Here is a 44,813-nt window from a genome sequence, read left to right as displayed (position 1 = left end):
GGCCTTACCGCTCGACTTGCATGTGTTAAGCACGCCGCCAGCGTTCGTCCTGAGCCAGGATCAAACTCTCCGTTGAAGACTCTCGAATCCATCCTCGCGGATGTAATCGGAAGAATTAACCAGAGTCCGAAAACCTTGGCAAAATCAAACGCCAGCAAAAGTATTTGCTGACTAAATGTCCGACACACTCTCACGGGGGTGAGAATGGCCGGAACCAAATAAAATATTTGGCACTGACATTCATCGACACACTATTGAGTTCTCAAAGAACACACGCACAAACGATCTCCCGGGCTCTATGTCCCGCTCGATCGTGAGGCAACTTTTCAAGCTTAGCCCCAGACGCGCAGCAGAACCAAATCCGCTGGTAGTTGGGAGCTAGTGTGATCATCAGGCGAAGCTCGTCTCACCGGAGTCGGTGTCCGTGTCGCTCTGACCTGGAATAAGTTACGTGTTGGTTGTTCGCATGTCAAATCGCCTGTTCAGGAGGGGTTTTCGCGAACCCGTCCCGACACCGGTTGTTCAGTCGGTGGTTCCGACCCGTTCGATCTCGGCTCCGAGCGAGCGCAGGTTCTCCACGAAATCCGGGTAACCCCGGTCGATGTGGAAGACGTCGTGCACTTCGGTGACACCGTCGGCGACCAGACCCGCGAGCACCAGACCGGCGCCGGCGCGAATGTCGGAGGACCACACCGGAGCCGAGGACAGTCGCGGAATCCCGCGCACCACAGCGTGATGCCCATCGGTACGGGCATCCGCACCCAGGCGGATCATCTCTTCGACGAAGCGGAAGCGCGCTTCGAAAATGTTCTCGGTGATCATCGAGGTGCCGTCCGCGATCGCGGCCAGGCCGATGGCCATGGGCTGCAGATCGGTGGGGAAACCCGGGAACGGCAGGGTCGAGAAGTTCACCGCGCGCGGGCGATCCGCCTGCACCACGCGAAAACCATCCGGTTCGAACGAGATTCGGGCGCCGGCCGAGCGCAGCTTGTCCAGCACCAGCGACAGGTGCTTGGGATTGATACCCGTGACCCGCACGTCACCGGTGGTCATGGCGGCGGCGATGCCCCAGGTCGCGGCGACGATGCGATCACCGATCACCCGATGCGTGGTCGGCGCGAGCTTGTCGACACCTTCGATGGTCAGTACAGAGGTACCGGCACCGGAGATCTTCGCGCCCATCCGCGCCAGCATGTTGCAGAGATCCACGATCTCCGGTTCCCGCGCGGCATTGTCGATGACGGTCTCGCCCTCGGCGAGCACCGCGGCCATCAGGATGTTCTCGGTCGCGCCCACCGACGGGAAGTCGAGGCGAATCCGCGCGCCCTGCAGCTCCTCCGCCCGCGCGACCAGGCAGCCGTGCTCGATTTCGGAGGTCGCGCCGAGTAGGCGCAGACCCTGCTGATGCATATCGAGGGGACGCGAACCGATCGCGTCACCGCCGGGCAGCGCGACAACCGCCCGCTTGCAGCGCGCCATGAGCGGACCCAGGACGCACACCGAAGCGCGGAACTGGGTGACCGCCGGGAAGTCCGCGTGGTACTTGGGTTCCGCGGGGGTCACGATGGTCACGGTCTCGTGGTTCACCGTGACATCGCAGCCGAGACCACGCAGCACCTCTGCCATCAGCGGCACATCCAAGATGTCCGGGCAGTTGGTAATGGTGGTCGTGCCCTCGGCCAGCAACGCTGCGGCCATCAGCTTGAGGACGCTGTTCTTCGCGCCGCCTACCGCGACCTCACCGACGAGCCTGCTGCCCCCGGTCACCAGAAACCGTTCACTCACGGGGGTCAGCCTAGTGGTCGGATCCCGTGCTCGCGGCGTCTCCGCCCGGCCGCCAAAGTATGTCGCCGTCCGGATTGGCTACACGGCTCAGAATGAACAGCAGGTCGGACAGCCGGTTGAGGTATTTCGCGGGCAGCACACTCGTGTCGTCCGGGTGGGCGTCGACCGCCGCCCAGGCCGCTCGCTCGGCGCGTCGCGCGACCGTGCGGGCCGTGTGCAGCAGTGCGGCGAGGGGTGTGCCCCCGGGCAGGATGAACGAATTCAACGGTGCCAGAGGCTCATTGAACTCATCGCACCACTTCTCGAGGCGGTCGATGTAGTCCTGCGTGATGCGCAGCGGCGGGTACTTGGGCTCGGCGACCACGGGCGTGGAGAGGTCCGCGCCGGCGTCGAAGAGATCGTTCTGAATGGAACGCAACACACCGAGCATCCGCTCGTCGGGCGCTCCGAGCGCGATGGCGACGCCGAGAGCCGCATTGGTTTCGTCACAGTCGGCGTAGGCGATCAAGCGCGGATCGGTCTTGGCCACCCGGGAGAAATCACTCAAACCGGTCGTACCGTCATCGCCGGTCCGCGTATAGATCCGAGTCAGGTGCACGCTCACACGGTCACCTTAGCCCTTGCGCTATCCGGCGCGGCGGCGGCGAATGCGCTCGGAGGGGCGGGATTCCACCCAGGACAGGAAGGCCGCCATGGCCCCGCGATCGAGCGCCAGCTCATAGCTGCCGTCGCCGTCGGAACACATGACGATGACCTCGTCGGTCATGATGTCGTACTCGTCGTCCTGCGGGGACCGCCGCGGACCGATCTCGATCGCGAGCCGGCGCATCGTGGAGTCCGGACCCAGCTTCAAACTGGAGAGCTTGTAGAAGAGGAGCGTGTCTTCGTCGTAGCGGATGAGGCCGTGCCGCCAACCGCCACCGTGCCCGCGCGCGGGCAGCACCCGCAGCAGTGCGGCCGTGCCGCCGCGGCGGAGCATCACCAGGCGATAGGTCGAGGCCAGGGCCAAACCGACAAGCAAAAGCACCAGAATGATCAGAAGCCACATCCCGGTTTGCAATGCCGCTCCGTCCCTTCACATCCGCGTTGCTGTCGATCACGAACCGGCCTGCGGCCGGGCCCCGCTTTCGGTCGATACTAGCGACCCGGGAAAGGCGGAGTCCGGCCATCCACCGAATGTGACGTATGCGCTGTTCAGCGAGGCGCAGAAGATATATCAGCCAATGCTGAACGGCTGACCGTAAAGCACCAGGTTGCCGATGAAGTTCGTGCTGTCGACCTCGGCAGCGATGAAGGCCCGAGCCTGAGCGTAGCCACCGCAGCCGTCGACGGCGAAGGTCTCGTCGACCCAGGTGACGCTGGCGTGCGGGCCGAGCGTCTTGTTGTAGCGCTTGTGCGATTCCTGGCCGTAGTCGTCCGGCTTCTCGAGGTCGAGCATCAGCAGCGCCTTGGCCTGGCCCGGGCCCAGACTGATGCCCGCGCCCATGGATTCGGTCGGCACACCCGGCGTGATCCCGCTGCTGGCCACCGTCGCCGATTCACTCGCGTTCTCGCTCGGGGAGAACGACCCGATGTCCACCTGGCAGCCGACGATATAGCCGGGGCTGATCTTGATCGTGGCGCTCGACGCACTCGGTCCGTCCAGATCCACCACACCGCGGGCCGTGGTCCACACATTGCGGTGCATCGGCGTATCACCCATGGAGCCGCTGATCTTCGCCGATTCGTTCTCGATCCGCACGATCAGATTGGTGCCGTCGGCGAGCTGCCGGGAGATGCTGCCGCCCGGCAGCGGGACGAACGTGTCCGCGTGCGCCACTCCCGTCGGGCTGAACCCGCAACCCACCACGGCGGCCAGCGCGACACCCAGTACCTTGCCACCCCGGATGCGAATTCCCTTGCCGTACATACGATCCCTTCCCTTGAAGTGGAAGCGTCAGCCGATGCTGAACGGCTGACCGTAGAGGGTGACCTTGGAATAGTCCGCGCCGATGATCTCGACCACGGAGACCTGCCGGGCCTGCGCGTACCCGCCGCAGCCCTGGATCTCCATCGGAATGTCCTGGTAGTTGATGGTGTAGGTACCGCTCTTGATCAACTCGATGTTGTTGATCGAGACCCAGACCACCTGCCCCGGCGAGATCGGGAAGCTGAACCCGCCCGCGATGCTGGGCGTCAGGCTCAGCGCGAACGACGAGTTCGCGCTCAGCACACCCAGGTTCACCTGACATCCGATGATGTATCCGGTGGTGAGGTTCGAGGACCCGTGGGTTCCCGAGTTGTTGGTGCCCGGAAAGTTCTTCGGACCGTTGTTGGGTCCGACATTCCCGTCCGGGGTGTCCACGTCGGCGGTGACGTTGCCGCTCACCCAGGACGTGCGGCCCGCGCCGTTGGCCGCCAGGGACGGCGAAATGATCGCGCGCTCACCGATACTGGTGATTTTCACGCCCGGGCCCTCGATGTGCCCGTCCGGGAGCGGCACCACGGCGTCCGCGTTCGCCGCACCCGGTGAGAAGAATCCGAGGGCGACCGCGACAGCAGCGGCGGCCACCCCCCATTTGCCAATACGAAGCCCGCTCATCAACCCCTCGCTCATCGTGCAGCCTGCATCGTGGAGGTAAAGCTGAGAATGCTGGATTGCCGAGACTTTGCGGGATGCTTCAGATCACATCCGTTGACCGGCGATTGCATTTAACCACACGGTGTAACCGGCGTCGCAATTTCGCCACGAGATAACGGAAATCCGTTGGCGCTTACCAGCCGCGGCGGACCGGTTCCCAACCGCAGGCCCGCTCAGTAGGATCCGGGATGGCCCAAAACTGGAACAGGTTCTTATGCTCCGGACAATTGGGATGTCTTGGAAGGAGATTCCGTGGAAATCACCGCTGCGGTGGCCCGGGGAGCGGATAAGCCGTTCTCGATGGAGACCCTCGAGCTCGAGGACCCGCGACCGGGCGAGGTGCTGGTGCGCATCGTCGCGAGCGGCGTCTGCCACACCGACCTGGTCACCAAGGGCGTGTTTCCCGCCGATTTGCCGATCGTGCTCGGACACGAGGGATCCGGCATCGTCGAACGCATTGGCTCGGAAGTAACCGGAATCGAAGTGGGCGATCATGTGCTGCTCACCTATGCCAGTTGCGGTACCTGTTCCCGTTGCGTCAACGGGCTTCCGCCCTATTGCGAGAATTTCGTCATTCTCAACACCTCCGGCGGGCGTTCGGATTTCACTTCGCCGCTGAGCAGCAATGGCGAACGCGTCATGGGCGCGTTCTTCGGGCAGTCGAGTTTCGCCACCCACGCGCTGGTGCCCGCGCGCAGTGTCGTGGTGGTGGGCAATGACATCGACCTGGTGGCCACCGCCCCCTTCGGATGCGGCGTGCAGACCGGCGCGGGCGCGGTCGCCAATGTCATGAAGCCGGGCCCCAACGATTCGATCGCCATCTTCGGCGTCGGCGGCGTGGGCATGGCCGCCCTGATGGCCGCGCGCGCGATCGGCGCGGGAACCATTGTGGCCATTGACCTTTCCGCGGAGCGGCTGGCCGTGGCCAAGGAGCTCGGCGCGGATGTCACCATCGACGGTGCGGCCGAGGACGTGGTGGCGCAGATTCAGGCGGCAACCAACGGCGGCGCGAACTTCGCCCTCGACACCACGGCCATCAATGCCGTGATCGCCAAGGGACTGGAAGCGCTGGCCCCCATGGGCACGCTGGTGCTCGTGGGCCTGGGCGAGGCGAGCATGGACCTGGAAATCGGCCACCTCACCGGAAACGGGAAGGCCGTGCGCGGCTGCATCGAGGGCAGTGGCGATCCGCAGCAGTTCATTCCGCAATTGCTGCAATGGCATGCCGAGGGCAAGTTCCCGATCGAGAAGATCAGCAAGACCTACAAGTTCGCGGATATCGACACCGCGCTGGACGACGCCCACCACGGCGGCACCATCAAACCGATCCTGACCTTCGACTGAGACGAAAAAGCGGCGGCCCCAAGGGAAATCCCTTGGGGCCGCCGCCTTTTGTTCTGCGTCGAGAGACTAGCCCTGGGCTGCCTTCTCGAGAGCGCGCAGCTGGCCCTGGGCCTTGGCCAGCGCGGCCGGGCTCGCATCGGCATCGGCGACAACGGCCTTGGCGGCCGCCTCGTCGATGTCGAAGGCGAATTCGGCGGACTCGGCCAGCACACGCACCGAAGTGGCGGTGACCGAGAAGAAACCGCCGTGCACCGCGGCGACGATGCGCTCGTCGTCGTCGGACACGATGGTCACCGTGCCGCCCTCGACCAGCTGCCCGAGCAGCGGTTCGTGGCCGGCCAGGATGCCGATCTCGCCCTCGGTGGTCTGGGCCGAGACGAAGCTCGCCCGGCCCGACCACACCAGTCGCTCGACGGCGACCAGATCAACGGACATATCTGCCATGGGTGACTACTTCCCGGCGATCTTCTTCGCAGCAGCCTCGACGTCGTCCAGGCCACCGCAGGAGTTGAACGCCTGCTCAGGCAGGTGGTCGAACTCGCCCTTGCAGACGCGATCGAAGTCGTCGATCGTCTGCTCCAGCGGCACGACGGAACCCGGCTGGCCGGTGAACTTCTCGGCCACGATGAAGTTCTGGCCGAGGAACTTCTCCAGACGACGGGCACGGCCCACGAGGACCTTGTCGCCTTCGGAGAGCTCGTCCATGCCGAGGATGGCGATGATGTCCTGCAGTTCCTTGTACTTCTGCAGGATCCGCTTGACCTCGTTGGCCACCCGGAAGTGCCGCTCGCCGACGATCGAAGCCTCGAGGATACGAGAGGTCGAGGTCAGCGGGTCGACGGCCGGGTAGATGCCCTTCTGCGAGATCGGGCGGGAAAGCTCGGTCGTCGCGTCCAGGTGGGCGAAGGTGGTCGCCGGCGCCGGGTCGGTGTAGTCGTCGGCGGGGACGTAGATCGCCTGCATCGAGGTGATCGAACGGCCACGGGTCGAGGTGATCCGCTCCTGGAGCTGACCCATCTCGTCCGCCAGGGTGGGCTGGTAACCCACGGCCGAGGGCATACGACCCAGCAGGGTCGAGACCTCGGAGCCGGCCTGGGTGAACCGGAAGATGTTGTCGATGAAGAGCAACACGTCCTGGTTCTGCACATCGCGGAAGTACTCCGCCATGGTCAGGGCCGACAGGGCGACGCGCATACGCGTGCCCGGCGGCTCGTCCATCTGGCCGAAGACGAGGGCGGTGTCCTGAAGGACGCCCATCTCTTCCATTTCCAGGTGGAGGTCGGTGCCCTCACGGGTACGCTCACCGACGCCCGCGAACACCGAGGTGCCCGAGAACTCGCGAGCGATACGGGTGATCATCTCCTGGATCAGAACGGTCTTGCCGACACCGGCACCACCGAACAGACCGATCTTGCCGCCCTTGACGTACGGGGTCAGCAGGTCGATGACCTTCACGCCGGTCTCGAGGATCTCGGTCTTACCCTCGAGCTGGTCGAAGGCGGGCGGCTGGCGGTGGATGCCCCACTGCTCGCCGTCGCGGCCCAGGCCGGGGGTGTCCAGGCAGTCGCCCAGCGCGTTGAAGACGTGGCCCTTGACGACATCGCCGACCGGAACCGAGATCGGCTTGCCGGTGTCGCGCACCGCCACGCCACGCACCAGACCGTCGGTCGGCTGCATGGAGATGGTGCGAACGATGTTGTCGCCCAGGTGCTGTGCGACCTCGAGGGTCAGCGTCTTGGCGACGGAGGCGAGCTCGATGTCGACGTTCAGCGCGTTGTAGAGCTCGGGAATCGAGCCCCGCGGGAACTCGACGTCCACCACGGGGCCGATGACGCGGGAGACGCGGCCAGTGCCGGCGCCAACCCGGGTTTCGTTAGTGACAGCTGCGGTCATTGGTTCTCTTCCGTGTCTAGTCGCGGTCCGAGCTCGACGCCAGCGCGTTGGCGCCACCGACGATTTCCGTGATTTCCTGCGTGATTCCGGCCTGGCGCAGCGAGTTCGCGGTACGGGTCAGTGAATTCACCAGATCCGTCGCGTTATCGGTGGCGGCCTTCATCGCGGTGCGGCGCGCAGCCGACTCCGACGCCGCTGCATCGAGCAGCGACGAGTAGATCCGAGTGTTGATGTACTTCGGCAGCAGCGCGCCCAGCAGGCGGTCCGCGTCCGGCTCGAACTCGTACTGGGCAACCGGATCCGAGTTGCCGTCGCTGAAGGAGTCCTCACCCAGTTCGAAGTTCTCGTCGACATAGCTCACCTGAATGGGAGCCAGGCGACGCACCTCGGGGACCTGCGACAGCATCGACACGAAACGCGTGTAGACGATGTGCAGTTCGTCGACGCCGGCCATGGTGCCGACCCCGTTGGGGGCGGCGACCTCGCCGTCGGCGCCCGCCATGAACGCCTCGACCAGGTGGTTGCAGGCGGCGGAGGCATCGGCGTAGTTGGGCGCCTGGGAGAAACCGGTCCACGCACCGTTGGTCGAGCGACCACGGAAGGTGTAGTAGGTCAGGCCCTTCGAGCCCATCACGTACAGCACCGGCTCTTTGCCCTCGGCGCGCAGGGTGGTCAGCAGCTCCTCGGTGCGCTTGAGCACATTGGAGTTGTAGCCACCGCACATGCCACGGTCACTGGTGATCACCAGTACCGCGGCACGCCGCGCGTTCGGCCGCTCGGTGAGCAGCGGATGGGTGAGATTGCCACTGGCGCTTGCCAATTCGGCGAGCACCTTGGTGATCTCCTCCGCGTACGGCTTGGCAGCCGCAACCCGGGCCTGCGCCTTGCTGATTCGCGAGGTCGCGATCAGCTCTTGCGCCTTGGTGATCTTCTTGATCGAGCTCACGGAACGAATACGGGAGCGCAGTTCGCGCACGCTTGCCATTAGCGGTTCACACTCCCTTCATTCCTCGAGTCAGACAGTCGCATCAGCTTCGCCGTTCTTACTTCTCGACGTGCTTGCGAGTGACAGACAGCGACTCGACCTCTTCGTGATCGAGCTTGTCGGCCTCGGCCTCGACCACGCGGCTGCCATCGGAAGCCAGGAAGCCCTGCTTGAACTTGTCGGTCGCGACCTTGATGGCCTCGGCCGGCTCGCCCTCGATCTTCTTCGAGCCGCCCTGCAGGGCATCGAAGGAGGACTGCACGGAACCGTGCAGGAACTCGAGCAGCTCGCTGTTGAAGCGACGGACATCGCCGACCGGAACCGAGTCGTAGAAGCCGGCGTCGACCAGGAACAGCGAAACGATCTGGTCCTCGACCGCGACCGGGGAGTACTGGTCCTGCTTGAGCAGCTCGACCCAGCGGCCACCACGCTCCAGCTGCGCCAGCGAGGCCGCATCCAGGTCGGAGGCGAAGGCGGAGAACGCCTCCAGCTCACGGTAGGAGGCCAGCTCCAGACGCAGCGAACCGGCGACCTGCTTCATGGCCTTGGTCTGCGCGGCGCCACCGACTCGGGACACCGAGATACCGACGTTGATGGCCGGACGGACACCCTTGTTGAAGAGGTCCGACTCCAGGAACACCTGACCGTCGGTGATGGAGATGACGTTGGTCGGGATGAACGCCGAGACGTCGTTGGCCTTGGTCTCGATGATCGGCAGCGCGGTCATGGAACCGGCACCGAGCTCGTCGGACAGCTTGGCGCAACGCTCCAGCAGACGCGAGTGCAGGTAGAAGACGTCACCCGGGTACGCCTCGCGGCCCGGCGGGCGACGCAGCAGCAGCGAGATGGCGCGGTAGGCCTCGGCCTGCTTGGACAGGTCGTCGAACACGATCAGGACGTGCTTGCCCTGGTACATCCAGTGCTGGCCGAGGGCCGAACCGGTGTACGGCGCAAGCCATTTGAAGCCGGCGGAGTCCGACGCGGGCGCCGCGACGATGGTGGTGTACTCCATCGCGCCGTGCGCCTCGAGCGCGGCCTTCACGCCCGCGATGGTGGAGCCCTTCTGGCCGATGGCGACGTAGATGCAGCGCACCTGCTTCGTCGGGTCACCGGTGGCCCAGTTGGCCTTCTGGTTGATGATGGCGTCGATGCAGACCGCGGTCTTGCCGGTCTTACGGTCGCCGATAACGAGCTGACGCTGGCCGCGGCCGATGGCGGTCAGCGCGTCGATCGCGGTGATGCCGGTGGCCAGCGGCTCACCGACCGGCTGGCGCTCCAGCACGGTGGCGGCCTGCAGCTCGAGCACGCGACGCTCTTCGGCCTCGATCTCGCCGAGGCCGTCGATCGGGGCGCCCAGCGGGTTGATGACGCGACCGAGGAACTTGTCGCCCACCGGAACCGAGAGCACGTCGCCGGTGCGTCGCACCTGCTGGCCCTCTTCGATGGTGTCGAACTCACCCAGGATGACGGCACCGATCTCGGTGTCCTCCAGGTTCAGCGCCACGCCGAGGACGCCGCCGGGGAATTCCAGCAGCTCGTTGGCCATCGCGGACGGCAGCCCGCTGATGTGGGCGATACCGTCGCCGGTGTCGGTGACGACACCGACCTCTTCGATGGAGGTCTCCGGGGTGTAGCTCTGGGTGTAGCTCTCGATCGCGCTACGGATCTCATCGGGGGAGATCGTCAGCTCCGCCATGTTCTTCCTGCTCTCGCTGTGGGTCTCGAATGTCGGTGTGTTACTGCGCTTCTCGGCGTCGTCTCTAGGTGAGAGACTGGCGCAAGCGCTGCAGTCGGCCGATGGCGCTGCCGTCGATCAGGTCGTCGCCCACGCGCACGACGACGCCGGCCAGCAAGGTCGGGTCCTCCTGCACGTGCACGGTGATCGGCTTGTCGTAGATGCGCTGCAGCGAGGCGGCGAGGTGCTCGCGCTGCTGCGGCGTCAGGGCCACCGCGGCGCGCACGTGCGCCACGATCTGCTCCCGGAGCGAGGCCGCCAGATCGGACAGCTCATCGATGGCCTGACCGGAATCGCCCTTGTGGCGCACCACGGCCTGTTCGACCAGCTGCAGGGTGATGTCCTCGACCTTGCCCGCGAGCAGACCCTGCACCAGGGCACGCTTGGCCGCAGCCGGCTTGCCGTGGTCCTGCAAGGCCTGCTCCAGGTCCGGGTTGTCATCGATGATGCGACCCAGCCGGAACAGCTCGTCCTCGACGGCGGTCAGGCGGCCACGCTCGTCCGCGGCGCGCAACAGCGCTTCGCGGCCGAGCAGGACCAGCGTGTCCACCAGATCGCGGGTCCGCGACCAGTCCTGGGCCACCGCAGTGGTCAGCACGGCCTGGGTGGTTCCGCTGATCTTGCCGCCGAAGACGCGTTCGGCCAGCTCGGCGCGCACCGAACTCGACACCGACTTATCCGCGAGCGCCACACGCAGCGAACGCTGGTCGTCGAGGACGGCGACAACGGCGAACAGTTCCGACCCCGTAGTAGCCGCGACGGTGTCGCTACCGGTCAGAGCGGCCCGAAGAGCTTCCCGCGCACGGGAACTCGCCTCGCGGCTCGCTGCGTACATGCTTCCCACTTTCGGCTCGTTACCTTCCGACCCCGATGCCGGCGTTCGCGTCCAGTTCCGAAAGGAACCGGTCGATCGACGCCGACTGCTTGGCCTCGTCGGCCACCGACTGACCGATGATCTTCTCGGCCAGGTCGACCGCGGTGCGGCCCAGCTCGGACCGCAGCTCGGTCACGATCTGCTGACGCTGTGCCTCCAGCTGCGAGTGTCCCGCGGCCACGATGCGGTCGGCCTCGGCCTGCGCATCGGAACGCATCGCGGCGAGGATCGACGCACCCTGGGTGCGAGCTTCCTCACGGATGCGAGCGGCCTCGAGGCGAGCCTCGGCCAGCTGCTCCTGGTACTGCTGCAACGTGGCCTGAGCCTCGGCCTGCACGGCCTCGGCCTTGGCGATACCGCCCTCGATCTTCTGAGTCCGCTCGTCCAGCACCTTGGTCAGGCGCGGGACGACGTACTTGGCGAAGACAAAGGCGATAACGATGAAGACAATCGCAGACCAGACAATGTCGTAGGTCTTCGGGACGAGGGGATTGATGTCCTCCTCGGCCGCGAGCAAAACAATGTTGTTCATCGTTGATTCCTAGTCTTTTGCCGGAATCAGAAAATGAAGCCGGCGACGAGACCGATCAGCGCCAGGGCCTCGGTGAAAGCGATACCCAGGAACATGGTGGTCCGGATGGTGCCCTGCAGCTCGGGCTGACGGGCGATGCCCTCGATGGCCTTGCCGACCACGATGCCCACGCCGATGCCCGGGCCGATCGCGGCGAGACCGTAGCCGATGGCGCCGTAGCCCTTGGCGGTCGGAGCGTTCTCGGCCAGGAAGGTCAGGGTGCTGCTCATTGGTGTCTTTCCCTTTCTGTCGCCCACCCGCCTCAGGCGGCGTGTGTGGCAGGTTTGTGGTGTTGGTGCGGTCGGTCAGTGAGAGTCGGCGTGCTGCGCCAGACCGATGTACACAGCGGTCAGCAGCGCGAACACGTACGCCTGCAGGAAGACCACCAGGAGCTCGAAGAGCGTGAAGCCGAAGCCCGCGAGCAGCGAGAACGGTGAGAACACCGTCATCCAGGTGGCACTGAACAGGAAGAACTGGGTGGCACTGAAGAACAGCACCAACATGATGTGGCCTGCCAGCATGTTCGCCATGAGACGGACGGTCAGCGTGAACGGGCGCAACACGAAGGTCGAGAGGAACTCGATCGGGATCAGCAGCACGTGCAGCGCGGGCGGCACATTGGGCACCACGATGGACGAGCGCATGTATTTCAGGAAGCCGTACTTCTTGATGCCCACGTAGTTGAAGGTGACGTAGGCAACCACTGCCAGCACGAGGGGCATGCCGATGCGCGCGTTCGACGAGATGTTCAGGCCCGGAATAACACCCGAGGCGTTCAGGAACAGCACCGTGAAGAAGATGGACGCGATCAGCGGGAAGAACTTCTTGCCGGATTCCTTACCCAGCACCTCGTCGCAGATCTGTTCCTTGACGAACACCAGACCGGATTCCGCGACATTCTGCAGACCGCGCGGAACCAGCTGCGGGCGGCGGAAAGCCGCGAGCATGACAAGTACGAGAACGGCCGACATGAGGATGCGAATGAGCATCAAACGGTCGAGCTCGAAAGGCGTCCCCTCGAACAGCACTGCTGGAGGGAAGAAGTCGTTGAGTGACGGCGCGTGGAACTCGCTCGCCATAAAGGTGACGCTCAGCGTTCTCTCCCGTGGTCGGAACGCAGGAGATAGTTTTCTCCTGCGGTTCGATCGGACATTGACGATCTGGTGGGTCGACTCAGGTCGGCTCGAAGTTCGTCAGCAGCTGTGGCAGTCACGCCCTGGCGTCTGTACGCGCGTCGGCGACATCGTCGACGGTGCAGAACCGGTAACCCAGAGGGCCCGGTACGGCATGAAGCATAACCTGCTCTCAGGCGGGTCTCAGGCGACCCCCCCTGTTGATTCGGTTGGCTACAGGTAAAGAGTTTATCAAGTTATCTACGACAATGCGTAGGGGGTAGGCGAAACCCGTGACGGACGGTGTTTCGCCGGGTCGCGCGGGGGCGCGAAACTACAGGTCACGTTCCGTCTGGACAGTCGGAACACGATGGCGCAGAAGGCCGTACGTCTCCGCGCCGAGCACGATCAGCAGCGCGGCGATGACCGTGAAGAACAGCGCGTAGCGGTTGTAGAAGTCGAACTGCTTGAGCACCGCGACGACAACCACTGCCAGCAGCAGCTTTCCGACCCAGCTGCCGAGCAGCACGATGCCCTGCAGGCCGGACTCGATCTTCGCGCTGAACAGTACCGACGCGGCCGTGGTGAGAATGAACGCACCGCCGAGGGCGGACCCGATCAGGGCTCCCCACAGACCGGGCAGGCCGGCGCAGATCGACGACACGATGACCGAAACCACAACCAGCACAGCCAAACCGGCGATGCCGTAGCGCAGTGCCGCGCGTAGCGGGGCGTCGGGACCGGGAGTGGAAGGCGTGCTCACGGGCAGCAACTCTACCCGGCGACGTTCTGGCGATCGTGAGGCGGTTTGCGGGTCGGGTTACGCAACTCACGCCAGGACGGGACCGCGGTGACGATGAGCGCGAAAACCAGTCCGGCCGCGAACACGAGCACCACCATGCGCCGATCCGAGATCAACGACGTGCCGACCGCGCCGAATGCGAGCACGCTCACCCAGAGATAGATCACCAGGACCACGCGGCGCTGCGAATGACCGATCTGCAGCAAACGGTGATGCAGATGCATTTTGTCCGGAGTGGAGAAACTCACACCTGCGCGAACGCGGCGTATCACGGCCAGAACAAGATCAAGAACAGGAATGAACATCACCGCACCCACCAGCAACAGCGGTGACAGCAAACCCACGATGTCGCGCGGGCCGTAACCCTGCAGCGGAATTCGACCGGAAGCGCCCGTGGACACCGCGGCCAGCATCAATCCGATGAGCATGGAACCGGTATCGCCCATGAATATCCGGGCCGGTGAGAAATTGTGTGGCAGAAATCCCAGGCACGCGCCCGCCAGCGCGGCGGCCAGCAACGCCGGCGGATAGGTGTCGGTGGAACCGCCCACCTCGTAGAGCAAACCCACGGTGAACACGAAAACCGCGACGGCCGCGATAAAACCGAGGCCCGCGGCCAAACCGTCGAGGCCGTCCACGAAATTCATGGCGTTCACCACGGTGACGGTGATGCCGACCGTCACCAGACCGCCCTGCAGCGGATCCAGCACCACGGTTTCGTTGGTGAAAGGGTTGTAGATGGCGACCCAGCTCAGGCCCATCACCGCCATCACGCCCGCGGCGGTGATCTGCCCGACCAGTTTGGTCAGCCAGTCCAGACCCCAGCGGTCGTCGATGATGCCGACCAGCACGATGAGCGTGGCCGCGGCCAGGACGGCCGGAATGTCCTTGGGGTAGTCGAAGCCGCGGCGCAGGGCAGGCAGCTGGTGCGCGAACAGCACAGCGGCCAGCAGGCCCAGATAGATGCCGAGACCGCCCATGCGCGGGATCGGCTTCACGTGCACATCGCGCTCTCGCGGGATGGCCACCGCCCCGAAGGCGATGGCCAGCACCCGGATTCCACCCGTGGACAGGTAGGCGATGACCGTGGCGACGAGCAGCACCAGCAGCAGCTCCCGCAGCGGGACGACCGCGCCCTGGCTCAATACGCCCTGACTCAGCAGCATTTAACGGGCCGTCACCGCTCGCCCGGCTGGCGCAGCTCCTCGGGCGACATGCCGAGCACCTCCGCGATCTTCTCCGCGGCGACAGCGCCCTCGCGCAGGATGCGCGGGGTGTCGGAGGTCAGATCGACGATGGTGGAGGCGACCGCGTGATCGGCCGGGCCGCCGTCGAGGTACACCCCGACCAGCTCACCCAGCTGTGCCTGCGCCTCGGCGGCGGTGGTGGCGGGCGGCTGCCCGGAGACGTTCGCGCTCGACACCGCCAGCGGGCCGACCTCGCGCAGCAGCTCCAGCGCGACCGGGTGCAGCGGCATGCGCAGCATCACCGTGCCGCGCGCGTCGCCCAGATCCCAGGCCAGCGAAGGGGCCTGCTGCACAACCAGACTCAGCCCACCCGGCCAGAAGGCGCGGATCAGCTCGCGGGCCTGCGGGCGCACCGAGAAGACCAGCCCGTCGATGGTGTTCCACGACCCGACCAGCACCGGCACCGGCATATCGCGGCCCCGGCGCTTGGCGGCCAGCAGCGCGCTCACGGCTTGGCTGTCGAAGGCGTCGGCGGCGAGGCCGTAGAGCGTGTCAGTCGGAATGACGGCCAACCGACCGGACTTCAGCGTGCTGCGCGCGGCACTCAGACCGGCGGCACGGGAGTCGGGATCGGCACAGTCGTAGACAGTACTCACGGCTGACATCTTGGCACGGGACGCTCGCAGCGCCACTGTCGCGCCGGGTTTCGGCCAGGATTCGGCCGTATTCTCGGAATCGACGAAGGAGGCACCACCCCATGATGCGTGCGATCTGGAACGGAACGGTCATTGCCGAGGCCGCCGAAACCGTGGAGGTCGAGGGCAATCAGTACTTTCCGATCGACTCGCTGAAGCACGAATTCTTCAGCGAAAGCTCCCACCACACCGTGTGCCCATGGAAGGGCATCGCCAGCTATTACACGGTCACCGTGGACGGCAAGGAAAACCCCGACGCCGCCTGGTACTACCCCAAGCCCAGTCCCCTGGCCCGAAAGATCAAGAACCACGTCGCCTTCTGGCACGGCGTCGAGGTCTCTGCCGAATAGCCGGTCAGTCCGCGGTGCGGCGGGCTACGACGAAGCGGGGTTTGCCGGCGAGGTCGGGGTGCTCGACGATGTCGGCGAAGCCGCCGTGGGCCGTGAACAGCGCCGCGACGCCGGAACCGTTGGTGTCGTCGTGTTCGACTGCTACCGCGCCGTTTTCGCGCAGGAGGCGGGCGATGGTGGCGGTCATGGGGCGGATGACGTCGAGGCCGTCGGGGCCGCCGAAGAGGGCGCGGTGGGGGTCGTGGTCCATGACCTCGGGGTCGAGTTGGGCGTCCTCGGGGATGTAGGGCGGGTTGGAGACCACCACGTCCACGGTGCCGTTGAGGTGTTCGAGGATGGTGGGGTCGGTGACGTCGCCGGCGTGTAGGTCGATGGGGTTGTCGCCCTCGTCGGCCAATTGCAGGGCGTTGCGACGCGCCCAGGCCAAGGCTTCGGCGTCGAGTTCGACGGCGTGCACCTGGACGTCGGGGCGGGCGTGGGCGATGGCCAGGGCCAGCGCGCCGGAACCGGTGCACAGGTCGACGACGATCGGCTGGTGTTCGTGGCCCACCTGTTCGAGCTGGGCCAGCGCCCAGGCGAAGATCAACTCGGTCTCCGGGCGCGGGATGAAAACGCCGGGACCGACCGCGAGATCGATCTCACCCATCGCGGCGGTACCCGTAAGGTGTTGCAGCGGAAAGCGTTCGGCGCGTCTAGCGACCAGCTTGCGGTACTCCTCGAGCTGGTCGGGAGTGAGCATCGGCATCAGCGCCAAGCGGCCGCGATCGACACCCAGCACATGGGCCGCAAGGTATTCCGCGTCGGCCTGCGGGCTGGGAACCCCGGCGGTGGCCAGGATCGCCACGGCCTCTCGGATGGCCGGTCGCAATGGTGCACGACTCACGGTTTCGCAGCCTTTCTCCCCACGCACATGCTCGCACGAAAATGATTGCCTCGAACGGTCTCCCGCTCAACCGCTCGCGTGCCGACGGCATCGGGCGTGGCGTCCGGATGCCTGCCGCGTGGCGTCCGGATGCCTGCGGCGTGGCGTGCGAGTACCGGTCTAGAGCTTCTTGCGGTAGTACACCACTCGCTCGCGCTCCTCGAAGCCGTGGGACTGGTGGAAGCGGTGGGCGACGGCGTTCTCGAGCAGGGCGTCGGAACCGAGTTCGCTGCAGCCGAGTTCGCGGCCCCAGGCCTCGACCGCCTCGCACAGCTCGCCCGCGAGTCCGTGCAGCCGGTATCCGGGAGCCACGAAAATGCCTTCGAGGAAGGCGACCGGTGAGGTTTCGCAGCCGTTGACGTAGTCGCGGCGCAGGCTGGCCTCGGCGTAGCCGACGGGTTCCGCGTCCTCGCTCAGTGCGACCAGGACGACGGCGTCGGGGCTCGCGGCCAGTTCGGCCAGCTCGGCCCGGTGCTCGGCTTCGTCCTCCACCGGCCACAGCGCGTAGCGCAGTGCCGCCACCGCGTCGATGACCGCCACCTGGCCGGTGGCCTCGGCCGTTACCCGCTCGATCCGCATTTCCGCTGTCCCCCGGCTTATTCGGCGGCCAGGCGGGCCGCGCGGTCGGCCTCGCCGAGAGCGGTGAACAGGTCTTCGAGATTGCCGTCCAGCACCGAATCCAGGTTGTGCGCCTTGAAACCGATGCGGTGATCGGCGATGCGGTTCTCCGGGAAATTGTAGGTGCGGATGCGCTCGGAGCGGTCCACGGTGCGGATCTGCGCGGCGCGGCCGGACGCGGCCTCGGCGTCGGCCTGCTCCTCCATGAGGGCCTGCAGTCGCGCGGCCAGCACCTGCTTGGCGCGAATCTTGTTCTGCAGCTGGGACCGTTCGTTCTGGCAGGTCACCACCAGCCCGGTGGGCAGGTGGGTGAGGCGCACAGCGGAGTCGGTGGTGTTGACGCCCTGGCCGCCCTTGCCGGAGGACCGGTACACGTCGATGCGCAGGTCCTTGTCGTCGATCTCGACTTCCTCGACCTCGTCGGGCTCCGGGTACACCAGTACGCCCGCGGCCGAAGTGTGAATGCGCCCTTGGGATTCGGTGACCGGCACGCGCTGCACGCGGTGCACGCCGCCCTCCCACTTGAGCTTGGACCACACGCCGTCGCGGCTGGCTTCCTTGCTCTTGATGGAGAAGCTGGCGTCCTTGTACCCGTCCAGATCGGAGTAGGTGACGCCGAGCACCTCGACCTTCCAGCCGTGCCGCTCCGCGTAGCGCAGGTACATGCGGGCCAGGTCGGAGGCGAACAGCGCCGACTCCTCGCCGCCCTCACCGGATTTCACCTCGAGGATGACGTCGTCGCCGTCGTGCGGGTCGCGCGGCGCGAGCAGGTCGGTGAGCTGCTTGTCGAGCTCCTCCACCTGCGCCTGCAGGCCGGGGACCTCGGCGGCGAAGGACGAATCGTCGGCGGCCAGTTCCTGGGCGGCGGCCAGATCATCGCGCGCGGACGTCAGCTTCTTGTAGGTCGACATGATCGGGCCGAGCTCGGCGAAGCGCTTGCCCACGCGACGGGCCGCACCCGGGTCGTTGTGCAGTGAAGGGTCGGCGAGCTGGGATTCCAGCCCCTGGTACTCGGCCAGGATGTCGTCGATCGCGTTGGGGGCCGTCTTGTCGGCCATCGCGGGTCCTCCCATCGGGGTGCCGGGTCTTGGCACACCCGGAAATTATGTGTGAGCTGTCTCAGCTCGCTGCTGCTAGGTCCACAAACGCGTCGACGCCCGGCCCGCGAATGCGGGACCGGGCGTCGGCGGGACAGCTAGTTGGCAGCCTTGGTGCGCTTGCCGTAGCGGGCCTCGAAGCGGGCCACGCGGCCGCCGGTGTCCAGAATCTTCTGCTTGCCCGTGTAGAACGGGTGGCACTGGGAGCAGACCTCGACCGTGATCTGGCCGGACTCCTTGGTGCTCTTGGTCTGGAAGGTGTTGCCACAACCGCAGACAACGGTGGTGTCCACGTAGGTGGGGTGAATTCCTGCCCTCATTGGGTGTCCTTTCAACTGGCTCCGGGTCGCCTGAATGTGCATGACGTGAACCGGGACCGACTAGAGGCATGGTTGCCGACGGAACAGTCTATGCGGTGCTCTCGAGTCATCAGCCACCAGGGCTCTCGAGGTAGCCGCCGCGAGGGGTTCCAGTGTCCAGAACCGCGGGTCTGCCCGGTTTGTTCCCGGTCGTCCCCCCAAGAAACTACGGGCACGCATATTCCCCCGGCTCGAGTGACGCTGGAAGTCGAGTAGCTCGCTACTCGGGAATACGAACACCCGTGTTCATAGAGTTTGTCCAGGTGAGAGTCCCGAGACGATCGGAAGGACAGCAGTGACCAGGAAGGACGCGACGACCGGGGGCCTGTCCCCCGCCACCGCGCACGCCGAAGCCGGGAGGGCACATCGGCGGCACGCGGAAGTCGTCGCGACGGGGGTCCTGGTCACCCTGACACTGCTGATCGTGACGGGCTGGTGGATGGCTCCCGGAGAGTCCGGTAACGCGGTGGGGCCCCTGAGCTCGGCCCCAATCCCACCGCGGGGGGACGCCACACTCACCTACACAGCGGTCACGGCACCGAATGTCTCCGGTGCCGTGACCGCGCTCATCCTCGGCTTCATGATCGCCGGTGCGGCAATGATCGGCGTTTTCTTCTTCAGCCCGGAGATACGGCGACGGCCCCGCCGAAGCGGGGCCGTCGTCGTCAATGACCTGCTGTGCAAGGCCGATGACCTTGTGCGCGAGGCTTATTCGTCGATCGCACCGGGTGCGGTCTTCGAAACGGTCATCAGGAACTCGATGTTGCTCTTGGTCTTCTTCAACCGGTCGACCATCAGGTCGATCGCCTGATGCGAGTCGAGACCCGACAGCACGCGCCGCAGCTTGTGCAGCACCGCCGCCTCGTCCGGCGACATCAGTAGATCGTCGCGACGGGTGCTCGACAGGTTCACGTCGACCGCCGGGAACACCCGGCGCTCGGCGATCTTGCGATCGAGCTTGAGCTCGGCGTTACCCGTGCCCTTGAACTCCTCGAAGATGACCGTGTCACCGGTGGAGCCGGTCTCGACCAGCGCCGTGGCGATTATGGTCAGCGAGCCGCCGTTCTCGATATTGCGGGCCGCGCCGAGGAACCGCTTGGGCGGGTACAGCGCGGTGGAATCCACACCACCGGAAAGGATTCGACCCGAGGCCGGGGACGAGTTGTTGTAGGCACGACCCAATCGGGTGATCGAGTCGAGCAGCACGACAACGTCCTGACCCGCTTCCACCAGACGCTTGGCCCGCTCGATGGCGAGCTCGGCGACCGAGGTGTGATCGCTCGGCGGACGGTCGAACGTGGAGGCGATGACCTCGCCGCGCACGGAGCGCTGCATATCGGTCACTTCCTCGGGACGCTCGTCCACCAGCACCACCATCAGGTAGCACTCCGGGTTGTTGGTGGCGATCGCGTTGGCGATGTCCTGGATGACCATCGTCTTACCCGCCTTGGGCGGGGACACGATCAGCGCACGCTGGCCCTTACCGATCGGCATGATCAGGTCGATGATGCGCGTGGTCAGCTTGTTCTGCTGAGTTTCCAGGCGCAGGCGCTCATTCGGGTACAGCGGGGTGAGCTTGTTGAATTCCGGTCGGCGCCGGGCACTTTCGACATCGCCACCGTTGACCGTGTCCAAACGCACCAGCGGATCGAACTTCTGGCGCTGGTTGCTCTGATCGCCGTCGCGCGGAGCGCGCACCGCGCCGGTGATGGCGTCACCGCGGCGCAGGCCGTTCTTGCGGACCAGGTTCATCGACACGTACACGTCGTTCTGCCCGGCCAGGTAGCCGGAGGTGCGGACGAACGCGTAGTTGTCGAGGACATCCAGGATGCCGGCGACCGGCTGCAGGACGTCGTCCTCGCGGATCTCCATCTCGCGCGCCTCGCCGCCACCGGTGGCGACGCCCTCACGGTCGCGCCCGCGACGACGCTCACGGAAGCGACGACCCCGGCGGCCGCGGCCACCTTCCTCGTCGTCCTCCACGCGGTTGTCCCGGTTGTCGCGGTTGTTGCGACCGGCGCCGTTCTGCTGGCCCCCGTTGCTGTTGCGCTCACCCTGGTCGTTGCGCTGGTTGTTGCGCTCGCCCTGGCTGTTGTTGCGCTCACCCTGGTCGTTGCGCTGATTGTTGCGCTCGCCCTGGTTGTTCCGCTCGCCCTGGTTGCCGCGATCGCGACGACGCTCGCCGCCCTCCTGCTCGCCCTTGTCGGCGGCGGGGGCCTCGGCGGTGGTGTTCTCGGCATTGGCACCGCGCTGCTCGCGGCCCCGACGCTGACGACCACGGCCACGCTGGCCGCCATCGCGACCGTCCTGAGCGGACTCGGAATCGCCGCCCTCGGCGCGGACGTTCTCGCCCTCCTCGCGCTTGGATTCGCGAGTCTCCGAAGCGTTTTGGCGCGCCTCGGCCTTCTCGGCACGGTTGGCCGGAGCCTCCGCCTTCACCTCGGCCGGAGCCGGAGCGGGGTCGGCGGCCGGAGCGACCTGGACCGACGCGGACTCCCCACCGGCCGGCGCGTCCTCACCCTTGGCCTTCGCGTTCCGCGTGGCCTTGCCGGTGGCCGGCTTGGCGCTCGCGCCCCCGGACTGGTTCTCCTTGATAGCGGCGATGAGATCACCCTTACGCATCCCGGAAGTGCCCCGGATACCGAGCTCTCCCGCAAGTGCACGCAACTGCGGCAACAACATTCCAGTCAGCCCCGATCGTGCGACGTCAGTTTGTTCGCTCATCTTCGAAATCTGTCCGGAGTCACTTTCGCGGCTACCCGAGGACGCTGAATCGCTATCCGTCCCGGGTGTCGCGAGCAGGTCCGTATCTGTCACGGAAATCCTTTCCTTCCCTCGACCGCCGTGTGCCTGTTCGAGGGTTCCTCCTGCAGTCCGGTCTCGTGCCGAACTCGGATGCCGTATCGCCTGTCCCGCCGGGCCGGTGGGTTCGCCACCACGTGGGCTCCGCCACCAAGAAAGAAGGTGGGAGAGATCATTCCAGTTGACTGGCTACCCCCAAGTTTCGAGCCTCAAGCCTCGAGCCTGAGCAAGGAGCCTCTGGAGCGATTTGCCCTGATGAAGCACCGGCGTCTGACGCGCACGATGTACGGACTCGCTCAGGATAGCTCCCACCTTTTGCATCGGCAAGGCAGGCGCGCTGTCAATCGACCAATACTCCACCGGCGATGCCCGGCTCCAGTACGCGCATGCCGTCCGCAATCGCGAGTTCGCGCAGTTCTTCCGGGAATTCGCTGGTCGCGAAGGCGAGCACGGTCGGTCCCGCACCCGATACGGTGGCCGCGATGCCCGCGGCGCGCAAGCGCTCCACCCATTTGGTGGTCAACGGCAGGGCCGACGCGCGGTAGCCCTGGTGTAGCCGGTCCGCCGTGGCGGGAAGCAGCAGGTCGGGACGTTGCGTCAAGGCGACTACCGCGAGCGCGGAACGGCTCGCATTGAAGGCCGCGTCGACGTGCGGAACCGTTTCCGGGAGCAAACCACGGGTGTGGGCGGTGGCGGAACGCTCTTCGGGAATCAGCACCACGGGCCGCAGCGAGGGATGCGGTTCCAGCCGAACCGCCCGGTACACGCGGGCGTGATGCGCGTCCCCACTGCCGTTTTCGTCCGCCGAACGGTCGGTTTCGGTCCAGCACACCACGAATCCACCCAGAATGCTGGCGGATGAATTGTCCGGGTGGCCTTCGAATTCACCGGCCAGTTGCACCAGCACGTCATCGCCGTAGGCCAGTTCGGGATCGAACTTCGCGGCCAATCCGCGCCCGGCCGCCAGACCGCCGACGGCGGCCGAGGCGGAGGAACCCATGCCCCGCGAATGCGGAATCACGTTGCGGCACACCACATCCAGACCGTCGGCCCACACGCCCGCGGCCTGCAGGCCGCGCTCGATGGCCCGCACCACCAGATGCGAAGGGCCCCAGGGCACATCGTCGGCGCCCTCCCCCTCGACCCGGATGGTGAGACCGGAGTCCGTGGTGGACACGATGATCTCGTCGTAGAGCCCCAAAGCGATTCCGAGGGAATCGAAACCCGGACCCAGATTGGCGCTGGACGCCGGAACCCGCACGGTGACGGAGATTCCGGCGGGCAGCGTCCGCGTCATGAGTTGAGCGTCGCGCGAATTCAACTCAGGCCAGCTCGAGCTCGTGCGCCACGGCGACCGGGTCGACCGCGATGGGCTTGACCTCGGGCATGCCCTTGAGGGCATTGTCCGGGTCCTTCAGACCGTTGCCGGTCACGGTGCAGACCACGGTGAGACCGGAATCCAGCCAGCCCTCGGCGCGCGCGGCCAGCAGACCGGCGACCGACGCGGCGGAGGCGGGCTCCACGAAGACGCCTTCCTTGGCCGCGACCAGGCGGTACGCGGCGAGAATCTCGTCATCGGTGGCCGCGCGGAACGCGCCACCCGACTCCTCCTTGGCGGCCACGGCCTGATTCCAGGACGCGGGCGCACCGATCCGGATGGCGGTGGCGATGGTCTCCGGGTTCAGCACCGGAGCACCGTTGACCAGCGGCGCGGCACCCGCGGCCTGCACGCCCAGCATGCGCGGGCGCGAGGTGCTGGTGCCGTCGGCGAAGTACTCGCTGTAGCCCTTCCAGTACGCGGTGATGTTGCCCGCATTGCCGACCGGCAGCACGTGCACATCGGGGGCCTTGCCCAGCGCGTCGACAATCTCGAAGGCGGCGGTCTTCTGACCCTCGATGCGGGCCGGGTTCACCGAGTTCACCAGGCCGACCTCGGGAAAGTCCGAGGTGACCTTGCGGGCCAGCTCGAGACAGTCGTCGAAGTTGCCGTCCACCTGAATGATCTTCGCGCCCAGCATGACCGCCTGGGCCAGCTTGCCCATGGCGATCTTGCCCGACGGGATCAGCACCGCGCAGTGCAGACCGGCCCGGGTGGCGTACGCCGCGGCCGAGGCCGAGGTGTTGCCGGTGGAGGCGCACAGCACGGCGGTCTTGCCGTTGTACTTGGCGTCCGTCATGGCCATGGTCATGCCACGGTCCTTGAACGAGCCGGTCGGGTTCGCGCCCTCGACCTTGAGGTACACCTCGCAGCCGGTGAGCTCGGAAAGGTGATGCGCGGGCACCAGCGGGGTGCCGCCCTCGAAGAGAGTGACGGCCTTCCAATCGGCGGGAATCGACAGCCGATCCCGGTACGCGTCGATCAGACCCGGCCAAGGGGTATGCACGGCAGTATCTTCTTTCCGGCCAGCCGCAGCAGCTCGTGCGGTTGCACTCATTCCTCGGTGCCTTCCAATCTCAGAACACTGGTCACGGACGTGACGGAGTCCAGTTCGGCCAACGCGGCAACGGTATCCGCCAGCGCGGATTCCTGCGCGTGGTGGGTCACCACGACCAGGCGTGCGCCCTCATCATGGCCCTCCTGGCGGACCGTCGAGATGCTCACATGATGCTTGGCGAATTCTCCCGCGACCGCTTCCAGCACACCGGTGCGGTCGGCTACCTGCAGGTTCACGTGGTAGCGGGTCGGGGTGTCGCCGATCGAAGCGATCGGCAGCTCAGCATAAACCGATTCGCCCGGGGCACGGCCACCGAAGAACTTGTTGCGCGCCGCCATCACCACATCGCCCATCACGGCCGACGCGGTCGGCGCGCCGCCGGCGCCCTGGCCGTAGAACATCAGGCGACCGGCGTTCTCGGCCTCCACGACCACGGCGTTGAACGCGCCGCTGACCGCGGCGAGGGGGTGCTTGCGCGGGATGAGGGCCGGGTAGACGCGGACGGAGACCTTGTCCTTGCCGTCCTCGTCGCTGACGCGCTCGGCCATGGCCAGCAGTTTCACCGTGCAGCCGACGGCCGCGGCGGTCTCCAGATCCTCGGAGGTGATCTTGGAGATGCCCTCGCGGTAGACATCGCCGGCGGTGACGCGGGTATGGAAGGCGACCGAGGCGAGGATCGCGGCCTTGGCGGCGGCGTCGTAGCCCTCGACGTCGGCGGTCGGATCGGCCTCGGCGTAGCCCAGGCGGGTGGCCTCGGCCAGCACGTCGTCGTAGTCCGCGCCGGTCTCGGCCATCGCGGAGAGAATGAAGTTGGTGGTGCCGTTGACGATTCCGACCACGCGGTTGACCCGGTCACCGGACAGCGACTGGATCAGCGGGCGGATCACCGGGATGGCACCCGCGACCGCGGCCTCGAAATACAGGTCGGCGCGGTGGTTCTCGGCCGCGGCGGCCAGTTCGCCGGTGTAATCGGCCAGCAGCGCCTTGTTGGCGGTGACGACCGACTTGCCCGCGTTGAGGGCGGCACTGATGAGGGCGCGAGCGGGATCGATGCCGCCCATGACCTCCACGACGATGTCGACATCGTCACGGGTGACCAGGGTTTCGGCATCGGTGGTGAGCAGGTCGGCGGACAGGCCGCGGTCCTTGGTCAGGTCGCGCACGGCGACACCGCGCAGCACGACAGGAGCGCCGACCCGGTTGCACAGGTCGTCAGCATGGTCGCGAATGATCCGCACCACCTCCGTGCCGACCGTGCCCATGCCGAGGACGGCGACGCCAATGGGATGATCCTGTCCCCACACGCCAGTCTTGTTCTCGGTCATGCCTTCACCTCCAAGCTCAGTAGGTCCTCCACCGTCTCACGGCGAAGAATCAAGCGCGCCTTGCCATCCCGCACAGCGACCACGGCGGGCCGGGTGAGCAGGTTGTAGCGGCTCGACATCGAGTAGCAGTACGCGCCGGTAGCCGCGACCGCCACCAGGTCGCCCGGGCCCACATCGGCCGGGAGCCAGGTATCGCGGATGACGATATCCCCACTCTCGCAATGCTTTCCGACCACCCGAGCCACCACCGGACCGGCCTCGCTGGAACGCGAGACCAGACGGCAGTCGTACTCGGCCTGGTACAGGGCCGGACGGATGTTGTCACTCATGCCGCCGTCGACGCTGACATAGCGTCGACGATTACCGCCATCCAGCACAACATCTTTGATGGTGCCCACCTCGTAGAGGGTGACGGTGCCGGGGCCCGCGATGGCGCGGCCCGGCTCGACCGCGATGGTCGGCATGGGCAGCCCGGCCCGCTCGGCCTCCTCGGCCACGATGCGGCGCAGGTTGGCGGCGAAATCGGACAGGGCGGGCGGATCCTCGTGCGGCAGGTACGAAATACCAAGGCCGCCACCGAGATCCAGCACCTTCACCTGGGCGGCGCGGTCCATGCCGAACTTGTCGGCGACCTCGCGCAGCAGGCCCAGCATGCGGCGGGTGGAGATCTCGAAGCCGTCGATCTCGAAGATCTGCGAGCCGATGTGCGAGTGCAGGCCGACCAGGCGCAGGTTGTCGGATTCGAAGACCCGGGCGATGGCCTGCATGGCATCGCCGCTGGCGATGGAGAAGCCGAACTTCTGGTCCTCGTGCGCGGTCGAGATGTACTCGTGGGTGTGGGCCTCCACGCCGACGGTGACGCGCACCAGCACGTCGACCACCTTGCCCGCGCGCTTGGCCACGGCCTCGAGGCGTTCGATCTCGATCAGCGAGTCGACGACCACGTCGCCGACGCCCGCCTCGACCGCGAGCTCCAGCTCCGGCACCGACTTGTTGTTGCCGTGCAGGGCGATTCGCTCGGCCGGGAACCCGGCGTGCAGCGCGACCGCCAGCTCGCCGCCGGAGCAGACATCGAGGTGCAGACCCTCGTCGCGGATCCAGCGGGCGATCTCGCCGCACAGGAACGCCTTGGAGGCGTAGTGGACTCGCGCACCGGCACCGAAGGCGCGGACCATGTCCCGGCAGCGGGAACGGAAGTCGTCCTCGTCGATGACGAACAGCGGGGTGCCGTAGTCGGCGGCCAGCTCGTGCACCGGCACACCGGCCAGCCGCACCACGCCGTCGGCGTCGCGGGAGGCGTTGCGCGGCCACACGTTCGCGGGCAGCTCGATCATCTGCGCGGGGGCGCTGGGGCGCTCCGACAGGGTCGGGGCGTGCGGGATGTCCGCGTGACGCGGACCGGCGGGGTGGGCACTCATTTACATACGCTCCGGGGCAGAGACGCCTAGCAGGCCGAGGCCGTTGGCGAGAACCTGACGGGTCGCCTTGACCAGCTCGAGGCGGGTGGCATTGAGAGGGCTGACAGCGTCGTCGCCCTGCGGGATGACGCGCAGCGTCTTGTCGGACTGGAAGGGGTGATACGCCCCGGCCAGCTCTTCCAGGTAGCGCACTACCCGGTGCGGCTCACGGGTTTCGGCGGCGGTGGCCACCACCCGCGGGTACTCGCCGAGGGTGCGAACCAGCTCACCCTCGCGGTCGTCGGTGAGCAGCGCGAAGTCCGGTGTCACCGCGGCGAAGTCGAAGGCGGCGGCATTGCCGATGATCTGGTTGGTGCGGGCGTGCGCGTATTGCACGTAGTAGATCGGGTTTTCGCTGTCGGCCTTGGTCCACAGGTCCAGGTCGATATCGATGCTGGAGTTCACCGAGGAACGCACCAGCGAGTACCGCGAGGCGTCCACGCCGATCGCCTCGACCAGGTCATCGAGCGTGACGACCGTGCCCGCACGCTTCGACATCCGCACGGCGGCACCGTCTTTGACCAGGTTCACCATCTGGCCGATGAGCACCTCGACGGTGTCCGGGTTGTCGCCGAAGGCGGCCGCGGCGGCCTTCAGCCGGCCGATGTAGCCGTGGTGGTCCGCGCCCAGCATGTAGATGCACAGGTCGAAGCCACGCGAGCGCTTGTTCTGGAAGTAGGCGATGTCACCGCCGATGTAGGCGGAGTTGCCGTCGCTCTTGATGACGACGCGGTCCTTGTCGTCGCCGTACTCGGTGGAGGCGATCCACCAGGCGCCGTCCTTCTCGTAGAGCTTGCCGGACGCCTTCAGCGTCTCGATGGCCTTTTCGACCGCGCCCGAGGCGAACAGCGAACTCTCGTTGAAGTACACGTCGAAGTCGACGCCGAATTCGTGCAGGTTCTGCTTGATCTGCGCGAACATCAGCTCGACGCCCTCGCGGCGGAACAGCTCGTGGCGCTCGGTCTCCGGGAGTTCCAGCACTCCGGGATTGGCCTGCACGAGGGTGTCCGCGATGTCGTTGATGTACGCGCCCGCGTAGCCGTCCTCCGGCGTCGGCTGCCCGGTGGCGGCGGCGACGAGCGAATTGGCGAACCGATCGATCTGCGCGCCATGGTCGTTGAAGTAGTACTCGCGGGTGACGTCCGCGCCCTGCGAGGACAGGATCCGGCCCAGCGCGTCACCAACGGCGGCCCAGCGGGTGCCGCCCAGGTGGATGGGGCCGGTCGGGTTGGCGGAAACGAATTCCAGGTTGATCTTCTGGTTCGCGAGAGTGTCCGCCGTACCAAACTTTTCACCGGCCGCGAGGATCTTCTCCACGATCGCGCCCTGCGCGGCCTTGGCCAGGCGAATGTTCAAAAAGCCAGGTCCGGCGACCTCGGCGGCATCGATGCCCTCGGCCTGCGACAGCGCTTCGGCGAGCGAGGTTGCGAAGTCGCGGGGATTCATTCCCGCTTTCTTCCCTACCTGCATGGCCACATTCGTGGCATAGTCACCGTGCTCGGGGTTGCGGGGACGCTCCACCTTGACCTCGTCGGGCAGGACCGCAGGGTCGGATCCACGTTCGACAAGTACCTTCGCCGCGGTAGCACGAAGGAGATCTGCAAGGTCAGCTGGAGTCACGAGTCACTATCCTATGGTCCGAGCAGGTGTACGCCGCGCGCGGGCACCACCGGGCAGGTGCCCAGCAAACGATGCGGCCGCGTCGTTTGATTGTCCGACACGTCGAAGAGAGCACAAAAAGCATGCCGAGCAAGACCAGTGCCAAGTCGGCCAAGGCCATCAAGGCCGCGGGCAAATCGGCCGGGTCGTCCCGCAGGGGCGGTGGCGGCGGACTCGGCGGCAAACGCCAGATCCCGTGGATGATGATCGGGGCGGTCGTCTGTGTCCTCGCCCTGATCGGCGGCATCGCCTGGGTGATCGTGCCCCGGATCGAGGATCGCCGGGAGACCACCGCGGCGCAGACCGACGTCAAGGACTTCGTGCCCACCCCGCAGCAGAAGGATCCCTCCGACAAGATCCAGGGTGTGGTCAAGAAGGAATACCCGGCCGGTATCCACATCACCGCCAAGCAGCGGGTGGCCTACGACCAGTCCCCGCCCTTCGGTGGACCGCACGACGGCTCCTGGGCGGCGTGCACCGGCGTGGTGTACAGCAAGGCGATTCGCACCGAGAACGCCGTGCACTCGCTCGAGCACGGTGCCGTCTGGATCGCCTACAACCCGGACAAGGTCGGCGGCAGCGGCGTCGATGAGCTCAAGCGCATGGTCAAGGGTCGGCCCTACATGCTGATGTCGCCGTACCCCGGCCTGGACAAGCCGATCTCGCTGCAGTCGTGGGGCCACCAGCTCAAGCTGGACAGTGCCGATGACGCGCGGGTCAAGGAGTTCATCACCGCGTTGCGCCTGAACCAGAACACCTACCCCGAGGTCGGCGCGGACTGCGCGAACCCGACCTTCGACGCCAACAACCCGCCGCCCTTCGACCCGACCACGCCGGGCGCCGACGCGATCCCGATGGACGGCAAGGGCATCCAGGCGGATCCGTCCGAGCTCGGCGCGGGCGGCAGCGGCATTCCGGGCATGCCCGGTGGCAGCATCCCGGGCCTGCCCGGCGGTCTGAGCCTGCCGACCGATTCCCCGACCGTGCCCGAGGGCATTCCGGCCATCCCCGCCCCGACCGACGCGCCGACGCAGCCGGATCAGCCGGCTCCGACGCAGTAATGCCGCCGTTCATGTCCGACGTACCCGATCGCAGCTCCGAGCCGGAGCCCGCCGCCGAGCCCGCCCAGCATCCCCGCCGCAACCAGCGGCAGGTGGTGCTGATGCTCGGCATCGTCGGCGTGCTGCTGGCCGGATTCCTGGGTGGCCTGCTGGTCAGTAACGCCATGCACACCAAACCGGAGACGCCCGGGACCGTGGATGTCGGCTTCTCCCAGGACATGTCGGTGCATCACGCGCAGGCGGTCCAGATGTCGGGCATCGCACTGTCCGGGTCCACCGACCCGGCGGTGAAGCGCCTGGCCTACGACATCCTGACCACGCAGGCCAATCAGGCCGGGCGCATGCAGGGCTGGTTGCAGCAGTGGAGCGAGCCGTTCATCGCGCCCGACGGCTACATGGGCTGGATGACCGACATGTCCGCGCACGAGCACACGGGCACCGCCATGCACATGGGTCCGGTGCAGACCATGCCCGGCATGGCCTCGGATCAGGAGATGTCCGATCTCGGCAAGGCCACCGGCACCGCGCTGGACACCCTGTTCCTGCAACTCATGCTGCGCCACCACCAGGGCGGCATGCCGATGATCCAGTACGCCGAGCAGCGCGCGGACACCGACGCGGTGCGCACGCTGGCGCAGAGCATGGCCAAAACGCAGCAGAGCGAGGCCGATCTGATGACCCAGATGCTCGCCGAGCGCAAGGTTTCCCCACTGCCGATGAACTGATTCCGCCGGACCGGGCGCTTCATAAACGCCCGGTCCGTGTCGGTTTTTGGTGCACGGCAAGCTATGCGATACGCTTTCCCCGCCCGACCGGGAGACCGGACGGGACCATCCCCGCCCTCGTAGCTCAGGGGATAGAGCGTCTGCCTCCGGAGCAGAAGGCCGCAGGTTCGAATCCTGCCGAGGGCACCACGTAAGGCCCCGACCCTGAATCATGGTCGGGGCCTTACGCATTTCCGCGACGCGCCCGACGACTGACTTATCGTGCCATCGTGCCCGATTGGGATTCCGAATCGGCGGCCCGGGCGGGAAGGTTGATCCTGCATCGCGGTGTCCGGTTGTGCAGGAGGCAACCGGACACCGCGAGCGCGTTTCTCGGGTCGAGCCGCCCATAATCGGCTGTGCGCCTTGCGGAGTGAAATGGGGACGGGCCGGTATGTTCTGATGGGTGCCCGAAAAGCAGAGCGCCCGAGCCGAACAGCCGCAGCGACGCGTCTCACGCCCGCTCGCCGGTGGGTTCACCACGGTGCTGGCGGTCGCGGTCGCGGGGTTGAGTCTCACCGCGCCGGCCGGCGCGGTGGGGCCGGAGGGGGCGACGGATACGGCCTCGTTCTACGCCCCTGCCGAGGACCGGGTGCCGGGGACACATGGGTCGGTGATCCAATTGAGGCCGCTCACAGGCGATCCCGCGCTCGCGGGGGCGCGTAACTATCTGGTCCTGTACCGGTCGATCGATATGCACGGCAGTCCGGTCGCGGTCTCGGGCACGCTGGCGGTCCCGGACGGCGTCGCGCCGGCGGGCGGCTGGCCGCTGATCTCGTGGGCGCACGGCACCACCGGTGTGGCCGATGTCTGCGCGCCCTCGCAGGACACCTCACCGGACTTCCCGGCGCACGACTACACGTCGCTGGTTCGCCGGGTACAGGAGCGCTGGATCGCGGCCGGGTACGCGGTGGCGCAGACCGACTATCAGGGGCTGGGTGGCTCCGACCCGCACGGGTATCTGATCGGCACCGCCGAACAACGGGCCGTCACCGATATGGCCCGGGCCGCACGGCAAGTCGATCCGGATATCGGAACCCGCTGGGTGGCCATGGGCCATTCGCAGGGCGGGCAGGCGGCCGTCTTCACCGACGCGCAGGCCCAGCAGTGGGCTCCGGAACTGCAATTGCTGGGCTCGGTGGCACTGGCCCCCGCCTCCCATCAGGGCCTCGGGTTGCAGGCCACCCAGGTGGCCACCACCGCGGGTGTGGCGGGCGCGCTCGCGCCGCTGACCGGCCGGGCGGTGTCGTTCCTGCCGTTGATCATTCGTGGCGCACAGACGGTGACCGACCTGGATCCGGCCCGATTCCTCACGCCCCGTGCGCAATCCATGCTCGGTCAGGCCGACACCGGCTGCATCGGCCAACTGCGGCAACCGGATTCGTGGGGCGGACTGAACGCAGACGACGTCTTCCTACCCAATGGCGACATGTCGGGACTGATTCGGGTATTGAACGAAAACGACCCCAGCGCACTGTCTTTCACCCAGCCGCTACTGGTCCTGCAGGGCCGGGCGGATACCACGGTGCCGGCGCTCGCCACCGATGCCATGGTCGCGCAGCAGCGCGTCGGGGGTCAGCCGGTCCAGTACCGCGGCTATCCGGGCGTCGATCACCGCGGCGTGCTGGAGGCTTCGTTCAATGACGCGCTCGCCTGGGTGGGCACTCGTTTCGGTCGCTGAGACCCTGGTCGCGGCAGCCCGGATTCAGGCGTCGGCAGCCCAATCCGGGTCGCGCCCGAACCAGGCGGCCATCCGATCGTAGATCGGCGCGTCCGCGGCAATCGGCACCTCGGGGCCGAAAGCCCTTCCCGGCCCGCGGAATTCGGGCTTCAACAGCGGCTTCGACCAGGCCAGGGCAGCCTCGGCCAGGTCCGGGTCGAGCGTGCGCCCCTGCCCGGTCGCCCGGGTGAGATCCCAGGCGTGCACGGCGAATTCGGCGATCTGCTGATCGGTGCGCCCGCGCAGCGGGGCCGGTCCACCCATCCCGGGTACCGGCTGCTCCAGGTCTGCCGTGCGCCAGACCTCGAGCAGCCACCCGGCGCGAATGCGGTACTCCTCGCCCCAGTTGTCGTCGAGCGGCACGGGCGGCGCGGACCAATCCGGCATCTCGCCACGGGCGGCGATGAGGAAGGCGGGCAGGATCTGGCCCACGATGTGATCGAGCAACCGGCGGACCTGCCAGTCGTCGCACGGCGTCGGCAGGAATGCCTGATCCGGTGTGAGAGCGGCGATGACATCGCCCAATTGCGCGACCGCGCGTTCGAGCAGATCGACCGCCGGGTCCATGGGTGCTGTATCGGCCATGCGGCCAGACTAGCCCTGGGGTACGACGTTTCGGACGCCCTCGCGCAACGGCATCACCCGCGGCGTGACCGCCTCGCCGCCGGCCGGGCCCAAGGGCCGGCGCGCCATCGCGCCTCCCGGGGCACGCAGCCGCCACAGCAGCGCCAGCCCGGCCGCGCAGCCCAGCGTGATCACCAGCGCCATCCAGCCGGGTAGCGCCGACGTGGTGCCGTCCGGATCCCGGTACCAGTACGGCGAATAGGCGATGCGCCCGAAACTGCTGCCGCGCAAGGCAACCACCAGGCAGGGCACGATCAGCACGGCGACCGCCACCACGGCGCTGCCCGCCGTCTTCGGCACCGCCGCACCGAAGCAGTAGCCGATGATCAGCGCGGTGAGGGTCACCCCGACCACCGCGAGCACGGCATGCGCGTGGGCGACGTCGGCGGTACCCGCCGCGAACACCGCGAGGCCACCGGTCGCGGCCAGCGCGGTCCACGGTGAGGCCCATCGTCGTCCGGCGGCGAGCCCGACGATCACGGCGAGCACCGGAATCGGCGCACTCCAATCCGGGCGCGGGACAGCGATGATCGCACTGCCCGCATTGGCGATCGCCACCGACAGCAGCACCAGCGTGCCCTCGCGCCCGGGCAGCAGCAGCGCCGCCACCACCGCCGCGACCACGGTGACGGCGACCGTCACGCCGATCTGCGCCGCGGTCCCTGAGTGCCGCACGAACCATTCGGTCGAGAGCGCGGTCGCGGTGACCAGCACCAGCGCAGACAGAATCGGGCCGATCGCCAGATCCGTGTTCTCGTCCTGGACCCCGGGATCGGTGTGCTGCACGGCGATACCGAGCCCCAGCAGGACGGCGGCGAGCAGCACCAGCCACAAAGGTGGGGTAGCGCCGGAGGCCCATTCGATGAGCGGATTGCTCTTGCCCGACGTCGGCAGCGAAGTCTGGTCGCCGATCACGATCGCCGACAACGCCCCGATCAGATAGGCGCCGGTCGCCACCGGCTTGCCAAAGACCGCCACCGCGAGCGCGCCGAGCATGATGCCGCTGAAGATGGAGTCGATGTAGTTGACCGTGGTCATCGCCCCGGTGATGGCGGCGTCATGGTTCCAGAGGTGATTGACGACCAGTACCACCGCGCTGCCGAAGGAGGCGATCCACGCGCTGCGCCGCCCGAGCGCCACCACCAGGGCCGCCGATATCACCGCGAATGCCGCACCCGCCGCGGCCGCGCGCGGCATGTTCAGCACCATGAGATCCAGTTGCAGCGCGGAACCTTCGGTCCCGACGAGATCGAGCGGGGCCATCAGCAGGAGTCCCGCGATCACCGCCCCGAGCAGCGCGGCCGTTGTCTCCACCGGGCCCGCGAACCTGCGGAACCTCCCGGGCGCGTCCGCGCCCGGCGGGTATGCCAACGCGAACTTCGCGCCCATCTCGTCACCTTCCTCCGGTGATGCGACGCCTTCCGCGTTACAGCAATAACGAGCAGCTATCTGTTGGCGAGATTAACAGGCAGGTCCTGTGTGAATTCTGAGAAGTGCAATCGGTCACATCGGTTGCGTGAGCCCGGAAGCAGCGGAAACGGGTCTCAGGCGCAGCGGAAACGGAAGGTCGCCAGCGGCGTGACGCCCTGGATCGAGGTGACCTGCTGGGCGGCGTCGCCGTCGAGCGCGCAGCCGGTCGGAGCACTGACCTGGACCCGGTAGCAGCCGGGCGCACCGGGGTAGACGGCCGAGCCATCGGTGCCGGTGGTGATCGTGGCGAGGTTCGCACCGCCGCCGCAGGGCGAGATATCGGCGGCCACTCCGGCCATGGGGAATTGTTCGGGCCCATAGACGGCCTGGACCTTCAGCGCCGGATCGGCGGGCGGGTCGGCGACGGCCAGCGGAGCCCAGGCGCACGCGGCGACGAGAGCGGATGTGATGAGCAGCGTGCGACGCACCGGGTCTCCTTCGAGTCGAGCAGAACCGAATCTGCCTCCGCGCCAATATAGGTGCTCGACCGACCGTTCAGTCACATTCCGGGGCCGTAGCGCAGACCCGCAGGTTTGCTCAGACCGCCGCGGTGTCGGGCACCGTGGCCGGGGCCGAGGCGGTGTCGCCGCCCGGGGCGCGTCCGGCGGCGGCGCACTGTTCGGAGGTGAAAGCGACCGCCGCGCCGAGGACTTCGAGCTCGACCCGGTCGCCGACGGCCGGTGCGTCGACGCTGACCCGGCGCACCTGGATGGGTTCGGGGCAGCCGTCGAGATCGAGCGTGAGCAGCACGTCCGCACCCCGGAATTCCATGGCGCGCACGGTCGCGCACCCCGGGTGGCCGTTGCCGCCGGCGCGGGCCAGCAGCTGTTCGGGCCGCAGCATGATCGCGCCCGCACCGGTGGGCGCGTTCACCTGGATCGGGATGCGACCCAGCACGGTCTGGGCGGTCTCGGCGCCGATGGTGGCGTCCAAGAGCACTGTGTCACCGAGGAATCCGGCCGTGAACAGGTCGGCGGGGGCCGCGTACACCTGCTCGGGGGTGCCGACCTGGGTGAAGCGGCCCGAGCACATGACCGCCACCTGATCGGCGAACGACAGCGCCTCCTCCTGGTCGTGGGTGACCAGGATGCTGGTCATGCCCGCGGCGCGCAGGGTTTCGGCGACGGCCTGCCGGGTGGCGGCACGCAAGCCGGTGTCCAGGGCGCTGAAGGGTTCGTCCAGCAGCATGACCGTGGGCTTGCGAGCCATGGCCCGAGCCAGGGCGACCCGCTGCTGCTGCCCGCCGGAGAGCTGATGCGGGCGGCGATCGGCGTAGGACGGGTTCAGCGAAACCATCTCCAGCAGTTCGGTGATCCGCTGCCGATGCTTGCGACGGCCGTTCCAGCCGCCCAGTCCGTAGGCGATGTTCTGTCCCACGGTCAGGTGCGGGAACAAGGCACCGTCCTGCGCGACATAGCCGATCCGGCGGCGATGCGCGGGCACCGAGACCCCTTGCCGGGCAACGGTTTCCCCACCGATGGAGACCGATCCGGCGTCCGGGTTCTCGAATCCGGCGATCACCCGCAGCAGGGTGGTTTTCCCACATCCGGAGGAGCCGACCACCGCGGTGGCGCTGCCGTCGGCGACCTCCAGGCCGATGCCGTCGAGCACCGGCGCGTGTCCGAAGGTCTTGGAAACCTGGTCTACGACAAGACGACTCACAGTCCCGCCGCCTTCCTGGATCGGTTGAACAGCAGGTAGGTGACCGGCACCGAGGCGACGATCATGATCAGCGCGTACGGCGCGGCCGCCGCGTAATCCAATTCGCCCGACAGCTGCCAGAACTGCATGGCGAGGGTGCGGGTCCCGTTGGGGGCCAACAGCAGAGTGGCGGTCAGTTCGGTGGCCACGGCCACGAACACCATGGCCGCCGCCGCGGCCGCCGCCGGTGCGGTCAAACGCAGAGTGACGCGGAAGAACGTTGCGGCGGGCGAGATTCCGAGCGCCTGCGAGGCCTCCTCCAGCCCCACCGGCACCTGTGCCAGTCCGGCGCGCACGCTGACCAGTGCGCGCGGCAGGAACATGAGCGTGTAGGCGGCCAGGATGGTGGCCGCGGTCTGATAGAACGCGGGCAGCCAGCGGATCGATACGGTGACCAGCGCCAGCGCGATCACGATGCCCGGCAGCGAGCTGGTGATGTAATTGGCGCCCTCGATGATTCGCGCGAACCGCGAGGTCGAGCGCACCGCGACCCAGGCCACCGGGAAGGCGCACAGCGTGGTGATGAGCGCGGCGGCGGCGGACAATCCGAGGGTCTGGCCCAGGGATGCGCCGATCTCGCCGGTGTCCCACACGGCCGCGCCGCCGATCTTCAGCCAGCGCCCGACGGTCCACAGCGGCACCCCGAGGGTGGCGGCCAGCGCACCGAACAGCAACAGGAACATGGGAATCTGGCCGAGCCCCAACCGGATTCGCTTCACGCCCCGCTGCGCGCCGGCGCCGACGCGGGCGTAGCGGGCCCGGCCGCGCACCCCGGCCTCACCGGCCAGCAGGACCAGGCACAGCAGCACCAGCACTCCGGAGAGTGTGCTGCCCGCCGCCCCGGCGAAGGTCGACTGGTATTGCTCGAAGATGGCGGTGGTGAAGGTGTCGAACCGGATCATGGCGAACGCGCCGTATTCGGCGAGCAGGTGCAGCGAGATCAGCAGTCCGCCACCGAGAATGGCCAGCCGCAACTGCGGCAGCACGACGCGCGCGAAGACGGCGAGCGGCCCGGAGCCCAAGGCTCGAGCCGATTCCTCGACCGCGGGATCCAGCCGGCGCAGGGTCGCGGCGACCGGGAGGTACACCAGCGGAAAGTACGAGACGGTCGAGACGATCACCCCGCCCCACAGTCCGTGCAGCGACGGGATGGCGCTGACCCAGCCGTAGCTGTTGACGAAGGCCGGAACCGCCAACGGGGCCGCGAAGATCGGCCCCCACCAGGCCGTGCCCCAGACGTCGGTGCGTTCCACGATCCAGGCCAGGCCGACGCCGAGCGTCACGCAGATCGGGACGGTCAGCAGCACCAATTCGACGGTGTTGCGCAGCAATTCGCCGACGCGCGGCCGGAACACCAAGTGCACGGTGTCGTGCCAGCCGGTGGAGACGAGCGTGGACACGATGTAGCCCAGCGGGACGAGGGTGGCCGCCACCATGAGCAGGGCGGCGACAGTGACCAGCGACCCGGGCCGCAGGGCCCGGGTCGCGGTTACCTTCGATGCCCCGTTGGGCACTTCGGTCCGAACGGTCACGGTTACAGCAGGCCCGCCTCGGTCATGAGCTGCGTGACCTTCTTGGCGTCCAGCTTGCTCGGGTCGATCTTGGGTGCGTCCAGCGAGGCGAGCGGCGGCAGCGCCGGGTTGGCGGCGACGTCGGCGGCGATCGGGTACTCCATGGAGTCACCGGTCTGCAGGACGGTCTGGCCCTTCTTGGAGGTGATGAAGGCCAGGAACTTCTGGGCGTTGGCCTGCTTGCTACTCGACTTCAGCACGCCGCCACCGGAAATGGAGACGAAGGCGCCCGGGTCCTGGTTCTTGAAGTAGAACAGCTGGGTGTTCTTGCTGTTCTCCTTGGTGTTGGCCTGATCGCGGTACCAGTAGTAGTGGTAGATCACGCCGCCGTCGACCTGACCGTTGTTCACGTTCTTCATGACGGTCGTGTTGTTCTGCCCGATGATGGCGTTGTCCTTCATCCCCTTCAGCCACGCCTTGGTGGCGTCCTCGCCCTTCTGGGCGAGCAGGGCGGCCACGATGGCCTGGAAGTCCGCGCCGGAAGCGGCCCCGCTCCACTTGCCCTTCCACTGCGGCTGCTGCAGGTCGAGCAGCGACTTGGGCAGCTGGTCGGCCGGGAGCTTGGCGGAGTTGTAGACGAAAACGGTGGAGCGCGCCGCGATTCCGGTCCACTTGCCGGTGGAGGGGCGGAACTGCTCGGGGACCTGCGCGAGGGTGTCCTTGTCCACGTCGGCGAACAGGCCCGCGTTCTCGACCAGCGCCATGGCCGGGGAGTTCTCGGTGAGGAAGACGTCGGCCTTGGACTTGCTGCCCTCGGCGACGAGCTGGTTGCCCAGGTCGGTGTCACCGCCGTTGCGGATGGTCACCTTGATGCCGGTGTCCTTGGTGAACGCGTCGATCCACTCCTTGGTGAGGGATTCGTGCTGCGCGTTGTAGACCAGGATCTCGTTGTCGTCCTTGGACGAGTTGGAGCACGCGGTGGTCGCACCGAGGACGGCGATCGCCGCCAGCGCTCCGGACACCAGTTTCCATCGAGCCGCCGTCATGACCATCCTTTCCACTGCTCCGCCTCACCTCTGAGGTTTGCCTAACCAACGTACAGTCCCGGCCTCCCGGTTCAAATGCCACCCCACCAATCGACATGCAATCGCTGTACTCTCCAGACGTTCCGCAACCGAATACGCGCCCGAGTCGAAGGATCTCGATGACCCTGAATCGCCGAACTCCCCTCACCATCGGACTCGGCGTGGCCGCCGTGGTGCTCGTCGGCGGCGGGATCGCCACCGCGGTGACGTTGAACGGCAAGGACTCCGGCGTCAGCGACGACAAGCGGGTCGAGACCTCCGTGCGGGACTTCTACACCGCCCTGTCCTCCGGCGGCGCGGCCCAGGCCGTCGGCAAGACCTGCGCGGGCGATCGCGCCCAGTACGACGCGCTCTCCGACGCCCAGAAGCAGGCCATGGCCCAGGGCCGGGTCTCGATGAAGGTCGATGCGGTCCAGGGCATCACCATCACCGGCGATCGCGCCACCGCCGAAACCCTCGGCACCTTCTCGCTGCCCGGGGCGGCGGACAGCAAGCGTTCCACCACCGAGCATTTACGCAAGGAAGACGGCGTATGGAAGGTCTGCTCGACCGACGCGAAGTAGGACGACCATGAGCTGCTGCGGCCCGAATCGACGACAGGTCCTCGGTTTGCTCGCGGCAGCGGCAGTGCCCCTGGCCTGGGCGAGTCCGGCTCGCGCACAGCCGGGTTCGCTCGTGGTGACCGATCTCGAGGTCGTCACCATCACCGATCAGGCGGCCATCTTCACCTGGACCACCTTCGGCCCGGACGCGAGCGGCAATCCCGTTCCGGTCGAGGCCGACAGCGAAGTATGGCTCGGCGCACCGGACGGCTCCGGCATGCGGCAGGTCTACGGCGATTCCCAGCCGACGGCCTACCACTACGCGGAGGTCACCGGGCTGGAACCGGGCCGCACCTACCGCTTCGAGACCCGCTCGGCGGGGATTCCGGCCACGCCCGCACTGAATGTGGTGACCCGGCAACCGAATACGCCCGAGGCACAGGGCGTCTTCACCACCCTGACCCCGCCGCCCGGCCGCCTGCTACGAACCATCGCGCTCGCCAACGACATTCACTACGGCGAAGAGGTCAGCGGCATCATCACCGCGGGCCTGCCGCCCGGCTTCCGCCAAGAGCCCGGTCTCGCACCGTATCCCGAGATCATGCTCGCAGCCCTGCTCGACGATATGCACCGGCCCGACCGCGCTGTCGACCATCTGCTGCTGGCCGGGGACCTCAGCGCCGAGGCGACACCGGAGCAGGTGCGCGGCGTGCACACCGCGCTCACGAACTGGGGTGTGGCGGGCCGGGATTGGATCGCAGCCCGCGGTAATCACGACCGCCCGCATCTCGGTGCGGACTACGCGAGTTGCACGCCCTATCTCGACCACAACGACTGCTGGGGCGATTCCTTCTCCGCCCGTCAGCAATTGGCCGTCCACGAGCTCGGCGAGCTGCGCCTGATCGCGCTCGACACCACCGAGCTCGATATCGCGGGCGGCACCCTGGACCGCTCCCAGCTCGACGAACTGCGCGCCCTGCTCGCCGCCGATCCGGACCGTCCCACCCTGCTTTTCGGCCACCACCCCGTCACCACCGAATCCGGCTGGTCCAATCTGGCGGGCCCGAGCTTCATCCTGAACGCCGCGAATGCCGCTGAGCTGCAATCGATGTACCGCGATGCCCCGGGCGTCTTCCTGCACCACTCCGGCCACACCCACCGCAATCGCCGCACCCGCGCGGACCTGCCGATCCCGGTCGAATTCCTGGAAGTCGCTGCCTGCAAGGAATATCCGGGCGGCTACACCCTGCTGCGCCTCTACGAGGGCGGCTACATGGTGAATTTCTACAAGACCCGCACCGTGGAAGCGCGACGCTGGAGCTCGCGTTCCCGGGGCGAATACTTCGGCCTGCTACCCGAATACACGCTGGGTACCACCGCCGACCGCAATCACACGGTCCTGCGCGACCTGACCGGCATATGAGAAACGCCTCCCGGAAGGTCCGGGAGGCGTTCTCCGATGGAGCGAGCGACGGGACTCGAACCCGTGTGACAGGTTTTGCAGACCTGCTCCTAACCGCTCGGACACACCCGCATCGTGTTCGGCAATAGTGCCGGGATTGCGGCATGCGGCAAAGTCTTTAAATCACGGTGATTTCTGTGCGTCCTCACGAAGATTTCTGTGCACCCTCACGAATCGGCTCGGCGCTTCAACCAACCGGTTCGTGACATGCGATGATCGAGGACATGTCTCGACCGCGTCCGTTGCCGCTCGATCCGATCGAGGAGGCGCACCGCCAGTGGTCGGAGCACGGCTGGGGCGAGGTGGCCGACGGCATGGCGGCGGTGACGTCACTGGTGCGGGCGCAGCAGATCGTGATGGCCCGGGTGGACGAAGCTCTCCGACCGTCCGGTTTGACGTTTTCCCGATACGAGCTACTCATGCTGCTGAGTTTCAGCAAAACCGGCGCGCTGCCCATGGCGGTCGCCAGCGCCCGCCTGCAGGTGCATCCCACCTCGGTCACCAACACCGTCGACCGCCTGGAAGCGGCGAAGTTGGTGAAGCGTGTGCCACATCCGAGTGACCGGCGGGCGACGCTCATCGAAATCACCGATGCCGGAAGAGATTTGGTGGCCAAGGCCACCATCGAACTGAACCGGCGGGTTTTCGCCGAGGCCGGACTGCCACCGCAACGTTTGCAGTTGTTGCTGGAATTGCTGTCGGAGTTCCGGCAGGCGGCCGGCGACTTCGATCCCGGTAGCTCGCCGACACGTTGGGCCGGTCAGTAACCCTTCAGCGACCCAACAGCCAATTTCCTGCTTCATAGTCTTGGATTCGGCTCACAAAAGGTTCACCATTGAGGCCATGGTGCTGGTCCTCGGGGTGTCGGCGGGCGCTGCTGGCGCACGCGCCATGCTCACCCATTCCGACCAGCCACATCTGCCCCCCATCGACCGTTGCAAGGTCTTACGCCGGGCCGGTGGCGGCAGCATGGAAGAGGCGGTCTTCGAGTCCATCCGGCTGATGCGGAAATCGGCCGCCAAGCGGGACGAATTCATTACCGGCATCGCCGTGACCTGCCGTTGCACCTCGCACGCCGAGTCCGTTCGGACCGCCGCCGGCCGCAATCGCCTCACCGTCATCGACGAGCCGGTGGCCCAGCTCAGATATCTGAGATTCACCGGCCGGCTGCCCACCGAGGGCTCGGTCCTGCTCTACGACCTAGGTGCTTCCGGCCTGACCCTCACCCAGATCGACTGCCGAACCGATGCCGTCCTCGCCACCAAGCGCAGCACCGTCCTGGGCGGTGACGGCCACGACGCCCTGCTGCGCTGGCTGCTCACCCGCGGTGGCGTCACCCTCGACATGGCCACGACCCGCCGCCAGAAGGAAGCCCTGGCCTCCGAGCGCGTGCTGGCCGTCTGCGACCCGATCACCGGGCAACGCTTCGTGGTCACCCGTAGCGACTTCGCCGAACTCGTGGAGGCCGGTATCCACCACTCGGCCTCGTTCGTCCGCCACATGGTCGACGAGACGGGTGTCCGGCCCACCGGGATCGCGCTGCTGGGTGGCTGCACCCGCAACAAGAGCATCCGGGACGAACTGAAGCAGCAGCTGGATCTGCCGCTCATCTACGATCCCGAGCCGGAGTTCGTCTCCACCCGCGGCGCGGTGCTACTGGCCGCCGAGCGCCCGTCCGCCCGCAGCATCCGCAGCGTGCACCTGACACCGGGTTCGGGTGTGCACGTGCACGAGGCACCCTCCTCCCCCGTGTCCCGCCGCAAGATCGTTGCGGCCGTGGCGGTTACCGCCACCCTGGGCGGCACCATCGTGGGCGCGCTGGCCATGAACCGCGACGGCGGCGATCACACCGATGGCAAGCCGCCGACGGTCGAAGTTGTCGGCCCGCCGAAACACAGCTGAGCGCAGCCGAATACGGCGCCGTCGAAAAAGGGGCCCGGGGACCTGGTCCCCGAACCCCTTTCGACCGCAGTCGAATTCGCCTACTTGTGCGTGAAGTTCGCTGCCCGCTTCTCGACGAAGGCGGTCATGCCTTCCTTCTGGTCGTCGGTGGCGAACAGCGAGTGGAAGACGCGACGCTCGAAGCGCAGCCCCTCGGTGAGGGTGGTCTCGAAGGCGCGGTCGACGGCTTCCTTGGCGATCATGACCGACGGCAGCGACATGGACGCGATGGTCTCGGCGACCTCCAGGGCGGTGGCGACGAGGTCGGCGGCCGGGACGATGCGCGAGACCAGGCCCGCGCGCTCGGCCTCTTCGGCGTCCATATTGCGGCCGGTGAGGATGAGGTCCATGGCCTTGGCCTTGCCGACGGCGCGGGTGAGGCGCTGCGAGCCGCCCATGCCGGGGATGACGCCGAGCTTGATCTCGGGCTGCCCGAACTTGGCGGTGTCGGCGGCGAGCAGGATGTCGCACATCATGGCGAGTTCGCAGCCGCCGCCGAGGGCGTACCCGGCGACCGCGGCGATGATGGGCTTGCGGAACGCGACCAGGCGGTCCCAGCCGGCGAAGTGGTCGGTCAGGAACATGTCCATGTAGGACTTGCTCTGCATCTCCTTGATGTCCGCGCCCGCCGCGAAGGCGCGCTCGGACCCGGTCAGCACGACCGCACCGATCTCGTTGTCGTTCTCGAGCTCGTCGAGGGCGGCCGAAATATCGGTCAGGACCTGCGAATTCAGCGCGTTGAGGGCCTTCGGCCGGTTCAGCGTGATGAGGGCGACGCGGCCCTTACGCTCCAGCAGAATGGTCTCGAAGTCGGTCACGCCGTCTCCCCTTCAGATCGCTTGCGGATATCGGTGACGATAGCCGAGAAGTCCTTGCCCGCTTCCTCCTGGTTGAAGCGGTTGTAGATCTCGGCGGCGAGCGTGCCGATCTGCCCGTCCACACCGTTCGCTGCCAGCGCGTTGGCCGCCAGACCGAGGTCCTTGTTCATGAGCGCGGTCGCGAAGCCCGGCTTGTAGTCGTTGTTGGCCGGGCTGGCCGGAACCGGTCCGGGCACCGGGCAGTACGAGGTCAGCGCCCACGACTGGCCCGAGGCGGTGGACACCACGTCGAAAAACTTGTCGTGGGTCAGGCCCAGCTTCTCGCCCAGCACAATGGCTTCCGACAGCGCGACCATGGAGATGCCCAGCAGCATGTTGTTGCAGATCTTCGCGGCCTGGCCGACGCCCGCGCCGCCGCAGTGCACGACCTTGCCGCCCATGACCTCGAGCAGCGGCAGGGCCGCGGCGAAGTCGGCGTCCGCGCCGCCCACCATGAAGGTGAGGGTGCCCGCCGCCGCGCCCGCGACACCGCCGGAGACGGGGGCGTCCAGGGCCCGATGTCCCGCTGCCGCAGCGAGTTCCGCGGCCTGCTTGGCGTCGGCGACATCGATGGTGGAGCAGTCGACGAACAACGTGCCGGGCTTGGCGGCCGCGAGCACCTCGTTGTAGAGGTCGAGCACGATGCGGCCGTTGGGCAGCATGGTGATGACGATGTCGGAGGCCGAAACCGCTTCTGCCGCAGCGTCGACGACGGTCGCGCCGTCCGCGCGGGCCTGGGCCTGCGCGGCGGGCACGGGGTCGAAGGCCAGCACGGCGTATCCGGCCTTGACCAGGTTGGCGGCCATGGGCCCGCCCATATGGCCGAGTCCGAGGAACCCGACCGTGGTGTTGTTGCTCATCGCTCGTCCTTACAGTCCCAGTTCGCGATCGCCGAGCGGGCCGAAGTAGGCCTCCACGTCGGCCTCGGTGACGTCCGCCAGGGTGGCGGGCGACCACTGCGGGTTGCGGTCCTTGTCGATGACCTGGGCGCGAATGCCCTCGACCAGGTCGTGGGTGTTCAGGGAGGCGGCGGAGACCCGGTATTCCTGGTTCAGCGCCGCCTCGAGGTTCTCGGCCCGGCGGGCGTTGCGCAGCGAGCGCAGCGTGACCTTCAGTGCCACGGGCGATTTCGACAGGATGTCGGTGGCCGCCTTGGCGGCCTCGGCGCGGCCGTCGAGCTGCAGGCGGTGCACGATCTCCTCGACCGTGTCGGCGCTGTAGCAGGAGTCGATCCAATCCTGCTGGGCGACGAACTCCGAAACCGGTGCGGGCTGCGCGAATTTCGCGATGGCCACGTCGATCTCGTTGTCACGCAGGGCTTCCAGCAGCGCGGGCAGGTGCTCCGACGGCACGAAGTAGTCGGCGAATCCGGCCGCGATGGCGTCGCCCGCCGACATGCGCGCGGTGGTGAGCGCGACGTGCGTGCCGATCTCGCCGGGCGCGTGGGC

45 protein-coding genes, 2 tRNA genes and 1 rRNA gene (1 of these 48 cut by a window edge) are annotated in these 44,813 nt (G+C 67.1%); 11 read left to right on the top strand and 37 right to left on the bottom strand.

Going from position 1 to position 44,813, the window contains the following annotated elements; genetic code table 11:
- From ACFXHA_RS42440 to ACFXHA_RS42415, 6 genes are all read right to left on the bottom strand, one after another.
- A 16S ribosomal RNA gene (locus ACFXHA_RS42440) occupies nt 1-76 on the bottom strand; the annotation flags it as partial.
- Nucleotides 77-522: 446 nt separating this feature from the next.
- The gene (gene murA, locus ACFXHA_RS42435; RefSeq protein WP_379366587.1) at nt 523-1,785 is read right to left on the bottom strand and encodes a UDP-N-acetylglucosamine 1-carboxyvinyltransferase; all 1,263 of its coding nucleotides are present in this window, start codon (nt 1,783-1,785) and stop codon (nt 523-525) included.
- A gap of 10 nt (nt 1,786-1,795) precedes the next feature.
- Nucleotides 1,796-2,389, bottom strand: coding sequence for a cob(I)yrinic acid a,c-diamide adenosyltransferase (locus ACFXHA_RS42430; RefSeq protein WP_379366585.1), 594 nt, complete (start codon nt 2,387-2,389; stop codon nt 1,796-1,798).
- Nucleotides 2,390-2,410: 21 nt separating this feature from the next.
- Complete coding sequence (locus ACFXHA_RS42425; RefSeq protein WP_379366584.1) at nt 2,411-2,833, bottom strand: DUF2550 domain-containing protein; 423 nt, start codon at nt 2,831-2,833, stop codon at nt 2,411-2,413.
- A gap of 168 nt (nt 2,834-3,001) precedes the next feature.
- Complete coding sequence (locus ACFXHA_RS42420; RefSeq protein WP_379366582.1) at nt 3,002-3,694, bottom strand: MspA family porin; 693 nt, start codon at nt 3,692-3,694, stop codon at nt 3,002-3,004.
- Nucleotides 3,695-3,721: 27 nt separating this feature from the next.
- Nucleotides 3,722-4,381, bottom strand: coding sequence for an MspA family porin (locus tag ACFXHA_RS42415; RefSeq protein ID WP_379366581.1), 660 nt, complete (start codon nt 4,379-4,381; stop codon nt 3,722-3,724).
- A 276-nt stretch (nt 4,382-4,657) separates the two neighbouring features.
- Here ACFXHA_RS42415 and ACFXHA_RS42410 point away from each other — a divergent pair, with 276 nt between their 5' ends.
- Nucleotides 4,658-5,749, top strand: a complete 1,092-nt coding sequence (locus ACFXHA_RS42410) for an NAD(P)-dependent alcohol dehydrogenase (protein WP_379366579.1) — start codon at nt 4,658-4,660, stop codon at nt 5,747-5,749.
- Between the two features lie 66 nt (nt 5,750-5,815).
- Here ACFXHA_RS42410 and ACFXHA_RS42405 read toward each other — a convergent pair whose 3' ends face one another.
- The 11 genes from ACFXHA_RS42405 to ACFXHA_RS42355 form a co-directional block, all read right to left on the bottom strand.
- Nucleotides 5,816-6,193 (bottom strand): F0F1 ATP synthase subunit epsilon, encoded by a 378-nt coding sequence (locus ACFXHA_RS42405; RefSeq protein ID WP_379366577.1) that lies wholly within the window; start codon nt 6,191-6,193, stop codon nt 5,816-5,818.
- 6 nt (nt 6,194-6,199) lie between these two features.
- Entirely contained in the window at nt 6,200-7,642 is a 1,443-nt protein-coding gene (gene atpD, locus ACFXHA_RS42400; RefSeq protein ID WP_379366575.1) for a F0F1 ATP synthase subunit beta, read from the bottom strand.
- A 16-nt stretch (nt 7,643-7,658) separates the two neighbouring features.
- On the bottom strand, nt 7,659-8,627 hold the full coding sequence (locus ACFXHA_RS42395) for a F0F1 ATP synthase subunit gamma (protein WP_379366573.1): 969 nt from the start codon (nt 8,625-8,627) through the stop codon (nt 7,659-7,661).
- 58 nt (nt 8,628-8,685) lie between these two features.
- Nucleotides 8,686-10,323: a F0F1 ATP synthase subunit alpha gene (gene atpA, locus ACFXHA_RS42390; protein WP_379366571.1), complete on the bottom strand. Its 1,638-nt coding sequence runs from the start codon at nt 10,321-10,323 to the stop codon at nt 8,686-8,688.
- 64 nt (nt 10,324-10,387) lie between these two features.
- Complete coding sequence (locus tag ACFXHA_RS42385; protein WP_379366569.1) at nt 10,388-11,197, bottom strand: F0F1 ATP synthase subunit delta; 810 nt, start codon at nt 11,195-11,197, stop codon at nt 10,388-10,390.
- A gap of 19 nt (nt 11,198-11,216) precedes the next feature.
- Entirely contained in the window at nt 11,217-11,768 is a 552-nt protein-coding gene (locus ACFXHA_RS42380; RefSeq protein ID WP_379366567.1) for a F0F1 ATP synthase subunit B, read from the bottom strand.
- A gap of 26 nt (nt 11,769-11,794) precedes the next feature.
- The gene (locus ACFXHA_RS42375; protein ID WP_379366565.1) at nt 11,795-12,037 is read right to left on the bottom strand and encodes an ATP synthase F0 subunit C; all 243 of its coding nucleotides are present in this window, start codon (nt 12,035-12,037) and stop codon (nt 11,795-11,797) included.
- Nucleotides 12,038-12,112: 75 nt separating this feature from the next.
- The gene (gene atpB, locus ACFXHA_RS42370; protein WP_379366563.1) at nt 12,113-12,886 is read right to left on the bottom strand and encodes a F0F1 ATP synthase subunit A; all 774 of its coding nucleotides are present in this window, start codon (nt 12,884-12,886) and stop codon (nt 12,113-12,115) included.
- A gap of 367 nt (nt 12,887-13,253) precedes the next feature.
- Nucleotides 13,254-13,682, bottom strand: coding sequence for a hypothetical protein (locus ACFXHA_RS42365; protein WP_379366562.1), 429 nt, complete (start codon nt 13,680-13,682; stop codon nt 13,254-13,256).
- Between the two features lie 11 nt (nt 13,683-13,693).
- A complete protein-coding gene (locus tag ACFXHA_RS42360; RefSeq protein ID WP_379366560.1) occupies nt 13,694-14,887 on the bottom strand; it encodes an MraY family glycosyltransferase in 1,194 nt (397 codons plus the stop codon).
- Between the two features lie 11 nt (nt 14,888-14,898).
- Nucleotides 14,899-15,564: an L-threonylcarbamoyladenylate synthase gene (locus ACFXHA_RS42355; RefSeq protein ID WP_379366558.1), complete on the bottom strand. Its 666-nt coding sequence runs from the start codon at nt 15,562-15,564 to the stop codon at nt 14,899-14,901.
- A gap of 101 nt (nt 15,565-15,665) precedes the next feature.
- On the opposite strand from ACFXHA_RS42355, the gene ACFXHA_RS42350 reads away from it, so the two are divergent.
- The gene (locus tag ACFXHA_RS42350; RefSeq protein ID WP_379366557.1) at nt 15,666-15,953 is read left to right on the top strand and encodes a DUF427 domain-containing protein; all 288 of its coding nucleotides are present in this window, start codon (nt 15,666-15,668) and stop codon (nt 15,951-15,953) included.
- A 4-nt stretch (nt 15,954-15,957) separates the two neighbouring features.
- Here the strand turns inward: ACFXHA_RS42350 and prmC are convergent, their stop codons facing one another.
- The 4 genes from prmC to rpmE form a co-directional block, all read right to left on the bottom strand.
- Entirely contained in the window at nt 15,958-16,836 is an 879-nt protein-coding gene (gene prmC / locus ACFXHA_RS42345; RefSeq protein WP_379366555.1) for a peptide chain release factor N(5)-glutamine methyltransferase, read from the bottom strand.
- A gap of 159 nt (nt 16,837-16,995) precedes the next feature.
- Nucleotides 16,996-17,454, bottom strand: coding sequence for an aminoglycoside 6'-N-acetyltransferase (gene aac(6') / locus ACFXHA_RS42340; protein WP_379366553.1), 459 nt, complete (start codon nt 17,452-17,454; stop codon nt 16,996-16,998).
- Between the two features lie 17 nt (nt 17,455-17,471).
- Nucleotides 17,472-18,551: a peptide chain release factor 1 gene (gene prfA, locus ACFXHA_RS42335; RefSeq protein WP_379366551.1), complete on the bottom strand. Its 1,080-nt coding sequence runs from the start codon at nt 18,549-18,551 to the stop codon at nt 17,472-17,474.
- Nucleotides 18,552-18,688: 137 nt separating this feature from the next.
- Nucleotides 18,689-18,910 (bottom strand): 50S ribosomal protein L31, encoded by a 222-nt coding sequence (gene rpmE, locus ACFXHA_RS42330; RefSeq protein WP_379366549.1) that lies wholly within the window; start codon nt 18,908-18,910, stop codon nt 18,689-18,691.
- A gap of 334 nt (nt 18,911-19,244) precedes the next feature.
- On the opposite strand from rpmE, the gene ACFXHA_RS42325 reads away from it, so the two are divergent.
- Complete coding sequence (locus tag ACFXHA_RS42325) at nt 19,245-19,760, top strand: hypothetical protein (RefSeq protein WP_379366547.1); 516 nt, start codon at nt 19,245-19,247, stop codon at nt 19,758-19,760.
- Here ACFXHA_RS42325 and rho read toward each other — a convergent pair.
- From rho to argS, 6 genes are all read right to left on the bottom strand, one after another.
- The gene (gene rho / locus ACFXHA_RS42320) at nt 19,658-21,766 is read right to left on the bottom strand and encodes a transcription termination factor Rho (protein ID WP_379366545.1); all 2,109 of its coding nucleotides are present in this window, start codon (nt 21,764-21,766) and stop codon (nt 19,658-19,660) included. The two genes, ACFXHA_RS42325 and rho, sit on opposite strands and share 103 nt — an antisense overlap.
- A gap of 325 nt (nt 21,767-22,091) precedes the next feature.
- Nucleotides 22,092-23,048: a homoserine kinase gene (thrB, locus tag ACFXHA_RS42315; RefSeq protein ID WP_379366543.1), complete on the bottom strand. Its 957-nt coding sequence runs from the start codon at nt 23,046-23,048 to the stop codon at nt 22,092-22,094.
- 25 nt (nt 23,049-23,073) lie between these two features.
- A complete protein-coding gene (gene thrC, locus ACFXHA_RS42310) occupies nt 23,074-24,186 on the bottom strand; it encodes a threonine synthase (protein WP_379366541.1) in 1,113 nt (370 codons plus the stop codon).
- Nucleotides 24,183-25,511 carry a homoserine dehydrogenase gene (locus ACFXHA_RS42305; protein WP_379366539.1) on the bottom strand — a complete coding sequence of 443 codons (1,329 nt, stop codon included), beginning with the start codon at nt 25,509-25,511 and terminating at the stop codon, nt 24,183-24,185. Before ACFXHA_RS42305 ends, thrC begins: the two co-directional genes overlap by 4 nt.
- Entirely contained in the window at nt 25,508-26,929 is a 1,422-nt protein-coding gene (gene lysA, locus ACFXHA_RS42300; RefSeq protein WP_379366537.1) for a diaminopimelate decarboxylase, read from the bottom strand. Before lysA ends, ACFXHA_RS42305 begins: the two co-directional genes overlap by 4 nt.
- Nucleotides 26,930-28,588 carry an arginine--tRNA ligase gene (gene argS / locus ACFXHA_RS42295; protein WP_379366535.1) on the bottom strand — a complete coding sequence of 553 codons (1,659 nt, stop codon included), beginning with the start codon at nt 28,586-28,588 and terminating at the stop codon, nt 26,930-26,932.
- Nucleotides 28,589-28,710: 122 nt separating this feature from the next.
- Between argS and ACFXHA_RS42290 the strand changes: the two genes are divergently transcribed.
- The 4 genes from ACFXHA_RS42290 (at nt 28,711) to ACFXHA_RS42275 (ending at nt 32,133) form a co-directional block, all read left to right on the top strand.
- On the top strand, nt 28,711-29,688 hold the full coding sequence (locus ACFXHA_RS42290) for a DUF3105 domain-containing protein (protein ID WP_379366533.1): 978 nt from the start codon (nt 28,711-28,713) through the stop codon (nt 29,686-29,688).
- Nucleotides 29,689-29,699: 11 nt separating this feature from the next.
- The gene (locus tag ACFXHA_RS42285) at nt 29,700-30,413 is read left to right on the top strand and encodes a DUF305 domain-containing protein (RefSeq protein WP_379366531.1); all 714 of its coding nucleotides are present in this window, start codon (nt 29,700-29,702) and stop codon (nt 30,411-30,413) included.
- A gap of 113 nt (nt 30,414-30,526) precedes the next feature.
- Nucleotides 30,527-30,602, top strand: a tRNA-Arg gene (locus ACFXHA_RS42280).
- Between the two features lie 256 nt (nt 30,603-30,858).
- Nucleotides 30,859-32,133, top strand: a complete 1,275-nt coding sequence (locus ACFXHA_RS42275) for an alpha/beta hydrolase family protein (protein ID WP_379366529.1) — start codon at nt 30,859-30,861, stop codon at nt 32,131-32,133.
- A 24-nt stretch (nt 32,134-32,157) separates the two neighbouring features.
- On the opposite strand, the gene ACFXHA_RS42270 is transcribed toward ACFXHA_RS42275, so the two are convergent.
- The 6 genes from ACFXHA_RS42270 to ACFXHA_RS42245 form a co-directional block, all read right to left on the bottom strand.
- Complete coding sequence (locus ACFXHA_RS42270; protein ID WP_379366527.1) at nt 32,158-32,757, bottom strand: TIGR03086 family metal-binding protein; 600 nt, start codon at nt 32,755-32,757, stop codon at nt 32,158-32,160.
- A gap of 9 nt (nt 32,758-32,766) precedes the next feature.
- Nucleotides 32,767-34,185 carry a hypothetical protein gene (locus tag ACFXHA_RS42265; protein WP_379366525.1) on the bottom strand — a complete coding sequence of 473 codons (1,419 nt, stop codon included), beginning with the start codon at nt 34,183-34,185 and terminating at the stop codon, nt 32,767-32,769.
- Nucleotides 34,186-34,340: 155 nt separating this feature from the next.
- Complete coding sequence (locus ACFXHA_RS42260) at nt 34,341-34,694, bottom strand: hypothetical protein (protein WP_379366523.1); 354 nt, start codon at nt 34,692-34,694, stop codon at nt 34,341-34,343.
- A 109-nt stretch (nt 34,695-34,803) separates the two neighbouring features.
- Nucleotides 34,804-35,928 carry an ABC transporter ATP-binding protein gene (locus ACFXHA_RS42255; protein WP_379366521.1) on the bottom strand — a complete coding sequence of 375 codons (1,125 nt, stop codon included), beginning with the start codon at nt 35,926-35,928 and terminating at the stop codon, nt 34,804-34,806.
- Complete coding sequence (locus tag ACFXHA_RS42250; protein WP_379366519.1) at nt 35,925-37,499, bottom strand: ABC transporter permease; 1,575 nt, start codon at nt 37,497-37,499, stop codon at nt 35,925-35,927. The genes ACFXHA_RS42255 and ACFXHA_RS42250 overlap by 4 nt, the downstream gene beginning before the upstream one ends.
- A gap of 2 nt (nt 37,500-37,501) precedes the next feature.
- Entirely contained in the window at nt 37,502-38,524 is a 1,023-nt protein-coding gene (locus tag ACFXHA_RS42245) for an iron ABC transporter substrate-binding protein (protein ID WP_379366517.1), read from the bottom strand.
- Nucleotides 38,525-38,682: 158 nt separating this feature from the next.
- On the opposite strand from ACFXHA_RS42245, the gene ACFXHA_RS42240 reads away from it, so the two are divergent.
- Nucleotides 38,683-39,126, top strand: a complete 444-nt coding sequence (locus ACFXHA_RS42240) for a hypothetical protein (protein WP_379366515.1) — start codon at nt 38,683-38,685, stop codon at nt 39,124-39,126.
- A gap of 115 nt (nt 39,127-39,241) precedes the next feature.
- Entirely contained in the window at nt 39,242-40,528 is a 1,287-nt protein-coding gene (locus tag ACFXHA_RS42235) for a metallophosphoesterase family protein (RefSeq protein WP_379366513.1), read from the top strand.
- Between the two features lie 37 nt (nt 40,529-40,565).
- Here ACFXHA_RS42235 and ACFXHA_RS42230 read toward each other — a convergent pair.
- Nucleotides 40,566-40,639: transfer RNA gene (locus ACFXHA_RS42230), tRNA-Cys, on the bottom strand.
- A gap of 152 nt (nt 40,640-40,791) precedes the next feature.
- On the opposite strand from ACFXHA_RS42230, the gene ACFXHA_RS42225 reads away from it, so the two are divergent.
- Nucleotides 40,792-41,334, top strand: coding sequence for a MarR family winged helix-turn-helix transcriptional regulator (locus ACFXHA_RS42225; protein ID WP_379366511.1), 543 nt, complete (start codon nt 40,792-40,794; stop codon nt 41,332-41,334).
- Nucleotides 41,335-41,410: 76 nt separating this feature from the next.
- The gene (locus tag ACFXHA_RS42220) at nt 41,411-42,469 is read left to right on the top strand and encodes a hypothetical protein (RefSeq protein ID WP_379366510.1); all 1,059 of its coding nucleotides are present in this window, start codon (nt 41,411-41,413) and stop codon (nt 42,467-42,469) included.
- A gap of 80 nt (nt 42,470-42,549) precedes the next feature.
- On the opposite strand, the gene ACFXHA_RS42215 is transcribed toward ACFXHA_RS42220, so the two are convergent.
- The 3 genes in view from ACFXHA_RS42215 to ACFXHA_RS42205 are tightly spaced (at most 9 nt apart) and all read right to left on the bottom strand, a layout consistent with a single transcriptional unit that may run on beyond the window.
- Nucleotides 42,550-43,326 carry an enoyl-CoA hydratase gene (locus ACFXHA_RS42215; protein ID WP_379366508.1) on the bottom strand — a complete coding sequence of 259 codons (777 nt, stop codon included), beginning with the start codon at nt 43,324-43,326 and terminating at the stop codon, nt 42,550-42,552.
- Complete coding sequence (mmsB, locus tag ACFXHA_RS42210; RefSeq protein WP_379366507.1) at nt 43,323-44,225, bottom strand: 3-hydroxyisobutyrate dehydrogenase; 903 nt, start codon at nt 44,223-44,225, stop codon at nt 43,323-43,325. The genes ACFXHA_RS42215 and mmsB overlap by 4 nt, the downstream gene beginning before the upstream one ends.
- 9 nt (nt 44,226-44,234) lie before the next feature.
- On the bottom strand, nt 44,235-44,813 hold the 3' portion of the coding sequence (locus ACFXHA_RS42205; protein ID WP_379366505.1) for an enoyl-CoA hydratase/isomerase family protein. It continues 501 nt past the right edge of the window; the window shows 579 of its 1,080 coding nt (coding positions 502-1,080); its start codon lies beyond the right edge, outside the window; the stop codon is at nt 44,235-44,237.

The organism is Nocardia sp. NPDC059240, from assembly GCF_042753865.1.
Lineage (GTDB): Bacteria > Actinomycetota > Actinomycetes > Mycobacteriales > Mycobacteriaceae > Nocardia.
This window is presented reverse-complemented; position numbering and strand designations above follow the sequence as displayed.

What these genes read in the sequence shown, in the direction of transcription:
- ACFXHA_RS42425 (WP_379366584.1), bottom strand. Translation starts at nt 2,833, where the DNA reads ATGTGGCTTCTGATCATTCTGGTGCTTTTGCTTGTCGGTTTGGCCCTG.
- ACFXHA_RS42420 (WP_379366582.1), bottom strand. Translation starts at nt 3,694, where the DNA reads ATGTACGGCAAGGGAATTCGCATCCGGGGTGGCAAGGTACTGGGTGTC.
- ACFXHA_RS42415 (WP_379366581.1), bottom strand. Translation starts at nt 4,381, where the DNA reads ATGAGCGAGGGGTTGATGAGCGGGCTTCGTATTGGCAAATGGGGGGTG.
- ACFXHA_RS42405 (WP_379366577.1), bottom strand. Translation starts at nt 6,193, where the DNA reads ATGGCAGATATGTCCGTTGATCTGGTCGCCGTCGAGCGACTGGTGTGG.
- atpD (WP_379366575.1), bottom strand. Translation starts at nt 7,642, where the DNA reads ATGACCGCAGCTGTCACTAACGAAACCCGGGTTGGCGCCGGCACTGGC.
- ACFXHA_RS42395 (WP_379366573.1), bottom strand. Translation starts at nt 8,627, where the DNA reads ATGGCAAGCGTGCGCGAACTGCGCTCCCGTATTCGTTCCGTGAGCTCG.
- atpA (WP_379366571.1), bottom strand. Translation starts at nt 10,323, where the DNA reads ATGGCGGAGCTGACGATCTCCCCCGATGAGATCCGTAGCGCGATCGAG.
- ACFXHA_RS42385 (WP_379366569.1), bottom strand. Translation starts at nt 11,197, where the DNA reads ATGTACGCAGCGAGCCGCGAGGCGAGTTCCCGTGCGCGGGAAGCTCTT.
- ACFXHA_RS42380 (WP_379366567.1), bottom strand. Translation starts at nt 11,768, where the DNA reads ATGAACAACATTGTTTTGCTCGCGGCCGAGGAGGACATCAATCCCCTC.
- ACFXHA_RS42375 (WP_379366565.1), bottom strand. Translation starts at nt 12,037, where the DNA reads ATGAGCAGCACCCTGACCTTCCTGGCCGAGAACGCTCCGACCGCCAAG.
- atpB (WP_379366563.1), bottom strand. Translation starts at nt 12,886, where the DNA reads ATGGCGAGCGAGTTCCACGCGCCGTCACTCAACGACTTCTTCCCTCCA.
- ACFXHA_RS42360 (WP_379366560.1), bottom strand. Translation starts at nt 14,887, where the DNA reads ATGCTGCTGAGTCAGGGCGTATTGAGCCAGGGCGCGGTCGTCCCGCTG.
- ACFXHA_RS42350 (WP_379366557.1), top strand. Translation starts at nt 15,666, where the DNA reads ATGATGCGTGCGATCTGGAACGGAACGGTCATTGCCGAGGCCGCCGAA.
- prfA (WP_379366551.1), bottom strand. Translation starts at nt 18,551, where the DNA reads ATGGCCGACAAGACGGCCCCCAACGCGATCGACGACATCCTGGCCGAG.
- rpmE (WP_379366549.1), bottom strand. Translation starts at nt 18,910, where the DNA reads ATGAGGGCAGGAATTCACCCCACCTACGTGGACACCACCGTTGTCTGC.
- thrB (WP_379366543.1), bottom strand. Translation starts at nt 23,048, where the DNA reads ATGACGCGGACGCTGCCCGCCGGAATCTCCGTCACCGTGCGGGTTCCG.
- thrC (WP_379366541.1), bottom strand. Translation starts at nt 24,186, where the DNA reads ATGAGTGCAACCGCACGAGCTGCTGCGGCTGGCCGGAAAGAAGATACT.
- ACFXHA_RS42305 (WP_379366539.1), bottom strand. Translation starts at nt 25,511, where the DNA reads ATGACCGAGAACAAGACTGGCGTGTGGGGACAGGATCATCCCATTGGC.
- lysA (WP_379366537.1), bottom strand. Translation starts at nt 26,929, where the DNA reads ATGAGTGCCCACCCCGCCGGTCCGCGTCACGCGGACATCCCGCACGCC.
- ACFXHA_RS42290 (WP_379366533.1), top strand. Translation starts at nt 28,711, where the DNA reads ATGCCGAGCAAGACCAGTGCCAAGTCGGCCAAGGCCATCAAGGCCGCG.
- ACFXHA_RS42285 (WP_379366531.1), top strand. Translation starts at nt 29,700, where the DNA reads ATGTCCGACGTACCCGATCGCAGCTCCGAGCCGGAGCCCGCCGCCGAG.
- ACFXHA_RS42270 (WP_379366527.1), bottom strand. Translation starts at nt 32,757, where the DNA reads ATGGCCGATACAGCACCCATGGACCCGGCGGTCGATCTGCTCGAACGC.
- ACFXHA_RS42265 (WP_379366525.1), bottom strand. Translation starts at nt 34,185, where the DNA reads ATGGGCGCGAAGTTCGCGTTGGCATACCCGCCGGGCGCGGACGCGCCC.
- ACFXHA_RS42245 (WP_379366517.1), bottom strand. Translation starts at nt 38,524, where the DNA reads ATGACGGCGGCTCGATGGAAACTGGTGTCCGGAGCGCTGGCGGCGATC.
- ACFXHA_RS42240 (WP_379366515.1), top strand. Translation starts at nt 38,683, where the DNA reads ATGACCCTGAATCGCCGAACTCCCCTCACCATCGGACTCGGCGTGGCC.
- ACFXHA_RS42225 (WP_379366511.1), top strand. Translation starts at nt 40,792, where the DNA reads ATGTCTCGACCGCGTCCGTTGCCGCTCGATCCGATCGAGGAGGCGCAC.
- ACFXHA_RS42220 (WP_379366510.1), top strand. Translation starts at nt 41,411, where the DNA reads ATGGTGCTGGTCCTCGGGGTGTCGGCGGGCGCTGCTGGCGCACGCGCC.
- mmsB (WP_379366507.1), bottom strand. Translation starts at nt 44,225, where the DNA reads ATGAGCAACAACACCACGGTCGGGTTCCTCGGACTCGGCCATATGGGC.